This is a genomic window from Flavobacterium sp. Root186, assembly GCF_001428525.1.
Lineage (GTDB): Bacteria > Bacteroidota > Bacteroidia > Flavobacteriales > Flavobacteriaceae > Flavobacterium.
The window spans coordinates 230687-288357 of the sequence record NZ_LMHW01000010.1 but is presented as its reverse complement, the minus strand read 5'-3'; the positions used below and the strand labels follow the sequence as shown (position 1 = coordinate 288357).

Annotated in this window: 51 protein-coding genes and 1 tRNA gene (2 of these 52 running past the window's edge); 26 read left to right on the top strand and 26 right to left on the bottom strand. The window is 32.8% G+C overall.

Features of this window, described 5'->3' with window-relative positions:
- From trxB to ASD98_RS04950, 3 genes are all read right to left on the bottom strand, one after another.
- On the bottom strand, positions 1 to 430 hold the 5' portion of the coding sequence (trxB, locus tag ASD98_RS04960; RefSeq protein WP_056200992.1) for a thioredoxin-disulfide reductase. The gene continues 518 nt to the left of window position 1, outside the view; only the first 430 of its 948 coding nucleotides appear in the window; it begins with the start codon at positions 428 to 430; its stop codon lies off the left edge, out of view.
- A gap of 154 nt (positions 431 to 584) precedes the next feature.
- A tRNA-Pro gene (locus ASD98_RS04955) sits at positions 585 to 659 on the bottom strand.
- 158 nt (positions 660 to 817) lie between these two features.
- Complete coding sequence (locus tag ASD98_RS04950; RefSeq protein WP_056200990.1) at positions 818 to 2983, bottom strand: hypothetical protein; 2166 nt, start codon at positions 2981 to 2983, stop codon at positions 818 to 820.
- A 191-nt stretch (positions 2984 to 3174) separates the two neighbouring features.
- Between ASD98_RS04950 and ASD98_RS04945 the strand changes: the two genes are divergently transcribed.
- The 7 genes from ASD98_RS04945 to ASD98_RS04915 all read left to right on the top strand — a co-directional run bounded on the left by ASD98_RS04945 (position 3175) and on the right by ASD98_RS04915 (position 9239).
- A complete protein-coding gene (locus ASD98_RS04945; protein WP_056200987.1) occupies positions 3175 to 3576 on the top strand; it encodes a septal ring lytic transglycosylase RlpA family protein in 402 nt (133 codons plus the stop codon).
- 264 nt (positions 3577 to 3840) lie between these two features.
- Positions 3841 to 4608, top strand: a complete 768-nt coding sequence (locus tag ASD98_RS04940; RefSeq protein WP_056200985.1) for a ParA family protein — start codon at positions 3841 to 3843, stop codon at positions 4606 to 4608.
- Positions 4609 to 4613: 5 nt separating this feature from the next.
- Positions 4614 to 5516 (top strand): ParB/RepB/Spo0J family partition protein, encoded by a 903-nt coding sequence (locus tag ASD98_RS04935; RefSeq protein WP_056200983.1) that lies wholly within the window; start codon positions 4614 to 4616, stop codon positions 5514 to 5516.
- Positions 5516 to 6076, top strand: a complete 561-nt coding sequence (locus tag ASD98_RS04930; RefSeq protein ID WP_056200979.1) for a DUF5683 domain-containing protein — start codon at positions 5516 to 5518, stop codon at positions 6074 to 6076. Before ASD98_RS04935 ends, ASD98_RS04930 begins: the two co-directional genes overlap by 1 nt.
- Before the next feature lie 40 nt (positions 6077 to 6116).
- Positions 6117 to 6818: a 4-hydroxy-tetrahydrodipicolinate reductase gene (gene dapB / locus ASD98_RS04925; protein WP_056200977.1), complete on the top strand. Its 702-nt coding sequence runs from the start codon at positions 6117 to 6119 to the stop codon at positions 6816 to 6818.
- Positions 6819 to 6882: 64 nt separating this feature from the next.
- Positions 6883 to 8436 (top strand): signal peptidase I, encoded by a 1554-nt coding sequence (gene lepB, locus ASD98_RS04920; RefSeq protein ID WP_056200973.1) that lies wholly within the window; start codon positions 6883 to 6885, stop codon positions 8434 to 8436.
- A 188-nt stretch (positions 8437 to 8624) separates the two neighbouring features.
- Positions 8625 to 9239, top strand: coding sequence for a WbqC family protein (locus ASD98_RS04915; RefSeq protein WP_056200970.1), 615 nt, complete (start codon positions 8625 to 8627; stop codon positions 9237 to 9239).
- On the opposite strand, the gene ASD98_RS04910 is transcribed toward ASD98_RS04915, so the two are convergent.
- From ASD98_RS04910 to ASD98_RS04885, 6 genes are all read right to left on the bottom strand, one after another.
- Entirely contained in the window at positions 9236 to 10258 is a 1023-nt protein-coding gene (locus tag ASD98_RS04910) for an endonuclease/exonuclease/phosphatase family protein (RefSeq protein ID WP_128414803.1), read from the bottom strand. The genes ASD98_RS04915 and ASD98_RS04910 overlap by 4 nt on opposite strands.
- A 46-nt stretch (positions 10259 to 10304) precedes the next feature.
- Entirely contained in the window at positions 10305 to 11168 is an 864-nt protein-coding gene (locus ASD98_RS04905) for a rhomboid family intramembrane serine protease (RefSeq protein WP_056200966.1), read from the bottom strand.
- A 41-nt stretch (positions 11169 to 11209) separates the two neighbouring features.
- Positions 11210 to 11959 (bottom strand): rhomboid family intramembrane serine protease, encoded by a 750-nt coding sequence (locus tag ASD98_RS04900; protein ID WP_082577791.1) that lies wholly within the window; start codon positions 11957 to 11959, stop codon positions 11210 to 11212.
- Positions 11956 to 13884 (bottom strand): DNA mismatch repair endonuclease MutL, encoded by a 1929-nt coding sequence (gene mutL / locus ASD98_RS04895; protein WP_056200964.1) that lies wholly within the window; start codon positions 13882 to 13884, stop codon positions 11956 to 11958. The genes ASD98_RS04900 and mutL overlap by 4 nt, the downstream gene beginning before the upstream one ends.
- A gap of 164 nt (positions 13885 to 14048) precedes the next feature.
- Positions 14049 to 14621: a 6,7-dimethyl-8-ribityllumazine synthase gene (gene ribH, locus ASD98_RS04890; protein ID WP_053472396.1), complete on the bottom strand. Its 573-nt coding sequence runs from the start codon at positions 14619 to 14621 to the stop codon at positions 14049 to 14051.
- An 84-nt stretch (positions 14622 to 14705) separates the two neighbouring features.
- Complete coding sequence (locus ASD98_RS04885; RefSeq protein WP_056200960.1) at positions 14706 to 15485, bottom strand: hypothetical protein; 780 nt, start codon at positions 15483 to 15485, stop codon at positions 14706 to 14708.
- 380 nt (positions 15486 to 15865) lie between these two features.
- Here ASD98_RS04885 and ASD98_RS04875 point away from each other — a divergent pair, with 380 nt between their 5' ends.
- The 10 genes from ASD98_RS04875 to ASD98_RS04830 all read left to right on the top strand — a co-directional run bounded on the left by ASD98_RS04875 (position 15866) and on the right by ASD98_RS04830 (position 24666).
- Positions 15866 to 16945: a DNA replication/repair protein RecF gene (locus ASD98_RS04875; RefSeq protein ID WP_056200955.1), complete on the top strand. Its 1080-nt coding sequence runs from the start codon at positions 15866 to 15868 to the stop codon at positions 16943 to 16945.
- A gap of 136 nt (positions 16946 to 17081) precedes the next feature.
- Positions 17082 to 17762, top strand: coding sequence for a DUF2461 domain-containing protein (locus tag ASD98_RS04870; protein WP_056200952.1), 681 nt, complete (start codon positions 17082 to 17084; stop codon positions 17760 to 17762).
- Positions 17763 to 17847: 85 nt separating this feature from the next.
- Positions 17848 to 18903, top strand: a complete 1056-nt coding sequence (locus tag ASD98_RS04865; RefSeq protein ID WP_056200950.1) for a glycosyltransferase — start codon at positions 17848 to 17850, stop codon at positions 18901 to 18903.
- Positions 18904 to 19039: 136 nt separating this feature from the next.
- Positions 19040 to 20053: a UDP-N-acetylmuramate dehydrogenase gene (gene murB, locus ASD98_RS04860; RefSeq protein ID WP_056200947.1), complete on the top strand. Its 1014-nt coding sequence runs from the start codon at positions 19040 to 19042 to the stop codon at positions 20051 to 20053.
- A 39-nt stretch (positions 20054 to 20092) separates the two neighbouring features.
- A complete protein-coding gene (locus ASD98_RS04855) occupies positions 20093 to 20593 on the top strand; it encodes a hypothetical protein (protein ID WP_056200945.1) in 501 nt (166 codons plus the stop codon).
- A gap of 180 nt (positions 20594 to 20773) precedes the next feature.
- Entirely contained in the window at positions 20774 to 21388 is a 615-nt protein-coding gene (locus ASD98_RS04850) for an FMN-binding negative transcriptional regulator (RefSeq protein ID WP_056200943.1), read from the top strand.
- 84 nt (positions 21389 to 21472) lie between these two features.
- On the top strand, positions 21473 to 22579 hold the full coding sequence (locus ASD98_RS04845) for a glycosyltransferase (RefSeq protein WP_056200941.1): 1107 nt from the start codon (positions 21473 to 21475) through the stop codon (positions 22577 to 22579).
- Positions 22570 to 23121, top strand: a complete 552-nt coding sequence (locus tag ASD98_RS04840; protein ID WP_056200936.1) for an RNA polymerase sigma factor — start codon at positions 22570 to 22572, stop codon at positions 23119 to 23121. Before ASD98_RS04845 ends, ASD98_RS04840 begins: the two co-directional genes overlap by 10 nt.
- Positions 23122 to 23277: 156 nt before the next feature.
- Positions 23278 to 24108 (top strand): energy transducer TonB, encoded by an 831-nt coding sequence (locus ASD98_RS04835; RefSeq protein WP_056200935.1) that lies wholly within the window; start codon positions 23278 to 23280, stop codon positions 24106 to 24108.
- Positions 24109 to 24285: 177 nt separating this feature from the next.
- Entirely contained in the window at positions 24286 to 24666 is a 381-nt protein-coding gene (locus tag ASD98_RS04830; protein ID WP_012022332.1) for a PH domain-containing protein, read from the top strand.
- 59 nt (positions 24667 to 24725) lie between these two features.
- On the opposite strand, the gene ASD98_RS04825 is transcribed toward ASD98_RS04830, so the two are convergent.
- On the bottom strand, positions 24726 to 25598 hold the full coding sequence (locus ASD98_RS04825; RefSeq protein WP_056200934.1) for a M48 family metalloprotease: 873 nt from the start codon (positions 25596 to 25598) through the stop codon (positions 24726 to 24728).
- A gap of 330 nt (positions 25599 to 25928) precedes the next feature.
- Between ASD98_RS04825 and lipA the strand changes: the two genes are divergently transcribed.
- The 3 genes from lipA to ASD98_RS04810 all read left to right on the top strand — a co-directional run bounded on the left by lipA (position 25929) and on the right by ASD98_RS04810 (position 30066).
- Positions 25929 to 26795 carry a lipoyl synthase gene (gene lipA / locus ASD98_RS04820; RefSeq protein ID WP_053472411.1) on the top strand — a complete coding sequence of 289 codons (867 nt, stop codon included), beginning with the start codon at positions 25929 to 25931 and terminating at the stop codon, positions 26793 to 26795.
- Between the two features lie 73 nt (positions 26796 to 26868).
- Positions 26869 to 27867, top strand: coding sequence for a type I glyceraldehyde-3-phosphate dehydrogenase (gap, locus tag ASD98_RS04815; protein WP_056200929.1), 999 nt, complete (start codon positions 26869 to 26871; stop codon positions 27865 to 27867).
- A 27-nt stretch (positions 27868 to 27894) separates the two neighbouring features.
- On the top strand, positions 27895 to 30066 hold the full coding sequence (locus ASD98_RS04810) for an ATP-binding protein (RefSeq protein ID WP_056200927.1): 2172 nt from the start codon (positions 27895 to 27897) through the stop codon (positions 30064 to 30066).
- Between the two features lie 28 nt (positions 30067 to 30094).
- Here ASD98_RS04810 and lpxK read toward each other — a convergent pair whose 3' ends face one another.
- Entirely contained in the window at positions 30095 to 31117 is a 1023-nt protein-coding gene (gene lpxK / locus ASD98_RS04805; protein ID WP_056200923.1) for a tetraacyldisaccharide 4'-kinase, read from the bottom strand.
- A gap of 119 nt (positions 31118 to 31236) precedes the next feature.
- Here lpxK and ASD98_RS04800 point away from each other — a divergent pair, with 119 nt between their 5' ends.
- The 5 genes from ASD98_RS04800 to rluF all read left to right on the top strand — a co-directional run bounded on the left by ASD98_RS04800 (position 31237) and on the right by rluF (position 35566).
- Entirely contained in the window at positions 31237 to 32331 is a 1095-nt protein-coding gene (locus ASD98_RS04800; protein ID WP_056200921.1) for a Nif3-like dinuclear metal center hexameric protein, read from the top strand.
- Between the two features lie 3 nt (positions 32332 to 32334).
- The gene (locus tag ASD98_RS04795; RefSeq protein ID WP_056200919.1) at positions 32335 to 33114 is read left to right on the top strand and encodes a zinc ribbon domain-containing protein; all 780 of its coding nucleotides are present in this window, start codon (positions 32335 to 32337) and stop codon (positions 33112 to 33114) included.
- A 179-nt stretch (positions 33115 to 33293) separates the two neighbouring features.
- Entirely contained in the window at positions 33294 to 34151 is an 858-nt protein-coding gene (locus tag ASD98_RS04790) for an alpha/beta fold hydrolase (RefSeq protein ID WP_056200916.1), read from the top strand.
- A 94-nt stretch (positions 34152 to 34245) separates the two neighbouring features.
- Positions 34246 to 34593 (top strand): antibiotic biosynthesis monooxygenase, encoded by a 348-nt coding sequence (locus tag ASD98_RS04785; RefSeq protein WP_056200913.1) that lies wholly within the window; start codon positions 34246 to 34248, stop codon positions 34591 to 34593.
- 145 nt (positions 34594 to 34738) lie between these two features.
- On the top strand, positions 34739 to 35566 hold the full coding sequence (gene rluF / locus ASD98_RS04780; protein WP_056200910.1) for a 23S rRNA pseudouridine(2604) synthase RluF: 828 nt from the start codon (positions 34739 to 34741) through the stop codon (positions 35564 to 35566).
- 40 nt (positions 35567 to 35606) lie between these two features.
- On the opposite strand, the gene ASD98_RS04775 is transcribed toward rluF, so the two are convergent.
- The 12 genes from ASD98_RS04775 to ASD98_RS04720 all read right to left on the bottom strand — a co-directional run bounded on the left by ASD98_RS04775 (position 35607) and on the right by ASD98_RS04720 (position 51550).
- Positions 35607 to 36998, bottom strand: coding sequence for a DUF4173 domain-containing protein (locus ASD98_RS04775; protein ID WP_056200908.1), 1392 nt, complete (start codon positions 36996 to 36998; stop codon positions 35607 to 35609).
- A gap of 59 nt (positions 36999 to 37057) precedes the next feature.
- Positions 37058 to 37348 (bottom strand): transcriptional regulator, encoded by a 291-nt coding sequence (locus ASD98_RS04770; protein ID WP_053472423.1) that lies wholly within the window; start codon positions 37346 to 37348, stop codon positions 37058 to 37060.
- A 4-nt stretch (positions 37349 to 37352) separates the two neighbouring features.
- Positions 37353 to 37967: a hypothetical protein gene (locus ASD98_RS04765; RefSeq protein WP_056200905.1), complete on the bottom strand. Its 615-nt coding sequence runs from the start codon at positions 37965 to 37967 to the stop codon at positions 37353 to 37355.
- 515 nt (positions 37968 to 38482) lie between these two features.
- Positions 38483 to 39409: a magnesium transporter CorA family protein gene (locus ASD98_RS04760; protein ID WP_056200902.1), complete on the bottom strand. Its 927-nt coding sequence runs from the start codon at positions 39407 to 39409 to the stop codon at positions 38483 to 38485.
- Between the two features lie 223 nt (positions 39410 to 39632).
- The gene (locus tag ASD98_RS04755; RefSeq protein ID WP_056200898.1) at positions 39633 to 40517 is read right to left on the bottom strand and encodes a bifunctional 5,10-methylenetetrahydrofolate dehydrogenase/5,10-methenyltetrahydrofolate cyclohydrolase; all 885 of its coding nucleotides are present in this window, start codon (positions 40515 to 40517) and stop codon (positions 39633 to 39635) included.
- Positions 40518 to 40652: 135 nt separating this feature from the next.
- Positions 40653 to 42005, bottom strand: a complete 1353-nt coding sequence (ffh, locus tag ASD98_RS04750; protein ID WP_056200896.1) for a signal recognition particle protein — start codon at positions 42003 to 42005, stop codon at positions 40653 to 40655.
- 293 nt (positions 42006 to 42298) lie between these two features.
- Positions 42299 to 43981 (bottom strand): MBOAT family protein, encoded by a 1683-nt coding sequence (locus ASD98_RS04745; RefSeq protein ID WP_056200892.1) that lies wholly within the window; start codon positions 43979 to 43981, stop codon positions 42299 to 42301.
- Between the two features lies 1 nt (position 43982).
- The gene (locus ASD98_RS04740) at positions 43983 to 45401 is read right to left on the bottom strand and encodes a GDSL-type esterase/lipase family protein (RefSeq protein ID WP_056200888.1); all 1419 of its coding nucleotides are present in this window, start codon (positions 45399 to 45401) and stop codon (positions 43983 to 43985) included.
- Positions 45394 to 46875, bottom strand: a complete 1482-nt coding sequence (locus ASD98_RS04735; protein WP_056200885.1) for an SGNH/GDSL hydrolase family protein — start codon at positions 46873 to 46875, stop codon at positions 45394 to 45396. The genes ASD98_RS04740 and ASD98_RS04735 overlap by 8 nt, the downstream gene beginning before the upstream one ends.
- Positions 46876 to 47090: 215 nt before the next feature.
- The gene (locus tag ASD98_RS04730) at positions 47091 to 48614 is read right to left on the bottom strand and encodes a T9SS type A sorting domain-containing protein (protein ID WP_056200883.1); all 1524 of its coding nucleotides are present in this window, start codon (positions 48612 to 48614) and stop codon (positions 47091 to 47093) included.
- A 224-nt stretch (positions 48615 to 48838) separates the two neighbouring features.
- A complete protein-coding gene (locus ASD98_RS04725; protein ID WP_056200880.1) occupies positions 48839 to 49465 on the bottom strand; it encodes an HmuY family protein in 627 nt (208 codons plus the stop codon).
- A 27-nt stretch (positions 49466 to 49492) separates the two neighbouring features.
- Entirely contained in the window at positions 49493 to 51550 is a 2058-nt protein-coding gene (locus tag ASD98_RS04720) for a TonB-dependent siderophore receptor (RefSeq protein ID WP_056200876.1), read from the bottom strand.
- 102 nt (positions 51551 to 51652) lie between these two features.
- Between ASD98_RS04720 and ASD98_RS04715 the strand changes: the two genes are divergently transcribed.
- Positions 51653 to 52558 carry a DUF6607 family protein gene (locus ASD98_RS04715; RefSeq protein ID WP_056200872.1) on the top strand — a complete coding sequence of 302 codons (906 nt, stop codon included), beginning with the start codon at positions 51653 to 51655 and terminating at the stop codon, positions 52556 to 52558.
- Positions 52559 to 52635: 77 nt separating this feature from the next.
- Here ASD98_RS04715 and ASD98_RS04710 read toward each other — a convergent pair whose 3' ends face one another.
- The 3 genes from ASD98_RS04710 to argS all read right to left on the bottom strand — a co-directional run.
- On the bottom strand, positions 52636 to 54012 hold the full coding sequence (locus ASD98_RS04710; protein WP_056200868.1) for a SusD/RagB family nutrient-binding outer membrane lipoprotein: 1377 nt from the start codon (positions 54010 to 54012) through the stop codon (positions 52636 to 52638).
- Positions 54013 to 54031: 19 nt separating this feature from the next.
- Positions 54032 to 57106, bottom strand: a complete 3075-nt coding sequence (locus ASD98_RS04705) for a SusC/RagA family TonB-linked outer membrane protein (RefSeq protein ID WP_056200866.1) — start codon at positions 57104 to 57106, stop codon at positions 54032 to 54034.
- A 480-nt stretch (positions 57107 to 57586) separates the two neighbouring features.
- A protein-coding gene (argS, locus tag ASD98_RS04700) for an arginine--tRNA ligase (protein ID WP_056200864.1) crosses the window boundary here: on the bottom strand, positions 57587 to 57671 show its 3' portion. Its footprint extends 1694 nt past the window's final position; only the last 85 of its 1779 coding nucleotides appear in the window; the start codon falls outside the window, past its right edge; its stop codon occupies positions 57587 to 57589.

Here is a 57671-nt window from a genome sequence, read left to right as displayed (position 1 = left end):
CGCAGACAGCGCAGGCAGAAACTCCGCCTCCCATATTTAAATAATGCTGTTCTGATGGTAATCCTAAATATTTAGCTGTAGCACCTGTAGAAATAATAACCGTTTCACAGTGCAATTCGATTGAATCGTTAATCCAAACTTTATGAATATCTCCAGAAAAATCAACCTTTGTAGCCCAGCCATCACGAATATCAGCTCCAAAACGCTTTGCTTGCTCTTGTAACTGAACCATCATTTCTGGTCCTGTAACACCATCAACATAACCAGGGAAATTTTCTACTTCATTAGTCGTTGTCAATTGACCTCCAGGCTGCATACCTTGATATAAAACCGGATTCATGTTTGCTCTGGCTGCATAAATTGCTGCAGTATAACCTGCAGGGCCAGAACCTATAATAAGGCATTTAATTTTTTCTATTGTATCTGACATAATGTGATTCTATTAATAATTTGATGGTGCAAAAGTAAGTTTTTATTGTTGGAAAAAAGAACTCAATTAATCAGTTTTTACTATTCTAAAATAGAGAATTAGATATAACGTAAAATGAAAAAATCCTTTCTGTAAATTACAGAAAGGATTTTTGTCGGGGTGGCAGGATTCGAACCTGCGGCCTCCTGCTCCCAAAGCAGGCGCGATAACCGGGCTACGCTACACCCCGTAAGCGGGTGCAAATATATAACTATTTTTTGCTTATCCAAAACAATTTAAGAAATAAGAAATATTTTTATTTTGCAGAAAAAAAAACTCTGAAGATTAATCAGTCTTCAGAGTTTTTTTTTGTTTAAAGAAATACTATTATGAGTGTATCTTTTTTATTTATTTCTCCATAACAATATAAACAGGATATGATTCACGATTAGGCAAATCAAATTCTTCGTCGAAAGGCTGTGCACCTTCACCATTATTGTATAATGCCACACGTTTTACACCAGTTGCAGTGCTCCCGCCAATACCATTGATAACATTTTGAATATTTCCCGGACCAGCAAAACGAGTAATACACATTTTTTCAAGTTTCACATTTGGGCCATTAGGCGCTTCAAAACCATTTTTCTTGTTCACTTTACCATCAGTTCCTGTAAAAACTGCATAAGAACCCATTCCTATACTATGATAGTCTTTTACAGTATTGGCTATTTTAAATGCTGCATAACCATCAACTCTGCCTCCCTGACTACTCCAGCTTGCTTGGTTTGGAGCATCGTATGGCGGTTCGTTTTGAAAGAAATAAGTTCTGCCTCGTTCTCCCAGCCACAATACTTCATATTCCTGAAAGTGTTCAGTAAACAAAGCATAAAGCGTTACATCATTACCAGTAACGATAAGTCCGTTTTTACATCTGTCTCTAGTCCATCGCAAATCTCCACCTTTCTGCGAACCATGATCAGCACGCCACAGCCAGAAGTGATCGCCCATCACATTACTGCTGTTTATTTGCATAGCAGTATGGATCTGAATATTTTTTGATTGAACCCCACCTACTCGACAAGTAATATCTGTTAGTAAGATAGGATTTGCAGCATGATCTGCTTTCGCTCCTTCATCACCAATTCTAACTTGATAAGTGGTACTATTAAATGAATCTGTAAGAAGTCCGGCAATTATAATTCCGTCCTTATCATCGGCATAAATACATCCCCAAGTATTTTTCTCAGTAGGCTCTAATGTTACAGAAGCAATACCTGCACCAAGAAGAATTGCATCTTTTCTATTCACCTGAACAGGAGCATTCAATGTGTAATGTCCTGGCGTGAAAAATATATTTTTACCCGATTTTAACGCATTATTGATTTCTACATCGGTGTCTCCTTCTTTGGCAACATACCAATTGGTAAGCAAATCCTGAATTTCTCCTTTACCCATATCTGTTGATGACCAGGAAACTCCTACTCTATCTTTTTGCCATGCCGGAACAAATACTTTGTATTCACCATCATTATCTATAAAAAGAAAAGGTTTTTCTCTTATAATTGGTGTAGTAGGAATTGGAGAGTTAGTATCATCTGCTTGTGGAGGATTCACACAACCTTGCCAAACCATATTGTACGACCCTCCCATAGCTCCAGAGCCTGAAGGAAAAATAGCATTTCTGGTATACCATTGCTGCTGTCCTCCCCAGTTTGGTCTTGATGATGTATAATGCGTATCCGCAATAAATCCGCCACTGCCCCAAAAGTTGGTGTTTCCAACATCTGAAATATATTTCGAAGTACTTTCAATCAGCATTCTTCGCGCGCTGGTCGATTGCGAAACTGTCCAGGCAAAATCCCGCATTACTTCTACATTTTCCACAGAACGCCAAAATGTACATGTAGCATTTGCTCCACCTGAAAGGTGAGGCCTAGTAAAAATAGAACCCAATTTAACATCTGATGGCACTTTGCCTAAACCTCCAATGTGAGAGTAGAATCCTAATTCTATTGCCTTAGCTTCTACCGATGATGCAGAACCCGATCCGCCTGAATCGTAAGTCTGCCCCTTAACATTTGCTTTAAAATAATAAGCCTGACGTTTTGTTGTCCACTCGCCATTGGCACCGCCCAGACCAATAGCTCCAAATTGGGAATTAATATCGTTTCGTGCAGTTTCAGCTTTTTCATATTTTCGATCGTAGAAATACATATTATCACCAAAAATTTGTTTCTCCAACGAAAGTATTATTGTTATAGAATTACGAGTTATTTTATAATAGTTCTCGTATTTATCTGTATTGGGTTTAGTATCTGTAAATGTTAATTTGGAAGTCGAACCCACAGGTACAAAATCGGATGCCAGACGACTGCCTCCTTTTACGATTACATAATTTCCCGAAGAGCCAAATGCCGGCCACGATAATGTTACGCTATGTTTCTTCTTGTTGTAAACAATCTTGCCTTTTATATTATTCTCCTGTTTTTTTTCATCAGATGAATTGGATGCAAAACTGCATAGAATCAGCACAACCGTAAATGCAGTAAGTACTGAGGTTAACTTTTTAATCATTTGTTTTTGGATTTAATAGTAGTTTTTTAGAGATCCTAAAATAATGAATAATCTTAACCTACATCTTTCAATTTTCTTATCAAAAACTATACAAAGAGCCTAAATGTGCCTTTTAATAGCATAAATAAACCCTATACCATATTTTCCTTTTTTTATAATAGATTTTTTTTGCCGCCAATAGAAATTAAAAAATGAAAAAAATAATACTCTATATAGCTCTGGCTTTTTCCACAACAGCTGTTGCGCAAGAAACTACAATTGATACAGACCCTGATATTAAAAACGGCCAGTATATCTTATATAAAAAAAATGCGCACGCTTCTTATTATCATAATAAATTTAATGGAAGAAAAACAGCTAGTGGTAAAAAATTTAACAACAATGATTTGACCGCCGCCCACAAAAAACTTCCTTTTGGCACAAAACTTAAAATCACAAACGAAAAAAACAATAAATGCGTTATTATAACAGTAACAGATCGCGGTCCTTTTGTTAACGGAAGAGAAATTGACCTAAGCAAAAGAGCTTTTCTGAATATTGCATCGAATAAAAAGAGCGGAGCACTTATTGTAACAATTGAAGTTTTAAAATAAAACCCTTTCCGTTATTTTTTTATTGGGAAAGAAAACCAGAATGGGATCATTTCTATAACACAAAATTTAACTTCATCCATTTTTACTGTAAAAATAGCAGTCATGTCAGCCAAAATCTGGTTAGTAATTCTACTCAAAACTTAAATTAATTTCTGCCGAACACGCACGAAACAACGATTAAGCGAAGTTTCACAAATGTTAACAAAATAGATTTTCAAAAACCATAAATAATTGTATTTTTACGGTTCAAAATTCAGAAAATAAATGGGCAAAATCATTGCGATTGCTAATCAAAAAGGAGGCGTTGGAAAAACTACAACATCTGTAAATCTTGCAGCCTCATTAGGTGTTTTAGAGAAAAAAGTATTATTGATAGATGCTGATCCTCAAGCAAATGCTACATCTGGCCTTGGGATTGATGTAGAATCTGTTGAAATTGGTACCTACCAAATACTTGAACACAGTCACACACCAAAAGAAACTGTTATAAAATGTACAGCGCCAAATGTTGACGTTATTCCTGCTCACATTGACCTTGTTGCCATCGAAATCGAATTGGTTGACAAAGAAAACAGAGAATACATGCTTAAAAAAGCGTTAGAAAGTGTAAAAGACGAATATGACTACATCATTATCGACTGTGCACCTTCTTTAGGTTTATTAACCTTAAATGCTTTAACAGCTGCTGACTCTGTAGTAATTCCAATTCAATGTGAATATTTTGCACTTGAAGGATTAGGAAAATTATTGAACACTATAAAAAGTATTCAAAAAATTCACAACCCTGATCTTGACATCGAAGGATTATTACTTACAATGTATGATTCAAGATTACGTTTATCTAATCAGGTAGTTGAGGAAGTTCAAAAACACTTTAACGACATGGTTTTTGACACCGTTATTCAGCGAAATGTAAAATTAAGCGAAGCACCAAGTTTTGGAGAAAGTATCATTAATTATGATGCTACAAGTAAAGGTGCGGTTAATTACATTAATTTAGCTCAAGAAATTATAAAGAAAAACAGTAAATAGTTTTTATGACAAAAGCAATTAAAAAACAAGCCTTAGGAAGAGGATTATCAGCATTATTAAAAGATCCGGAAAACGACATTACATCAGTAGAAGACAAAAATGCTGACAAGGTCGTTGGAAATATTATTGAGCTTGAAATAAGTGCTATCGAAATAAATCCGTTTCAGCCTAGAAGCAATTTTAATGAAGAATCATTACGCGAATTAGCCACTTCTATCAAAGAACTTGGTGTAATTCAACCTATTACTGTTCGAAAATTAGATTTTAATAAATACCAGTTAATTTCCGGAGAACGTCGTTTGCGTGCTTCGACTTTGGTTGGTTTAACTCATGTTCCGGCGTACATCCGTATTGCCAATGACAATGAGTCTCTTGTTATGGCATTAGTTGAAAACATTCAGCGTCATGACTTAGACCCAATCGAGATCGCACTTTCTTACCAGCGTTTAATTGATGAAATTCAATTAACACAAGAACAGATGAGCGAGCGCGTTGGAAAAAAACGCTCAACAATTGCCAACTATTTACGTCTTTTAAAACTTGATCCAATTATTCAAACTGGTATTCGTGATGGTTTCATTAGTATGGGACATGGTCGTGCTATCATTAATATTGAAGATTTAGACGTTCAGACTGATATTTACCAAAAAATCGTAAGTCAAAATTTATCTGTTCGTGAAACAGAAACATTAGTAAAGAATTATCACGAAAGTTTACAGCCAAAAGCAGAAGGAAAACCTAAAGCTGATTCTTCATTTGTGGTTAGAGAAACACAAAAAAACACTTTCAATGATTATTTTGGTTCGAAAGTTGATATAAAAGTCGCTGGTAACGGAAAAGGAAAAATTACAATTCCTTTTAATTCTGAAGCCGACTTTAATCGAATTATAAAATTAATAAACGGATAGTGAATAAAATTGTCCCCATAAGTCTATTGTTCTTTCTCATAGGAACCGTTTCTCTTTTTGCCCAGGTAAAAAAAGACACGGTTTTAGTCGTTAAAGACACCTCTGCATTACAAGAAATAGATCCGCTTACACCTGCAAAAGCAGCTTTTTATTCTGCTATTTTACCCGGTTTGGGTCAGGTATACAATAAAAAATACTGGAAAGTCCCGCTCGTTTACGGAGCAATTGGTACAAGTTTATACTTTTATATTGATAACAATAAAAAATATCATGATTACCGAGATGCCTACAAACGAAGATTAGAAGGCTATAGCGGTGATAAATATGAATTTTTAGATGACAGCAGACTTATTGCAGGTCAGAAATTTTATCAGCGAAACAGAGATTTATCCGCCTTATTTGTTGTTGGATTTTACGTTTTGAATATCATTGATGCCAATGTTGATGCAGCCCTGATTCAATTTAACGTAAACGAAAGATTATCACTTCGTCCAGAAATTTATCCCGCCGATGTAACGTTTAAACCAAACGTCGGACTAACTTTTAATTATCGTTTTTAAATAGTTTTTTTCTGTTTAAAAATTTACAAATACATACAAAATGAAAATTGCGCTTTTAGGATACGGAAAAATGGGTAAAGTAATCGAACGAATTGCTTTAGAAAGAGGTCATGAAATTGTTTTAAGAAAAGACGAATTCAATACATACGACGCACTTTCGGCTGCAGATGTTGCGATTGATTTTAGTGTTCCGTCAGCGGCAGTCGACAATATTTCTGCATCTTTTAATGCTAATGTTCCTGTAGTTTCCGGAACAACAGGATGGTTAGAACATTTCGATGAAATGATTGCTCTTTGCAATGAAAAAAAAGGAGGTTTTATCTCCAGTTCAAATTTCAGTCTGGGCGTGAATATTTTCTTTGGATTAAATGAATATTTAGCCAAAATCATGAATCAATTTGACTCTTATAAAGTTACGATGGAAGAAATTCACCACATTCATAAATTGGATGCCCCAAGCGGAACTGCGATTTCTTTAGCTCAAGGCGTTATTCAAAACAGTAATTATTCTAACTGGACTTTAGATGAAGCAAAAAAAGGTGAAATTCATATTGAAGCTAAAAGAATAGGAGAGGTTCCGGGCACACACACCGTAAACTACGATTCTGCTATCGACAGCATTGAAATTAAACATACTGCTCACAATCGTGAAGGCTTTGCTCTTGGCGCTGTTATCGCTGCAGAGTGGCTTGCAGGAAAGCAGGGAATTTTCACAATGAAAGATGTATTAAATTTACAATAAATTGATAAAAATTCTGAATTAAACAACCATTCAATTCAGAATTTGAAACTTAAAATACTATATTATGACTCTTTACTCTTGGTTCGTATTTTTCTTAGCTGTTCAAATTATTCATTTCGTTGGTACTTGGAAATTGTATCAAACAGCAGGAAGAAAAAGCTGGGAAGCGGCAATTCCGGTATATAATTCAATTGTTTTAATGAAAATTATTGGCCGCCCAACCTGGTGGACAGTATTACTTTTTATTCCAATTATTAATTTGATTATGTTTCCTGTTGTTTGGGTAGAAACACTTAGAACGTTTGGAAAAAAATCAACTTTAGACACTATTTTAGGGATTTTTACTCTTGGTTTTTACATCTACTATGTAAATTATACACAGAAATTAGAATATAACGCAGACAGAAAATTAACTCCTGAAAATAAAACAGCTGATACTGTAAGCTCTTTACTTTTTGCAATTATCGTTGCAACTTTAGTACACACTTATGTTATTCAGCCTTATACAATTCCAACTTCTTCTTTGGAAAAATCATTATTAATTGGAGATTTCTTGTTCGTAAGTAAGGTAAATTATGGCCCAAGAGTTCCAATGACAACGGTTGCATTGCCAATGGTACATGATTCTATTCCTTTAACAAAAAGAAAATCTTATTTAAGCTGGCCGCAGCTGCCATATTTCAGGCTTCCTGCTTTTGAACAAATAAAAAGAAATGACATTGTGGTATTCAACTGGCCGGTTGATACAGTGCATTATTTTTATGAGCCAAAAGGAAGACCGGGCGTTATTAAGCCAATCGATAAGAAATCAAACTATGTAAAAAGATGTGTTGGTATTCCAGGCGACAGTTTATCAATTGTAGACGGCTTTGTATTCATCAACGGAAAAAAACTTATTTTACCTGAAAGAGCAAAACCTCAATATTCTTATTCTGTAGCTTTAGACGGCAAAACATCTATTGATTTTGAATCTTTATTTAAAGAATTAGACATTACAGATCCTGCAGGTTTTAGAACTGAAAAAAGAGACACTCTTTACTTTAGAGCTTTGACTGAAGCAAGTGCTGAACGTTTGAAAAATACTCCTGGCGTTACTGCTGTAAAAAGAGAGATTGACAAAGGAAATGACAACGCTATTTTCCCGCATATCAACAAATGGAATCAGGATAATTTTGGTCCGATTTATATTCCCGAAGCAGGCAAAACAGTTGCCTTAACCAATACATCTCTTCCATTTTATAAAGAAATTATCACTAATTATGAAGGAAACACTTTAGAATTAAGTGGCTCTAAATTTATCATAAACGGCAAGGAAACTAACACTTATACTTTCAAACAAAATTACTATTGGATGATGGGAGACAATCGTCACAATTCTGAAGATAGTCGTTATTGGGGTTACGTTCCTGAAAATCATATCGTAGGAAAACCGGTTTTCATCTGGATGAGCTGGGACACAAACGGAAAAGGCATCAACAAAATTCGCTGGAGCAGAGTTTTTACAACTGTTGACGGTGAAGGACAACCGCAATCGTATTTCAAATATTTCTTAATTATTCTTGCACTATACTTTGTTGGAGAATTCTTCTGGAGAAAAAGAAAACAGAATAAAGCATAATTAAAAAAAAGTTATTTTTGTTTCAGGTTTCAAGTTTCAAGTTCTCACAAAACCTGAAACTTGAAACCTGAAGCTTTTAAACGAAATATAGCCAAACGTTTAAAAGTCTACAGTCATAAAGTCAAGCTTCAACACTTGTTTTATGACTTTTGACTTTTGACTTTTGACTTTAAAACTTTAGACATACTATGAATTCCTTATTACTTCCTACATATTTCCCATCAATTAGCCACTTTGCAGTTATGGCTCAATCTGAGAATATAACTTTTGAGATGGAAGATAATTTTCAAAAACAGACTAACAGAAACAGAACTTATATCTATAGTCCGAACGGAATTCAATTATTGAACATTCCCGTTAAGCATTCTAAATCTGCACATCAAAAAACAAAAGATGTTTTGATTGAAAATGAATTTGACTGGCAGAAACAGCATTTTAAATCGTTAGAAGCTGCTTATAGAAGTTCTCCGTTCTTTGAGTATTTTGAAGACGATATTGCACCAATTTTCGAAAAGAAACATACTTTCCTGATGGATTTAAACATGGAAGTTTTTGATACCGTTACAAAGTGTTTACGAATGAAATTAGAATTTGCTAAAACTGCTGAATATTTTCATGAAGTTGAAAATATTTCTGATTTTAGATACTTGGCTAACGGAAAAAAAGATCAAAACTCTTTTGAAAAATACACTCAGGTATTTGATGACAAACATGGTTTTATCAACAATTTAAGCGTTTTGGATTTACTTTTTAACGAAGGTAAGTTTGCAATGGATTATTTAAAAACTCAGAAAATAATCTAAAATTGTTCAATCGATAGTCTGGTCATTATTGGGTAATGATCAGAATTTTCGAAATCAGAAAAACTTTCAAACTGCTTTACTTTCATTTTAGTGTCTGTAAAAATATAATCGATACGGGCCGGGTAATATTTAAATTTATAAGTAGCTCCAAAGCCTTCTCCTGCTTCTTCAAAAGCATCTTTGAGTTTCCCCTTAATATTTCGGTAAACGTATGAAAACGGACTGTTATTCATATCTCCGCAAATAATAATCGGGTATTTGCATTTCTTTATATGCTCCTTAAAAATTTCAGCCTGTTCCTGCTGCTGAGTGAACCCTTTACTGATTCTGGCATAAATACGCTGTGATTTCTTTTGGTTTACCTTATCAATATCATCAGAAATCTCACTTACATCAGGAGATATTTTGATAGACTGCAAGTGCATATTATAAACACGAATAATATCCTTTCCTCTTTTAATATCAGCGTAAACTACATTATTATCTGATTTTGGAAAAATAATATTTCCTTCGGCGATAATAGGGAATTTAGAAAAGATTGCCTGTCCGGTTTTAATTTGTTTTCCATCGATAAAAATATATCGATGCGGATATACTTTTAGATCAATATGTGCAGAATTTGAGTATTCCTGAACACATAAAATATCCGGGTCTTTTTCGTCAATAAAAGTTTTAATATTCTCCGGAATATCATCACGATCCAGCCATTTAAACACATTAAAAAGGCGAACATTATAACTCATTACAGAGAAATCTCTTTCATCTTTTACATATTCTTTAGCTGAAAATTTATAGAATTTGCTGATAAAGGTAATTCCGGTAAGCAAAACCAAACCAGACAAAATAAGGCGCTTTTTAAACTGAATTGCCCAATATAAAAAGAAGAGTCCATTTGCAACAAAAAATGCCGGCATAAACAAAGTAAGCACCGATAAAAGCGGAAAGCTCTTAGGCGCTAAAAATGGCAAAACATAGACACTAAATGTGAGCACAGTCAGTACTATATTCAAAAAGAACATTATTTTATTAAACCACGAAAGGTTTTTCATATTTTCTTGCTAAGGATTATTTTCCTGCTTTAAATAAAAACTCTTTTTCTTCTTTTGTCAGGCAGTCATATCCAGACTGGCTGATTTTATCTAAGATTTCATCAATTTGCTGCTGCGTTTTATCTTTTGTAACAATTCTTGATGAAGACTTTTCTGTAGGTTTTTTGTAATTTTTATGAACTTTTGTAAATGGGGTCGTTGGGGATTTTCTAAAAAGATTAGCAAAAAAGTCCAATACTTTAGAAACAATAATGCTTAAATCTGTTCCGTTTTGAAGCAGTTTAATAAAAATGAAACCAAAAAATGCTCCGGCTAAATGCGAAATATGTCCGCCCATATTTTCAAGGCGCAGCTGCATTAAATCTAAAAGCAAAATTACACCTGTAATATGCCAGAGTTTTACATTTCCAAAAAGAAATAATCTAACATTCATTAAAGGCTGATACGTTGTTGCAGCAACTAAAATTGCCATAATAGCGGCCGATGCACCAACTATTGAAGCTGATGTTCCTAAAACATAAAAACTCAAGGCAAAAACAATCCCTGAAAAAATTGCTCCTAAAATATATAATCCTAAATATTGTTTTTGAGTAAAGAAGGTTAAAAATAAATTGCTTGCAAAGTTTAAAACCATCATATTAAATAACAAATGCAAAAATCCGAAATGAAAAAATGCATAAGTTAAAAATGTCCAGGGCTTAAACATGAAAACCTGAGGATCTGATGATAATGCAAGCCAGTTTGGAAAAACAAACTGACCGGTAGAAAACTGATAGAAAAAAATTAGCGAAATAAGAAAACAGGCAACATTCCAATAAATAACCTGCATCGCAATGCCGCCTAATTTATATTGAAGTTTCAAATCGTCAAGAATATTCATAAAGTCTTCTTTTGGTTTTTAAATTTAATTAAAGTTAAAAATTAATTCCATCGATTGTTATTAAACTGATTTTTTTTCCAGTACAACATCATTAAAAAACCAGCAATAGCACCTCCAAGATGTGCAAAATGCGCAATTCCTGTACCACCACTTCCAAACAAAGAATTGCCTCGCAAACCTAAAAACAAGTCTACTAATAAAAGTCCGGGAACAAAATATTTTGCTTTTATCGGAATTGGAATAAACATTAATGCCAATTCAGCATTAGGAAACATAAATGCAAATGCAGTAAGTAGACCATAAACAGCTCCAGAAGCACCTAAAACAACACCTCCATAGGCATGTATAAAATTATCGAATTGAGAAACTGTCAATAATTCTTTCCATTTAACAGCTATTTTACCCTCATTTAAAATCTGTAAAATATCCGATTTAGGATATCCGTTAGCAATTAAAATATTTAATCCTTCTTGATAGTAATAATAATTTACCGCAAAATTTAACAGTGCAGCACCTAACCCACAAGAAATATAAAAGAATAAGAATTTTTTACCACCCCAAAAATGTTCCAGCATAGATCCAAATGAATACAATGCAAACATATTAAATGCAATATGCAAAAGATTACCATGCATAAACATATGTGTAATTGGCTGCCAGGCTTGAAAACCTGGATTTTCTGGAAAAAAGAGAACAAAATACTCACTAGCCGCGGGAACTAATTCGCAACCAATAAAAAATATAATATTAATAATTAGCAGTTGCTTAACTACTGGCGTCATATTCATCATAAGGCAAACTTTTTATCTATATCTTCAACACGCATGGTAATGAAGGTCGGTTTTTGAAAAGGTGAAATATTGGGGTCTTTACAAGCAAACAAACCGTTTACTAAGTTATCTTGTTCTTTTTCGGTTAAATAAGATCCTGTTTTAACCGCTAAACTCTTTGCCATCGATTTTGCAATAGTATCGTTTTGGCTGTAACTGCTTGCCGGGATTCCGTCTTGTAAATCACTTAATAATTGTTCGATTACAAGAGAAACTTCGCTTTCGGTAATGTTTACCGGAATTCCGGAAATTACAATATGATCAGTTTTGGCTTCTTCAAAAATAAATCCGGTTGTTTCTAACGAAGGTTTTAATTCTTCGATCAGTTTCATTTCTGAAGAAGAATAAAATAAATCTAAAGGAAAAAGCAATTTCTGACTTGAAGCCTGATTCACAGTCATATTCAACAAAAATTGTTCGTATAAAATACGTTGGTGCGCGCGCTGCTGATCAACGATTATCATTCCTGATTTTATTGGCGAAACTATATATTTTTTATGAATTTGATACGTTTTCTGAGTTGCCTGTTCAATCTCATCATCATTAAATAACGAAGAGGTTACTTCTTCATTTTCAAAAGTAAAGGGTAAACTTTCGATACTTTCAGCATTTTCTACATCTAATCCAACATACAAGCTTTCCCAGCTTGCCGTTGGCTCTACTCTTTTAGAATAGCCAGAATAGGACGAAGATGAATTTGAAGAGGAAGAAGACCCAGAACTATAACCAGAACCCGATCCGGAACCCGCTTTTGCATAATGCTGATTTGTTTTATCATCTGTAAACGGATTAAAAGTTCCATCAACCTGAATTGTTGGCACTTCTGCTTCGACATCTTTATAATGATAGGGTGTATCTAAATTTGAATCTCTGTCAAAATCTAAAACCGGAGCTACATTAAACTGCCCTAAACTATGTTTGATTGAAGCTCTTAAAATAGCATATAAGGCTTGTTCATCATCAAACTTAATTTCGGTTTTTGTGGGATGAATATTGATATCGATTGTATTTGGCGGAACCTGCAGATATAAGAAATAACTCGGCTGAGAGCCATCCTTCAAAAGTCCGTCGTAAGCTGCCATAACTGCATGATGAAGATAACCGCTTTTTATGAAACGATCGTTTACGAAAAAGAACTGCTCTCCCCTGTTTTTCTTAGCGAATTCGGGTTTGCATACAAATCCCTGAACATTTATAATTTCAGTATCTTCATTTACAGGAACTAATTTTTCATTGGTTTTACCCGACATAATCCCAACAATACGCTGGCGATAACCGGCTGCGGGCAGGTTGTACAATTCACTTCCGTTATGATAAAAACTAAAATGAATCTTTGGATGTGCTAAAGCCACACGCTGAAATTCATCCATTACATGACGAAATTCAACCGTATCTGATTTTAAAAAATTGCGACGCGCCGGAATATTAAAAAACAGGTTTTTAACGGCAAATGATGTTCCTTTTGGCAAAACAGCCACTTCCTGCGAAACAAACTTACTTCCTTCAATTATAATATGTGTTCCCAGTTCGTCCTGATCTTGCTTCGTTTTCATTTCCATGTGGGCAATTGCGGCAATAGAAGCTAATGCTTCGCCACGAAAACCTTTGGTAGCAAGAGAAAATAAATCTTCGGCCTGACGAATTTTTGATGTAGCGTGACGTTCAAAACACAAACGTGCATCTGTAACAGTCATTCCTACACCATTATCAATAACCTGAACTAATGATTTGCCGGCGTCTTTTATAATCAATTTAATATCAGTTGCCTTTGCATCAACAGCATTTTCTAACAGCTCTTTTACAACTGAAGCGGGTCTTTGAACCACTTCTCCAGCAGCAATTTGGTTAGCAACGTGATCAGGAAGTAATTGAATAATACTCGACATTAAGCAAATATAGTTTTAAAGTTTACGGTTAAAATGAGAAACCAAGAAGCACAAATTTAGTGAATTTCTACTGGCTTTTTGATTATGTGAAATCATAAAAAAAACAAAAAACCTATACTATTATGACACAGTATAGGTTTTAATATTTTAAAACAAATGTGTTTTTATTCGTTCTCTATTTTTCTTGGAGAATCTTCTATCTGAAGTGCACCAGAAGTCAATAAAGGCTGATTGAAAGCATGCGAAATTGATGCCTGCTGACGAATGTATGCCATTTTTATGGCAGCAATCGCAGCTTCTGTTCCTTTGTTTCCGTGAGCACCGCCGCTTCTGTCAATAGACTGCTGCATGTTGTTATCTGTTAAAACACAAAAAATAACCGGAATATCAGTTTGAACATTCAAATCTTTAATTCCCTGCGTTACACCTTCACAAACAAAATCAAAGTGTTTAGTTTCTCCTTGAATTACACATCCAATTACGATTACTGCATCGACGTTTTGTGTCTGAAGCATTTTTTTTGCGCCATAAATAAGCTCAAAACTCCCTGGTACATTCCAGCGAATAATTTGCTGCGCAGGAACATCACAATCAACTAGTGCGTCAAAAGCACCATTGTAAAGTCCTTCTGTTATAACATCGTTCCACTCAGAAACAACAATCCCAAATCGAAAGTCTTTCGCATTTGGGATTGTGTTTTTATCGTATTCTGATAAATTTTTATTTTCGGTAGCCATCTTTAAATTTTAGATTTTTGAATATAGATTTCAGATTGCTAAAATACGAATCTAAAATCTAAAATCTGAACTCTAGAAATTTTATTATTGCGCTAATCCAATCAAAGCATCAACAGCACCAGCTTCTGGAGTTGCGTCGAAGTTATCTTTGATATCGTTTAGATATTTTAAAGCATCTTCTTTTTGACCTAAAGCAATCGCTGTTTTAGCAGCTTTTAACAAGAAACGAGGTGTTGTAAAATCGTTTTTATTAGCTTCAGCAGCTTTTACATAATAGTCTAAAGCTTCTTTTTGATTGTTTTTTTGAGAGTAAGCATCTCCAATTGCACCTTTTGCTAAAGCGCTTAAAATTAAATCTTCAGATTTAAATTCTCCTAAATACTTAATAGCATCATCAAATTTACCTGTATTTAAATATGCCATACCAGCATAGTAATTTGCTAAATTTCCAGCATCAGTTCCAGAATATTCGTCAGCAATTTTCACAAATCCGAATTTACCTTCAGATCCGTTTAAAGCTAATTTGTATAATGAATCACTTGCAACACCATCAACAGCTTTTTGAAAGTTCTGTTGTGCAACAAACATTTCGTTTGCAGCTTCGTCTTGTTTCGGAGCCTCAATAAATTTTTGGTAAGCCAAATAACCAATAGTAGCAACTGCAATACCTGCAACTAAACCAATAATGATTTTTTGATTTTTAGCAACCCAATCCTCAGTTTTTGAAGCAGTTTCGTCTAATTTAGAAAAAACACCAGCTGTTGTGCTGTCTTTTTCATCAATGATTACCTGTTGTTCTTCATTTACTTCTTTAACTTCCTTCTCTTTTGGTGCTTTATATCCTCTTTTATTGTAAGTAGCCATTTAAAATTAATTTAGTGAACGGCAAAAATAAAATTTTTCTTGAAACTGAGGCAAAAAAAATCAATTTTATCACTATTTTAAAACAAATATTTTTGATAATGCTAAGTCCTTTCGCATCAGCACCAAAATAAATCAACTTGAAACGTACTAAAAGTCCTTTATATCGATAATTTTCGATAATTTGCACCCTCAAATTTTTGATGATTTCAAATAACACTTTTCTGAGATAAATCTTGGTTTTAGCCACAAATTTCACAGATTAACACAGATTAAAAAGCCTCAGCAAAAATCTTTTTAATCATTTTAATCTGCGACAGACAAAAAAGTTTAAAAGAATTACTTAGAAAACATCAAATTTTACCTTTTAGAGTCTCTTAAAAATGCATTTAAACAAAATTTCTTTATTCAATTATAAAAATTTCTCTGAAGCCAGTTTTGATTTCGACATCAAGATCAATTGTTTTGTTGGAAAAAACGGAATTGGAAAAACCAATGTACTGGATGCCATTTACCATTTGGCTTATGGAAAAAGTTATTTTAACCCGCTTGCGGTTCAAAATATCAAACACGGAGAAGAGTTTTTTGTTATTGATGCTGAGATAGAAAAAAACGACAGAACAGAACAAATTGTCTGCAGTTTAAAAAAAGGACAAAAAAAGGTTTTAAAAAGAAACGGAAAAGCTTACGATAAATTTTCAGATCATATTGGGTTTATTCCGCTTGTAATTATTTCTCCGGCTGACCGTGATTTAATCGTTGAAGGAAGCGAAACGCGCCGCAAGTTTATGGATAGTGTGATTTCGCAGTTAGACTCCACTTATCTGCATCAGCTTATTCAATATCAAAAAGTACTTGTGCAGCGAAATGCGCTTTTGAAATATTTTGCGCTAAACCATACTTTTGACAATGATACTTTATCTATATATAATGAGCAGTTAAATGAATACGGAAAATCGATTTTTGAAAAACGAAAAGATTTTCTGGAACAATTTATACCTATATTTAATGTACATCATCAAACCATAACCGGATCTGAAGAAACGGTTCAGTTAGTTTATGAAAGTCATTTATTCGAAAAAGATTTATTGACACTTTTACAGGAAAACATTAATAAAGACCGTGCGCTGCATTATACAAATTCCGGAATTCACAAAGACGATTTATCTTTTGAAATTGATTCGCATCCCATAAAAAAATTCGGATCGCAGGGACAGCAAAAATCTTTTTTGATCGCCTTGAAACTGGCTCAGTTTGAGTTTCTAAAAAAGCAAAGCGGCGTAAAACCTATTTTATTATTTGATGACATTTTTGATAAACTGGACGAAACGCGTGTTGCCAAAATTGTCGAAATGGTAAATAGCGAAACTTTTGGACAGCTTTTTATTTCAGATACGCATCCGGAACGTACGGAAGCGATTGTAAAATCTACGCATCAAACTTATAAGATATTTAATTTATAAAGTTTTTTTTGCCACGAATTACACGAATTTTAACGAATTAAAACTTTGTCAAAGTTGAGCGATAAGCAATTAAAAAATTAGTGTAAATTCGTGTAATTAGTGGCGAACTTAAAACAACTGCAATAAAACACACAATATGCTTACGAAAGAATCATTGCAATTTTTAGACGATTTAAAAAAGAACAATAACAGAGACTGGTTTCAGGACAATAAAAAACGTTATGAAATCTTCAAAAAAGATTATCATCAATTAGTTAGTGATTTTCTGGATGTAATGAAACCGCTTGATCCATCGCTGGAATTATTGGAGGTTAAAAATTGTACTTTTAGAATTAACCGAGACATTCGATTTTCTAAAGATAAATCTCCTTATAAAGCACATCTGGGTGTCTGGCTTTCATCTGGCGCAAAAGGCCTAAACCGTTCTGGATATTATGTTCACATTGAAAAAGGGGCCAGTTTTATAGCGGGTGGATTTTATTCGCCTGAAGCGGAAGATTTAAAAAAGGTTCGTAAAGAAATTGCCTTTTTCCATGATGATTTAGAAGCAATTGTAGCCGATAAAAACTTTAAGAAAGAATTTGGAAGTTTAGATGTTGATGAAAATAATTCACTTAAAAATCCGCCTAGAGGTTATGAAAAAGATCATCCGGCAATTGAGTTTTTAAAACTAAAAAGTTTCACTGCCTCTCAAAAGTATGATATTTCTGAAGTGACTCAAAAAGATTTTGTTTCAAAAATGAGTAAAAAACTGATTGCTTTAAAACCTTTAAACGAATTCATAAATCGTGCTTTAGACACTGATGAAGAATTCTAAAATTTTTATTTGCCACGAATTTCACGAATTAGCACGAATTAATTAGTGGAAATTCGTGAAATTCGTGGCGAAAAAACTCATTTTAATGAAAAGAAAAATACTTTTTCTTGGGGAATCGTATCGTGCCGATGCCATAACGTGGATGAAAGGCTTGAAAGAATTTGGCGATTTTGAAATTATCACTTGGGAACTTCAATCTCCGAGTGATTCAAAACTCAACCGATTCAAACGTATTTTAGAATATTTTTTCGCACCTGTTTCTATTCGCAAAATAGTCAGAAATGAAAAACCCGATATGGTGATTGCCGAAAGAACTACAAGTTACGGATTTCTTGCCGCTTTATCTGGTTCAAAAACTATTGCAGTTGCACAACAAGGCCGAACTGATTTATGGCCGGAAAATTCTGTTTTATATCCATTTAAAAAGTTTATTCAGAAATATGCTTTCAAAAAAGCACATTTAATTCATGCCTGGGGTCCCGTCATGACGATTTCTATGAAAGCAATTGGCGTTGACATGAGCAAAGTTTTGGTTCTTCCGAAAGGGATTGATTTATCTCTTTTTACACCTTCAACAAACCATTCAAACAAAATTGAAGCAATTGTAACACGTTCTTTACAGCCGGAATACCGTCATGATTCTATTTTAAAAGCATTTGGCATTTTACATCAAAAAGGAATTGATTTTTCGCTGACTATTGTTGGCGACGGAACAAGATTGCAATTTTTGAAAGATTTAGCTAAAGAGCTTCAAATCGAAAACAAAGTTATTTTTACAGGAAGAATTCCAAATATAGAACTTCCTAAATTATTACAGCAATCTAATATTTATATCAGCATGCCAATTACCGAAGGAGTTTCTGCATCATTATTTGAAGCAATGGCTTGTAATTGTTATCCCGTCGTTTCTGATATTCCCGGAAATCAAAGCTGGATTTCACATCGACAAAACGGGCAGTTAATTGAAATTGATAATATTGAAATGCTGGCCAATGAATTAATTTGGTCTTTTGAAAATCCTGAATCCCGAAATGAGGCTGTTATTCGAAACCGAAAATTTGTAGAAGAAAATGCTAATTATGATATTAATATGAAGGTTATTGCTGATAAGTATCATGAGTTGTTAGATTTTCGAAAGTAATTTAACCACAAAGTTTGCTGAGATTTTACACAATGAACATAAAGCTTAGCGAACTTTGCGCAAACTTTGTGTCTTTGCGGTAAAACAAAAATTATAATCCTTACTTTTGACCTCAGATTAAAAAGCTTTTTTACCTATGCAAATCCAATCCAATTTTTCTTTAAAAAACTACAATACTTTCGGCATAGAAGCCAAAGCCAAAAAATTTGTTGCTGTACATTCTGTTGAAGAACTGAAAACTATTTTAGAGGAAAACAAAAACGAGAAAAAATTCATACTTGGCGGAGGAAGCAATATGCTTTTAACAAAGGATATTGATGCTTTGGTCATTCATATCGATTTAAAAGGAAAAAAAATCATTAAAGAAGATGATGATTTTGTGTGGGTTGAAAGTCAGGCTGGTGAAACGTGGCATGATTTTGTTCTTTGGACAATCGACAATAATTTTGGCGGATTAGAAAATATGTCTTTAATTCCGGGAAATGTCGGTACAACTCCAGTCCAGAATATTGGCGCTTACGGAACTGAAATCAAAGATACTTTTGTTTCATGCGAAGCAATAAATATTGAAACGCAGGAGATAAAAGCTTTTACTAATACCGAATGTAATTTTGGCTACCGTGAAAGCATCTTTAAACATGAAGTAAAAAATCAATTTATTATCACTTCGGTAATCTATAAATTGACAAAACACAATCATAAAATCAATACATCTTACGGAGATATTTTAGCTGAATTGGCTAAAAACAATATCTCTGAACCTACTTTAAAAGATGTAAGCAATGCTGTAATTGCTATCAGGCAAAGCAAGTTACCTGATCCTAAAGAATTAGGAAACAGCGGCAGTTTCTTTAAAAACCCCATTTTATTGAAATCTGATTTTGAAAAAATTCATCAAAAATTCCCTGAGATGAAGTTTTACGAGGTTTCTCCAACCGAAGTAAAAGTTCCTGCCGGATGGCTTATTGAACAGGCAGGCTTTAAAGGAAAACGTTTTGGCGATGCCGGAGTTCATAAAAATCAAGCTTTGGTTTTAGTAAATTACGGAAATGCTACTGGTCAGGAAATTTTAGATGTTTCAAAACAAGTACAGCAAACCGTTTTCGAAATCTTTGGCATTCAAATTGAAGCCGAAGTGAATGTGATTTAAAAAAAACTCAGCCTTTACTAGCTTACCAACCAAACCTTAATGAAAGAATTAAATATCAAAGTTATTTTACTCCAAATATTCGGAATGATTTTCCTTATAAATGGTATTCTGCAGCTTAGATTTTACACCGTATCTGAAAAAATCATCTGGGCAGAAACACATTCACAATATCAACATTCACAATATTGGAACAAATTATTACCTACAAATGAAGGCGTTTTTAATTTTTGGCCTAGTGTATACGTTTGGATATTTTTAGGTTCATTAATAGGAATTTGTATACTTGCTTTTGTAAATTGGAAGAGTAAACTTTCATCTCTAAATACAATTATAGTGGCAATTGTATTATATATTCTCTTAAGACTTAAGTTTTTCAGAAAGGAAATAATATCTCAATTATTTCGTCCCATCAGAACCTTTTGCTCTGATGATTTTGGAACACAATGTTTGGTCGAAGGAGTGATTTTTACTTTTATTGGAGTTGCTATTTTATATGTAAGCGTAATTCAAATCTATTTGAACTCAAAAAAAATGAGCTAAAATTTAAAATAATAATTAAAAATTCTTCTCTATAAATTAACAACATCAAAAACCGAAAAAGTTATAGAAAGTATCTTTGAATTATCGGTAAATCTTTATCTTCGTTTTGGAAACTTCAAGAATTCATTGTGATGCTGAGATGAATTCAGCAACAAGAAATCTTGAAAATAAATTCATAAAATGTACACACCTGAACTATATAAAGATGAAGATCCGGAATCAATCAAAACTTTTTTAAAAGAGAATAGTTTTGGAATTCTGATCAATCAGACTAACGGAAAATTATGTGCAACTCATATTCCGATAGAATTGGAAATTAATGCTGATGGAAAAGAAATTCTTCAGGGGCATATCTCAAAACTGAATCCGCAAGCTGAAGGTTTTGCAGAAAATGATCAGGTTTTGGCTGTATTTACAGGACCGCATAGTTACATTTCATCTTCTTGGTACGATCATGAAAATGTTCCAACCTGGAATTATATAGCTGTACATGTTTACGGAAGAATTAAGATTGTAGATTACAGCTCAACTGTAGAACAGCTAAAAAAGCTTGTTGACAAATACGAGGCAGATTCTGAAAATCCTGTTCGTGTTGAAAATTTATCTGAAAAAATCATGCGTGAAGCCAGAGGAATCTTTGGTTTTGAAATAGAAATTGATGAAATTCAGGCTACCCGAAAACTGTCTCAAAACCGAGATGATCACAATTATAAAAATATAATTTCAGAACTGGAAAAAACAGAAAACCCTCAGTCTATTGCTATTGCAAAAGAAATGTCAAAGTGCCGAAAGTAAATTGATATTAAACATTGAAAATTAGGAATTCATAACTACCTTTGTTCTCGCAAAATTTGAAACATTAACAGACATTAAAACCATATGCTTATAATTTTACTTTACTTTTTTATTGCTATTGTTTTTATTCAACTTTTCTATTATTTAGGAATTTTTGGGAAATTTGCTTTTGCTAAACCTCAGGATATTACCCCAAAAAATATTCCGGTTTCTGTTATTGTCTGTGCAAAAAATGAAGAAGAAAACGTAAAGAAATTTATCCCGTTATTGGCAGAACAAAATTATCCTGACTTTGAAATTGTATTAATTGACGATGCATCAAGTGATGAAACGCTTGAAGTTTTTGAAGAATTTGAGCAAAAATATTCGAACATTCGCCTGGTTAAAGTTGAAAATAATGAAGCTTTTTGGGGAAATAAAAAATACGCTTTAACCTTAGGAATCAAAGCAGCAAAAAAAGAATACTTACTTTTTACAGATGCAGATTGTTATCCAACTTCAAAAGATTGGATTACATCAATGACGTCACAATTTACTACAGAGAAAACTATTGTTTTGGGTTACGGAGGTTATGAAAAAATAGAAAATTCTTTATTGAATAAAATTATTCGCTTTGAAACAATTTTAACCGCTGTTCAATATTTTTCCTGGGCAAAAGCAGGACTTCCATATATGGGAGTTGGGCGAAATTTAGCTTATAAAAAAGATGAATTTTTTAACGTAAATGGTTTTATTGATCATATTCAGGTTCGTTCGGGCGATGATGATTTATTTATCAATCAGGCTGCCAACAAATTGAATACAACAATATCGCATACAGCTGAAAGTTTTACGTATTCAAAACCAAAAGAATCTTATAAAGACTGGTTTACACAAAAAAGAAGACACGTTTCTACGGCTGAACATTATAAGTTTTTTGATAAATTTCAATTAGGACTTTTCTTTTTTTCACAATTATTTTTCTTTTTATCAGTTATAATTTTGCTGGCTTTTCAATTTCAATGGATTACTGTTGTAGCAATTTTAGCAACACGTTATACTGTGGTTTGGACTGTAATTGGTTTTTCTGCAGGAAAACTTAAAGAAAACGATATTAAAATTTGGTTTCCAGTATTAGAAATTGTGCTTATTATAACACAAATTAATATCTTTATAACTAATATTTTTTCAAAACCTGTATATTGGAAATAAATTCTAAAATAGAAAAAGCAAAAAAAGGTGACCAGGTCGCCTTTACTTTTTTATTAGATTATTTCTGGAATGAAGTTTATGGCTTTATGCTTAAACGTACAGAAAACGAAACCACTGCAGAAGACATTACTATTGAAACTTTCTCAAAAGCTTTTGATAAAATAGGATCTTATAATCCCGAATTTCAGTTTAACACTTGGTTAATTGCCATTGCAAAAAACGTTTATATTGATTTATTACGTAAAAAGAAAACGAATCTTTTTATAGAAATCACTGATACTGAAGACCAACAGGCATACAATATTGCCGACACTACGCCATCTGCAGAAGATGCTTTAATTAAAGAGCAAAACCTCTCCCGTTTGCTTTTATGCATCAAAGAATTAAAACCCCATTATCAGGAAGTAATACACCTTCGTTACTTTCAGGAAATGTCCTATCAGGAAATTGCTGACAAAATTAATGAGCCTCTAAGCAACGTAAAAGTAAAATTACTTCGTGCTAAAAAATTACTGGCAGAAATTATCGAACGTAACAGATAATTTATTATCTTTAGAAAAAGAATAAGATATAATCATATTTTTTCTTAAAAAAATAATTTATTCACACACTAAAACAACAACTTCTACGTTGTTTGCTTAAACCCAATTCACTATCGCGTATGATTTAAAGTTACTTAACCTTAAAATCCAAAAATCATGACTAAATTAAGCATCTATGAAAACAAGTGGATCGATCTTGTTTTCGAAAACAAAAACAAAGAATACGGAGCGTACCAATTACGCCAGGAAAATTCTAAAACAACAGTTACGGCATTATTTATGGCCTTGTTGTTAATAACAGCCTTAGGAAGTTTGTCGATGTTGCTTAATAAATTTAGAACACATAAAAATATTCCAGAGCCTACTGTAATTTCTTGTCCGATTACACCAATTGTACTTCCGAACATTGTAAAACCAAAAACGACTCAACCTATTGCCCCTCCAGTGCAATCAACCGCACCGGCAGCACCAATAACGTCAAGTCAATTAACAAATCCGGTTATAGTACCTACAGATCAGGCAACACAAACTATCGCAGCTAACGTGGACAACACTCCTCATGTAGACAATGCAGTAGGAACAGATGGACCTGGTACAAATGTATTACCTGGAAATACTGGCGGAGAAATAGGAGATCCACCTCTTGTTGATAATGGAACTAATATTATAACTACGAAAGATCTTGACAAATTACCAGAGTTCCCTGGAGGAATTAAAAAGTTTTACACTTATGTTGGAAATAACTTTACAAAACCAGAATTGGATGCAGAGAAAACATTACGTGTATATATTTCATTTGTAATCGAAAAAGACGGTACAATGACTGACATTATTGTTAAAAACGATCCAGGATACGGAATGGGAAAAGAAGCTGTTAGAGTTTTAAAATCATTAAAAACAAAATGGGCTCCGGGTATATTAGCTGGAAAACCGGTTCGTACGGCGTACAATCTTCCAATAACAATACAAACAGGACAAACTGAATAAAAAATAAAATATAGAAAAAGAAAAGCAGAATTTAGGTTCTGCTTTTTTTATGGCTAAAAATAAACTTCAGCTTAATTTTTCTTAATCTCTTAATGGTTAGAAACTTTTTTATTCTGCATTTTACTTATTTTTACAAGATATTTCAAAGACAATTAATCAACTTTTAAAAACAATATAATGGGAATATTTTCAGCTCTTATGGGCAATGCCGGTACAGTAAGTCAGGAAGATTTGCTTAAAAAATACGGTCAGCTTTTGACAGATAACGAAGAAATTGAAATGGGATTCAAACTTATTCGTGATACTTTTATCTTCACAAATAAAAGATTAATCTTGGTTGACGTTCAGGGATTAACAGGAAGCAAAACTGAATATAAATCTATTGCTTACAAAAGCATTACTCGTTTTAGTGTAGAAACTGCGGGAACATTTGACCTTGATGCAGAATTGAAAATCTGGGTTTCTAGTGAATTAAATCCTAGTATTGTAAAACAATTTAATAAATCTGTAAACGTATACGATGTTCAAAAAGTTTTGGCACATCATGTTTTAGGTTAATTTATAAAACAAAAAAAACGGCAAATCTAAGATTTGCCGTTTTTACATTATATCAAAAACTATTTTTTCTTTGTTGCAGCTTTCTTTGTAGTCGTTTTTTTCGTTGTCTTTTTAACTACCGGAACTGTATTATCAATTTTTTGCTGAACGTATGGCTTATAAACTCCATCTTTTTCAGCTCTTGCTTTTGCATCATCCGCTCTTTTCTTAGAATCAGGATGTGAACTCATCATTTGATCAATAAATGAAGCTTCTGCTCCTTCACTCATTTTAGCTAAAATTCTAAAAGCAGATTCTTCGGCATTTACATTATAACCGTTTTTCTTTAAGAAATTATAAGAATATAAATCAGCTTCTGTTTCTTGTTTACGACTGTGTTTACTATCGATTAAAGCACTTCCAATTTTTCCTAACTGGCTGTCTGTTACTGCTGATATTTTAGTAGATTGTGATGATGCACCATCAATTAACGCTTCTTTTTGGTAAGCCGCACGCATTGCGTCTCTTGAATCATTATTAGCAACGTGGCCAATTTCGTGACCAATTACAGCTAATAATTCGTTATCATCCATAATATCCATTAATCCTGAATATACACGAACACTTCCGTCAGCGGTTGCAAAGGCATTTACTTCTTTTACTTTATATACTTTATAATTTAAAGTAAAACCATCACCTGCCGTATGTTTTCCAAAAACTCTGTTTAATCGCAAAGTATAACCATCGTTTGGTCCTGCTACTTGATTGATAGAATCTAATTTTCTAACCGCTTCCTTAGACAATGCTGCAGCATCTGCATTTGTCAATGTAAAAGCCGTTACACCTTTTTGAACTGCTCCTATCGCTTTTTCTCCAAAATTAATCTGTGCATTTATTTTTGTAAAACCAAAAGCGGCAAACAAAATACTTAATGCGATAATTTTCTTTTTCATGTCTAATTCAATTTACAATTTAACACCAAATGTATTACAAATAAAACTTCAAAATAAATTCTTTTAAGTTTATTTTATAACAATTAAAGATATAAAAATTAAACAAGTAATAATCAATCAACTATGAATATTAATATGTGAAGTTTTAAAATGCACATAAAAAACACAATATAAAACAGTTTTACCTCACAAAAATCAGTTTTTTAACTTCATGTCAAAATAATCTTCAATTGGACAGATAAAAGACAAAAGTTGAGGTCTTCAAAATAACCTTCAAACAAATCATCAAATAAACAACATTCCGTATCTTTGTATTCAGATTTATGATATATGGAAACAGTCATTGAAAACATACCGCCTGCAAAACCGAAATGGTTAAAGGTAAAATTACCAATTGGACAAAAATATACTGAACTACGTGGTTTAGTTGACAAATACAGCTTAAATACTATCTGCACCTCTGGAAGCTGCCCAAATATGGGAGAATGCTGGGGAGAAGGAACAGCAACTTTCATGATTTTAGGAAATGTCTGCACCCGTTCCTGCGGTTTTTGCGGTGTTAAAACCGGACGCCCGGAAACGGTAGATTGGGACGAACCCGAAAAAGTAGCCCGCTCTATAAAAATCATGAATATTAAACACGCTGTAATTACAAGTGTTGACAGAGATGATTTAAAAGACGGAGGTTCTATCATTTGGATTGAAACTGTAAAAGCAATCCGTAGAATGAACCCAAACACTACTCTTGAAACTTTGATTCCGGACTTTCAGGGAATTGAAAGAAATATTGACAGAATTGTTGAAGCAAATCCTGAAGTAGTTTCTCATAATGTTGAAACCGTTCGTCGTTTAACACGCGAAGTTCGTATTCAGGCAAAATATGATCGTAGTTTGGAAGTTTTACGCTATTTGAAAGAAAAAGGAATAAACAGAACCAAATCCGGAATCATGCTTGGTCTTGGCGAAACTGAAGAAGAAGTTTACCAGACAATGAGAGATTTACGCAACGCAAATGTTGATGTTGTTACTATTGGCCAATACCTGCAGCCAAGTAAAAAGCATTTGCCTGTAAAGGAATTTATTACTCCTGAATTATTTGCCAAATATGAAAAATTTGGTCTTGAATTAGGATTCCGTCATGTAGAAAGCGGACCGCTTGTTCGTTCTTCATACAAAGCACAAAAACATATTTTATAAAAAGTTTACTTGTTTAATCGTTTAATTGTCAAACCGATTAAACGGTTAAACAAGTAAACAAATAAACAAAACATTGAAAACAAGAATTGCTATTAATGGTTTTGGAAGAATTGGAAGAAATTTATTCCGCCTTCTTATAAATCATCCTGAAATTGAAGTTGTTGCAATTAATGATATTGCAGATAATAAAACAATGTCGCATTTAATAAAATACGATAGTATACATGGAGTTCTGCCTTTTGTTGTAAGTTATGATGAAACAGGAATTATTGTAAACGAGAAACATTTTTTATTTTTTCACGAAAAAAGCATTTCAAATTTAGACTGGAAAAGCCATTCGATAGATTTTGTAATTGAATCGACCGGAAAGTATAAAACGCATGAAGAATTAAATGCACATATTGAAGCCGGAGCAAAAAAAGTGATACTTTCTGCACCATCAGAAGTTGATACTATTAAAACAGTAGTTCTTGGAGTTAATGAAAATATATTAGACGGAACAGAAAATATCGTTTCAAATGCAAGCTGTACAACAAATAATGCCGCTCCGATGATAAAAATCATTGAAGAATTGTGCGGAATTGAGCAAGCATACATTACAACTATACATTCTTTTACCACAGATCAAAGTCTTCACGACCAGCCGCATAAGGATTTACGCCGCGCGCGAGGTGCAAGTCAGTCAATTGTTCCAACAACTACAGGTGCAGCTAAGGCATTAACAAAAATTTTTCCTAAATTGCATGAGAAAATTGGAGGCTGCGGCATTCGTGTTCCGGTTCCCGATGGTTCATTGACAGATATAACGTTCAATGTTAAACGTGCTGTTACTATTGAAGAAATTAACATTGCATTTCAAAAAGCCTCAAAAACAAATTTAAAAGGAATACTAGATTACACAGAAGATCCTATCGTTTCTGTTGATATAATTGGCAATACACATTCGTGTTTATTCGACGCACAATTAACTTCTGTCATTGACAAAATGGTTAAAGTTGTGGGTTGGTATGATAATGAAATTGGCTATTCATCAAGATTAATTGATTTGATTTTACTGATAAGGAAAACATAAGAATTCATTGTAAATGCACTGCCATACATGAAGTACTATCTTTTATCTGTTGTTTGTTTATTTAATTCATTTTTGTATTCTCAAACCAAACAGAATACAGATAGTATTTCCTATTACAATAAACTGGCAAATAAAAAACTTAATAGTAAAGAGTACAATGAGGCTGTTTTTTACACTAAAAAATCAATTGATTTTTGTGAGACCAATAACATCCCTGAAAATTTAGCCAACCAAACTTTTAAACTTGGAAAAATTTACTACAACCAGCGGAAGTATGACGAAGCGTTAAAAAACTTTCACAAAAGTGTTTCTTCATTTGACAGTGTAAAACCAAATTGCACTAAAATCTTAGCATTACAATATATTGGTGCTGTAAATACCGCAAAAGGTGACTACAAAACCGCTGATATTTATTATGCAAAAGCTCAAAAACTTTTGAAACAACTGGGCATTGTTGATAGCTCTGAAATTTTAGACTATCAAAAAGCAATTGCATTTAAAACAAATAAAAATTTTTATCAAGCGACCAAAACTTTTCGCAAAATTATCAGAAAACCAGATAATCCATTGATCTTAGAAACCAAAAGTGATTCTTATTATCAACTTGGATTAATTGAGGCACAGCTTAAACGGAATGATTCTGCTATGATTTATTTTGAAAAAGCGCTTGATTATACTGAGAAAACAAATAACCTAACGCAAAAATCAAAAATAACTTTAGCGATAAGTCAATACTATAAACAAAACAAAAATTTTGATTTAGCTTATTCTTACTTAGATGAACATTATCAATTAGAAAATTATATTCTAAAATTAAAAAACGCAAAAATAGATTTTAATGAATTTCAAAAATTCAAAAAAAATCAGAATTTAAACAACACGCTTAAGCGGGAAAGCGAAGAAAAAATCCAGCTAAAAACATATCGATATTCTAAATTAGTCAGTATTTTGGCGATTGCATTAATTTCGATTTTATCTCTTTTGAGTTTGGCTTTATATAAAAACAACATTATTCGTAATCAGAATAATTTACTTTTAAGAGAGAAAAACAAAGAACTTATCCTGGCAAAAAACAAAGCCGAAAAAGCTTCAAAAGCAAGATCGGAGTTTTTATCGACTGTAAGTCACGAACTGCGGACACCTTTAAATGCAATTAACGGAATCACACATTTACTTCTTGAAGATAATCCGAAAAAAGCACAGTTAAAATACTTAGAATCACTAAAATTCTCCGGAAATTATCTTACTACATTTATAAACGAAATTCTTGAAATTAATAAAATTGATTCCACTAAAGTTGAAATTGAAAATATTAGTTTTAATTTAAAAGAATTGCTTTTCAACATTCAAAGCTCCTTAAAAGAATTGGCAACGGCTAATAAAAACTATTTCAATCTTGAAATAGACGATGCTATTCCAGACAACTTAATTGGCGACCCAACCAAATTATCTCAAATTATATTAAACCTAATTAACAACGCTTTAAAATTTACTCAAAACGGTAATGTAAATGTAATTGCTAAATTATTTGCACAGGAAGATGAAAATGCAACCGTTTATTTTGAGATAGTTGATACCGGAATTGGCATTCCCGAAGACAAACTGCAAACCGTTTTTGAAAGTTTTTCTCAAGGTTCTATTGAAGTGAATCGAAAATACGGCGGCACAGGATTAGGTCTTACTATTGTTAAAAAGTTAATCGAGCTTTTAGGTGGTGAAATCAAACTAAAAAGTGAAGTTGGCAAAGGATCAACTTTTACTTTCAAATTAAATTTTAAAATTAATAACGAACCTTTGGAAGCTGTTACAGAAGAAAAACCATACAACGACAAACAATTAAAACACAAGTCAATTTTACTGATTGAAGACAACAAAATCAATCAAATGATTACGCGTAAAATGCTTGAAAATAAAATGATTAGCTGTGAAATTATCGATAATGGCGAAGAAGCGGTTGAACTATTAAAAGTAAAACGTTTTGATATGATTTTAATGGATGTTCATTTGCCTGGAATTAACGGAACCACCGCAACACAGCAAATAAGAGACTTCGATAAAACAACTCCAATTATTGCCCTGACTGCTATTTCGCTTGACGAAAACAGAGATATGCTTTTATCTTTTGGAATGAACGATGTAATTACAAAACCTTTTGTTCCTGACGAATTTTACAGTACAATTGCTAGGTTTTTTGATTGATTTTTTTAGGTTCTAAGTTACTGAGATACTAAGGTTCTAAGTTTTCTTTTATATACTGTAAAATTGAAACGTCAAAATTTTGCTGGTGATTGATAAATGTGCTTTTTATTGGCAGATAATACAATTGAGAAACCAATTTTGAATCTTTTAAACGAACATAATCTTTCTCGGTTGTAATAATTTTTCTTCCGCTGGCTTTATTTAGAATTGAATCTAAATCGGCTTCAGAAAAATGATGATGGTCCGGAAAAGTCAAACATTCATCATTTTCATTTTTCAAATGATCAAAAAATGGTTTTGGTTTTGCAATTCCTGCTAAAAGAAGTTTTGATTCTGATTTAATTTCGCCAACAGTAATTTTTTCATTTTCACCATAAATTACAGTATCATAATCTATGAAAGTAAAAAAGATGTGCTGTGAACAGCTTAATTTTAATTTCAATCTAATTCCGGCTTGTTTTTCTTCCGATAGATTATTTGGGCATTTAGTAACCACAACAATATTTGCTCTGTTAGCCCCGCTTCGGCTTTCTCTTAAATTTCCTGTTGGCAGTATAAAATCATCTGCATATAAATCTCCGTAAGAAGTTAACAAAATATAAAACCCAGCTTTTACTTTTCGGTGCTGGTAAGCATCATCCAATAAAATTACCTGTGGTTTATTTTTTTGCGAAAGTAATTGTGTAATTCCGTTTGTTCGATTGGCATCAACTGCAACCTGAACATTTGGAAATTTTTGGTAAAATTGAAAAGGTTCATCGCCCAAAATTTCAGCATTTGAAGCTGCATCTGCCAAAACAAAACCTTCCGATTTTCTTTTATAACCGCGACTTAAAGTTGCCACGTTATATTTATCCGATAATAAACGAATCAAATATTCAATTTGCGGAGTTTTACCAGTTCCGCCTACGCTTAAATTTCCAACTGCAATAACCGGAATATCAAAAGATGTTGATTTTAAAATTCCTTTATCAAAAAGAAAATTGCGAATACTCGTAATGAATCCGTATAAAATGGCAAATGGGAAAAGTATTTTTCGAAGTAAGTTCATTTTACGAAAGTATAATTTTTTTCGTTAATTTGTTTTAGGTTTAATAGTTGAAAAACTTCAAACCTGACTCGAGGCTGAAAGCCGAACTGATGAAGTAAACAAAAAACTTGAAACAAAAAATGAAAATCAAAGACATCATAACCGTACTAGAAGAAATGGCTCCTCTTGCCTATGCAGAAGATTTTGACAATGTTGGACTTTTAGTTGGAAATCCGGAAAACGAAAGTTCCGGAGTTTTAGTTTGTCATGATGCGTTAGAAAATGTAATCGAAGAAGCAATAACTAAAAATTGCAATCTCGTAATTTGCTTTCATCCTATTTTATTTTCCGGAATTAAAAAAATTACCGGCAAAAACTATGTCGAGCGTGCTATTTTAAAAGCAATTAAAAATGATATTGCTATTTATGCCGTTCATACCGCTTTAGACAATCATTCGCATGGAGTTAATAACATTTTCTGTAATGCTTTAGGCTTAATAAATACCAAAATTTTAATTCCAAAACAGCAATTTCTACAAAAATTAGTTACTTACACCGTTCCTGAAAATGCTGAAAAAGTTCGAAATGCTATGTTTGAAGCCGGTGCCGGAACAATTGGAAATTATGACAACTGCAGTTTTAATTCTGAAGGCTTTTTTACTTTTAAAGGAAATGAAAAAAGCAATCCAACAATTGGAGAAAAAGGAAAATTACATACCGGCACAGAAATAAAAATCGAAGTAATTTTTGAGAAACATTTACAATCTAAAATTTTAAAAGCGCTTTTAACGAATCACATCTATGAAGAAGTGGCTTATGAAATCTACGATCTTCAAAATTCGCATCAAAATATTGGTTTAGGAATGATTGGGGAATTGGAGAATGAAATGGATGAAAAAGAGTTTCTTCATTACGTAAAAGAAATTATGATTGCGCGCGGCATTCGTCATTCTGCCTTTACAGGAAAAAAAGTAAAAAAAGTAGCTGTTCTGGGAGGTTCGGGAAGCTTCGCCATAAAAAATGCAATTCAGGCTGGAGCCGATGCTTTTTTAACTGCTGATTTAAAGTATCATCAGTTCTATGAGGCAGAAAACAAGTTACTTTTGGCCGATATTGGTCATTTTGAGAGTGAACGCTATACAAAAAACTATATTGTTGATTATCTTCGAAAAAAAATTCTTAATTTTGCGATCATTTTATCGGAAGAAAATACAAATCCAGTTAAGTACTTATAGAATATGACGAATACGAAAGAATTAAGTGTTGAGGACAAGTTAAGAGCAATATATGATTTACAGCTTATTGACTCTAGAATTGACGAAATCAGAAACGTTAGAGGAGAACTTCCTTTAGAGGTTGAAGATTTAGAAGATGAAGTTGCAGGTTTGAGCACTCGTTCAGAGAAACTGAAAAGTGAACTTGAAGTGATTGAGGAGCAAATCAAAGCAAAGAAAATTGCTATTGAGGAGCATAAAGAGGTTATCAAGAAATACACAAAACAACAAGAATCAGTTCGTAACAACAGAGAATTTAATTCTTTGACAAAAGAAGTTGAATTTCAGGAATTAGAAATTCAATTGGCTGAAAAGCAAATCAAAGAAATGAAAGCTTCTATCGAGCACAAAAAAGAAGTTATTTCTAATTTAAAAGAAAAACTTGATGCTAAAAGCTCTCATTTAAAACATAAAAAATCTGAATTAGATGCTATTATGGCTGAAACTCAAAAAGAAGAAATCTTCTTATCTGAGAAATCAGCTGAATTTTCAGCTCAAATCGAAGACAGATTATTAGCTGCTTACAACAGAATCAGAAGCAGTGTTCGTAACGGATTAGCTGTAGTTTCTATCGAAAGAGGTGCCTCTGCAGGATCTTTCTTTACGATTCCGCCACAAACTCAGGTAGAAATCGCTTCAAGAAAAAAAATCATTACTGATGAGCACTCTGGAAGAATTTTAGTTGACACTCAATTAGCTGAAGAAGAAAAAGAAAAAATGGAACAATTGTTCTCAAAATTCTAAATAAACGGTCCCGATTTAATCGGGACTTTTTTTTGCAATTATTTTTGCCACAGATTAAAATGATTTACACAGATTGAACCATCTCAAGATTATGATATTAAATCATTTTAATCTGTGGCAAAACATTTTTAGCAAGTTTCGAATCATATTTTTACCTTTACTAAAATAAAATTTAAGTTTTGGGAATTAAAAAAGGTATTCGTTTTATTACATTAAAATCAGTTGGATCTTATATTAACTTTTTGAGTTATGTGCGTCCGCAAAAAGCTCTTGAACTTTCTTATGCACTTTTTAGCCAGCCTAGAATTGGAAGGCTGCAAAAAGAAACACTTCCAAAAGTTTTAAGAAATACAGAAACAGAAACTTTTCATCATAACGAACATCATTTTCAAACCTATATCTGGAAAGGAAATGAAACCAAAATTTTACTGGTTCACGGCTGGGAGAGTAATGCTTCGCGCTGGAAAAAAACACTGCCACATCTTCAAAAATCCGGAAGTACCATTATCGCTATTGATGCTCCCGCACACGGACAAAGCAGCGGAAGAGAATTTAATGTTCCGTTATATGCAGAATTCATCAATAAAGCAGTTGAAAAATATCAGCCTGAAATTATTATTGGACATTCTATTGGCGGTGCTGCCTGTGTTTATCATCAGTATTTATTTCCTAATACGAGTATAAACAAAATGGTTATTCTTGGCGCTCCTTCAGATTTAAAAACTTTGATTGATAATTACATTTCAATGCTGAGTCTGAACACCAAAATGCTGCCTCTTTTAGAAAGTAAATTCATAAATCGCTTCAACTTTAAACTAGAAGATTTTTCAGGACAAAAATTTGCATCTCAATTTACTATTCCTGGTTTTATTGCGCATGATACTTCAGATAAAATCGTTGCTTTTGAAGAAGGAAAAAAAATAGCAAGCAATTGGAAAAACAGTCAATTTATTGAAACCAAAGGCTTGGGTCACGGAATGCATGACGATGAATTGTATCAAAAGGTAATTGAGTTTCTTTTTGAAGGTTCAAAGTAACAAAGGCTCAAAGGGGCAAAGAGTTTTTATAGGTTCTGAGCTGCTAAGGTTCTAAGTTTTTTCTAAAATCTGAAATCTAAAATCCATAATTAAAATGATAGCCGTAATTTTTGAAGTTATTCCTAATGAAGGAAAAAGAGAAGAATATCTTGATATCGCTGCAAGTCTGCGACCTGAATTAGACCATATTGAAGGGTTTATTTCCATAGAACGATTTCAGAGTTTTACTGATCCCGGGAAAGTTTTGTCTTTATCTTTTTGGAAAGACGAAGAAAGTATTCAACAGTGGAGAAATCTGGAAATGCATCGCGCTGCACAGGCGAAAGGAAGAAACGAAGTTTTTAAAGATTATCATTTAAGAATCGCCACTGTTGTTCGTGACTATGGAATGTTCGAAAGAAAAGAAACTCCAGAAGATAGTTCGATTTTTCATGACTCTTAAAAAGGTTCAAAGGTACAGAGGTTCATAGGAACAAAGTATTTTTTAGGTTCTGAGTTGCCAAGGTTCTAAGTTTTGCTTATCAAAATCTAAAATTCTAAGAAGTCTAACAATCTAAGAAGTCCTAAATTTTAGCTACTTTTGCAGTATGGAAGAAAATCTTAAACGTCTTAATAAATTTATTGGAGAAACGGGTTATTGTTCTCGTCGTGAAGCCGATAAATTAATTGAAGAAGGACGTGTAACAATAAATGGCGCTGTGCCGGAAATGGGAACCAAAGTTTCGCCAGATGATGAAGTACGCATAGACGGAAAATTAATCGTGGAAAAGCACGAAAAAATGATTTATTTGGCTTTCAACAAACCTGTTGGAATCGAATGTACCACCAACTTAGAAGTTCGAAATAATATTGTGGATTATATTAATTATCCGAAACGTATTTTTCCTATCGGAAGATTGGATAAAGCCAGTGAAGGATTGATTTTTATGACCAATGACGGTGATATCGTAAATAAGATTTTACGTGCCAGAAACAATCACGAAAAAGAATATACTGTTACGGTAAACAAACCAATTACAGATCGTTTTATACAACGAATGGGAAATGGTGTCCCGATTTTGGATACTGTTACCAAAAAATGTAAAGTAGAGCAAATCAGCAAATACACTTTTAAAATAATTCTGACTCAGGGTTTAAATAGACAAATTAGAAGAATGTCTGAATATTTGGGTTATGAAGTAACGGCGCTTAAACGTATCCGAATTATTAATATTTCTTTGGATGTTCCGGTTGGGCGTTACCGCGATTTAACCGATGCTGAAATTAAAGAATTAAATCAGTTAATTGAGCCTTCGAGCAAAACGGAAGAAGCAAGTTTCCCTAAAGTTGAAACTCCTAGTCAAAGTTCTAATCGAAGAACAACATTTATTTCAAAACATGATCCCCGATTTAGAAAAAGAGGTGATAACAATTAAATAAAAGTCCCATTTGAAATTACAAATGGGACTTTTATTTTTATTTATTCTTATTATCTAAAAATTCATAATACAAAGCTTTTGATAAAAAGTTGGCGTTTTGATAATTCGAAATCAGTTCTTCTCTTACCGCTTCTGGATATTTTCCGTCTAAATTATTTTTTAAAAAATATTCTCTTCGTGTATCATCATTAAAGTTTAATCCGCTTAAAAATTTTGGCTCTACACCTTTATTGACAGAAATATTATAGTTAGTAATCAGATTACCCCAGTTTACAAAACTGCATATTAATATTGTGGCATAGAAATACCAAACCATTTGATTTACTAAATAAGCATTTGTTTTTTGTTTCGTAATCTTCAGGAAAGAATAAACTAAACCAATAATAGCCAGAATTAAAAATGCATAAACTCCGAGACGTTTATATGTTAAGCCGTAAAAAGAAACGTATTCTGAGTTTTTAATAATTGCACTAATAATTAAAGTTACGTTTAATACAATCCACACTTTCGCTAGTCTTTTTAATGTGGTGGCTTTTTCATCAAAATTAAAACCGCCTTTAAAGTAAAATAAGATTACGCCAACAGCCATTAAAATTGAGAATATTACTGCATTTACACGCTCGTGTGTATCTGAGCTTAAGTTTGTTTTTTCTACTACTTCAAAAAACTGTTCGTAATTGTATGTTCCTATGAAAATTAACAGCATAACATTTAGAAGAAGCAACGTTATTACTCCGCTCTTTCTTTCAAAATCCAAATCTAAAAATGAGAATGTACTTTGATTTTTTACTTCAGAGATATTCGTAAATTCATTATCCAGTTTTGGGTTGAACTGATAAGAAATATCCGGAACCCAGTAATTCCAAAAACTGAACGAGATATAAAATCCTAAAATACACATAGCAATTAATTGAGGCAGATTAATATCTAATGTATAATCGGTGAATAAGGAAGAGAAATGATTGCTGCCGAAAGAATAAACAATAAAAAATAATCCAAGAAATATTAACGGAATGATTACAAACGCTACTAGTTTCTTAGCAAAGTCATTGTGTATTTTTCGTTCAGGAAGCCATTGGCTAAACATAAAAACACGTCCTACTGTAGTGATTCCGTTTAGGAATATTAAGGGAAAAATCTGCACGATTTTAAGTTCTCCATCCTGTGTTTTAAATTGTAAAAACAGAATCGATAATGCTAAAGCAAAAAACGAAGCGGCGTCTCCATACCACGCAAAGGCGAAACAAGACAAAATAGAAGTCATTACCAAAACTAAATGAGATCTATTGACAAACTTTTCCTGAAAGAAATAACTAATTAACAGAGTAAGTATTACTCCAAAAATAGAAATATTGATTCCCACAGATTCATTGTAAAAAAGCAGTATAAAAACCGCTGTACAAGCTAAAATAATTTGATGTTTTTTCATGATTTTAATTTTTAAAAGTACTTTGTAATTCAAAGTTTTTAGGTAAAAAAATATAGTTATTAGGATTTCATTAATTTTTCGAGATAAGAAAGATGTTCTTTGAACGCTGCGCGGCCAAGCGGCGTTACCTGATAAGATGTTTTTGGCTTTTTACCAACAAATTCTTTCTTAACTTCAATATATTCAGATTTCTCCAACGCCGAAGAATGACTTGCTAAATTACCATCGGTAATATTTAAAAGCGTTTTCATCTCGGTAAAGTCTACCCAGTCGTTAACCATCAGAACGGACATAATACCCAATCTGACACGGCTTTCAAAATCTTTATTTAGTTTATCAATAATTCCCATTGGGTTATTTGTATTTTTTGAACATCACCAATCCATACACGATATGCAGGATACCAAATCCTAAGATCCAAAATAGTAAACCATATCCAATATAAAAAAGTGAAATACATCCTAGCAAAAGTTCAGAAAATCCTAAATATTTTATATCTGAAAATGTATATTTTTCGGCATTTATAACGGCTAGTCCGTAAAATAGTAAAGTAGACGGTGCAACTAAACCGTAATATCCATGATATATTAAAGCCAGACAAAATATTCCTCCTGCTGCAAGTGGAACTGCCAGATTAAACAACATATTTTTTGTGGCAGAGGTCCAAATTGGCAAATTATATTTTTTGCTTTTTCTAACGGTAAAAAAAGTTCCGAATACAAATGCACAAACTAAAATTATTACGCCAATCCAAATTAATTCTGAAACCAAGCTTCCAGACAATAAAATATGTTCGTCAGTAAAATATTCGATACCATTTACTTTAAAGAGCTGATAAACATACAATCCGCCTATTAATGCCGAAAGTCCCGCGAAAACTCCTGAAAGTCCGCTTAACGATATAAATCTTGAAGAACGCTCCATCATGGAACGAATATGTGCTAAATCTTCTTGGTGCTTTTGATTCATAATTAAAGTACTTTGCGTTACAAAGTTATTATTTATTTTGAATTGACAAATAAAAAAATGCATTTTTATTTTAATTATTTGTAAGTGTAAAAATGAATTACGTTGCGTAGGTATGAAATGTGTAATCCCTACGGGATATTTTATCACGGGGATATCAACTATTATGCTACCGATATATAACTCCTAACGGAGTATCTCGGAGAGATTAAATATCGGTAGATAAAAACATATGTCACGAATTTTGCCCCATAGGGACTACACATTTAATTGATCCTGAAATTATACCTACAAGGTTTTGGAAACCTTGCAGGAACGGGAGTTGTCGCTACCTTAGAGTGCGTGAGGGATAGGAGCTGGCTACCGAAGTAGCGCGGATAGCCCGACCGTCTCGTTGCAAAAGGGTGCATAACCATAAAGCATATTGCCCTTTTGCAACGAGACGGTCCCGCCCAATGTATAAAAACGAAAAAGCCTATTCGTAATGAACAGGCTATATATTATTGTGAAATTTCAAATTAAAACCATCTTCTTCTTTTGAATAAAAAGACTCCGAAAGTCGATAAGATAACGGAGACTAACAGCAGAATCCAGATTCCATATTTACTTTCTTCCAGTCCGTTTGGCACGTTCATTCCGTACAAACTGGCTATTAGGGTTGGTATCATTAAGATAATTGAAATTGAAGTCATCTGCTTCATGATATTATTCATATTATTCGAAATTACAGAAGCATAAGCATCCATCATTCCGGTTAAGATGTTGCTATAAATATTGGCTGTATCCTGCGCCTGGCTTAATTCGATTTCGACATCTTCCAGCAAATCTAAATCATAGTTTGCTTTATGGGCTTTTAGATTTTTAATGCGCTGAAACAAAACATCATTTGCTTTTAATGAGGTAATAAAGAAAACCAAACATTTCTCGATTTGAAGTAATGCCTGCAATTCTTCATTCTTGATGGATTTCTCTAAATTATCCTCTGCCAGTTTTATTTTTTGATTGACTTGTTTTAGGTATTTTAGATACCAAACGCTTGATGACAGAAGCAATCTTAAAACCCAGTCAAAATTGTCTTTAACCTGAATGTTTTTGCGTCGTGAATACAGCATAAAATCATGTATAATTTCTGTTTTATAAAAAGTGATGGTTACACAAATGTCATCTTTAAAAATTACGCCTAGCGGAATGGTTTGAAAAGGGAGTTTAATGTCATTACTTTTTATGGGAACACGCATGATAATCAACGTCCAGCCGTCTTCGATCTCAATACGAGGTCTTTCGTCGATATCTTCAATATCATTGTAAAAAGCTTCGGGAATTTGAAGCTCTTCTAATAAATATTTTTTTTCTGTTTCTGATGGATCTTCAATATTAATCCAGGAGTTTGGAGTCCATTTTGGCATTTCTAATAATCCGTTGTTGTTTGTGTAAAAGGCTTTCATTTCAAAATACAGGGTTTTAACGCAGCATTTTGAAAGATTTCAAAAGCTGCTTTTAATTTAATACTAACGAATAATAATCGTCCATTTGGAGAAGTGTTTTTTAAGTGTGGCAAAAGTATCCTTTATTTTTAAGAACCAAAACTTTAAAGTATTAATTATATATTAAAAACAACAAAGCCCGTTCAAATGAACAGGCTTTGTATTATTATTTGAAATGATTTATTTATTTTTTTGCACTTCTCATTTTGCGTGCTAAAAGTGTATTTTTAAGCAGCATTGCAATTGTCATTGGTCCTACTCCACCAGGAACTGGCGTTATGAATGATGCTTTTTTGCTTACTCCGTCAAAATCTACGTCACCTTTTATAACATAACCTTTTGGGTTTGATGCATCATCTACGCGAGTAATTCCAACGTCGATGATCGTTACTCCCTCTTTTACCATATCAGCTTTTAAAAATTCTGGAACTCCTAAAGCTGTGATAATGATATCGGCATTTTTAGTGTATTCTTCTAAGTTTTTAGTACGGCTGTGTGTCAACGTAACTGTTGAATCTCCAGGGTTTCCTTTACGGCTCATTAAGATACTCATTGGTCGTCCTACGATGTGGCTTCTTCCAATTACAACAGTATGTTTTCCTGCAGTTTCTACTTTGTAACGCTCTAACAATTCCATAATTCCGAATGGTGTTGCCGGAATGAAACTTTCCATTTCAAGAGCCATTCTACCAAAGTTTGTTGGGTGAAATCCGTCTACATCTTTATCTGGATCGATTGCTAATAAAATTTTCTGCTCGTCGATATGTTTTGGCAACGGCAATTGAACGATATATCCGTCAAGGTTATCGTCTTCGTTTAGCTCTTTAATTTTAGCAAGCAGCTCGTCTTCGGTAATAGTTTCCGGAAGACTTACTAAAGTTGAATCAAATCCGATTTCCTGACATGATTTTACTTTACTTCCTACGTAAGTTAAACTTGCTCCGTTTGTTCCAACTAAAACAGCAGCTAAATGAGGTACTTTTCCTCCGGCTGCTTTTATCGATTGAACTTCGGCTGCAATTTCGTTTTTAATGTCGTTAGATGTTTTTTTACCGTCTAGTAGCTGCATTGTTTTTGTTTCTGGTTTAAAGTTTTTTTGTTTCAGGTTTCACGTTGAAACGAAACTCATATTTATTTTATCGAAAAAAGTTTCAAATTTCAGTCTCATAACTTGAAACCTGAAACTTGAAACTTTTTAATTTTATTATCTCGGCATTCCTCCTGGCATTCCTTTCATGCCTCCCATCATTTTCATCAGATTTTTTCCGCCTGGCCCCTGCATCATTTTCATCATCTTGCTCATTTGGTCAAACTGCTTCATTAACTGATTTACCTGCTCGACTTTCGTTCCGGAACCTTTTGCGATTCTGGCTTTTCTTTTTACGTCGATTATGGCCGGTTTGCTTCTTTCGATTGGCGTCATCGAGTGAATGATTGCTTCAATATGTTTAAAAGCATCATCTTCTATTTCTACATCTTTCATGGCTTTTGAAGCTCCTGGTATCATTCCTACCAAGTCTTTCATATTACCCATTTTCTTTACTTGCTGAATCTGCGTTAAGAAGTCATCAAAACCAAATTCGTTTTTCGCGATTTTCTTTTGAAGTTTTCTGGCTTCTTCTTCATCAAATTGTTCCTGAGCTCTTTCCACAAGCGACACAACGTCTCCCATACCAAGAATACGCTCAGCCATACGATCTGGATAGAAAACATCAATTGCTTCCATCTTCTCTCCCGTACCTACAAATTTGATTGGTTTATTTACAACCGATTTAATCGAGATTGCTGCTCCACCACGAGTATCACCATCTAATTTCGTTAAGATAACTCCATCAAAATTTAAGATATCGTTGAAAGCTTTTGCTGTATTTACTGCGTCTTGTCCCGTCATAGAGTCGACAACAAACAATGTTTCCTGAGGCTGAATTGCTTTGTGAACTCGTGCAATTTCATCCATCATTTCTTTGTCTACTGCCAAACGACCTGCAGTATCGACAATAACTACATTATAACCGTTTGCTTTTGCGTGTTTAATTGCGTTTTGAGCAATTTCAACAGGGTTTTTATTTTCTGGTTCGGAGTAAACCTCAACACCTATTTGATCTCCAACAACATGAAGCTGATTGATCGCCGCCGGACGGTAGATATCACACGCTACAAGAAGTGGTTTTTTATTTTTCTTAGTTTTTAAGAAGTTGGCTAATTTTCCTGAGAAAGTAGTTTTACCAGAACCTTGAAGTCCAGACATTAAAATAACGCTTGGATTTCCAGACAGGTTAATTCCGGCAACATCACCTCCCATTAATTCTGTCAGCTCATCTTTTACCAGCTTCACCAATAATTGTCCTGGCTGAAGCGTTGTTAAAACGTCCTGACCAATTGCTTTTTCTTTTACTTTAGTTGTAAAATCTTTAGCAATTTTAAAGTTAACGTCGGCATCAAGTAAGGCACGACGAACTTCTTTTAAGGTATCGGCAACGTTTACTTCTGTAATTTTACCGTGTCCTTTTAATATATGGAACGCTTTATCTAACTTATCACTTAAATTATCAAACATACTATTTTCTTTATTTGAAGTGCAAAGATAATCTAATTAGATATTTTAGGCAATTTTTATTTAAATGCATTTAACCGCAAAGTGCGCAAAAGTTTACGCAAAGTTCGCTATGTTTTTTGCTCGCAAAGTCGCGAAGTCGCAAAGTTTTTTTCTTTCTCGCAGATTTAGCAGATCGGCAGATTATTTCTTAAGATTAAGTGTGAAAAAATCAGCTATATCTTCTAAATCTGAGAGAAACAAAAAGCGCAAAGAATAAAACCTTTGCGCCTTTGTGTCTTGTCCCTTTGAACCTTTTAAAATTGAAAATATATAAACGGCTGTGAACCGGCTACCGCTGTTGCGTAAACGATCCAGTAAACGAAACCCAGAATTATTGCTTTTATTAACAATGGTGTTTTATCGAAAACCCATTTCATCTTGTCTGTGATAACTTCTGGTAAGAAATGCCAAACGTATCCGAACAACATTAATAAAAATACATTTTTATATCCTAAAACTATGGCTTTCCAATTTTGTGGTTCGAAAGTTAACTGACCAATATTATTGATTACCTGCAATGCTGTTTCGAAATCTCTGGCTCTGAAAAAGATCCAGCAGAAAACTACAAAATGGAACGTGATTAAGATGGAGAAAAATCTCCATAAAAAATTACTTTTTCCGTCTTTTTTAGAAGGAAAGAATTCAAGGAAAATTTTGTGAACCGCTAAAGCTAATCCGTGTAAAGCTCCCCAAACTATAAATTGCGCTCCGGCTCCGTGCCACAATCCGCCTAAAAGCATTGTGGTAAAAAGGTTTAGATTGGTTACTAAAGTTTGTTTTCTTTTATTCGAAAGCAGAAATGACAAACAAAAAAGTGCAATCGAAATTGATGCAATAATCAATGGAATTATGCTGGTATTGTAACTTGTAATTCCCCAAAGCAATAATCCGAAGAAAAATAAACTTGGGAATAAAAATCCGGCAAATGAACCTTGTCTGTTTCCTCCTATCGAAATGTATAAGAAATCTTTTAACCAGGTTGATAACGAAATATGCCATCTTCTCCAAAAATCTGTAATCGAAGTTGATTTATATGGTGTTCTAAAGTTGGCTGGTAATTTGAATCCTAGTAACAAAGCGATTCCGATTGCCATATCTGAATATCCTGAGAAATCGCAATAAATTTGAATGGCATATCCGTAAGATGCCATTAAGTTTTCGAACGAAGTATAAGTCAGCGGTGTATCAAAAACACGATCGACAAAGTTCACTGAAATATAATTTGAAATTACCGTTTTCTTAATTAATCCGCCAATAATCAAAAACAAAGCGTTGTTTACATCTTGTTTTGTAAGGTTTAATTTCTGGTAAATCTGCGGCAGAAAATCTTTTGCGCGCACAATTGGTCCGGCAACTAACTGCGGGAAAAACGAAACGAAAAACAAGTATTCGATATAGTTTTTTGTTGGTTTAATTTCTTCACGATAAATTTCGATAATGTAACTCATCGATTGGAAAGTATAAAACGAAATTCCGACTGGAAGGAAAATGTCATGAAATTTAAAATGTCCATTGAACATATCATTGTATGTTCCAATCATAAAATTCATGTACTTGAAATACCCCAGTAATCCTAAATTCAGAATCACACTTATTACAAGATATATTTTCTTGGTTGTGTCTTTCGTTTCTTTATAGATGATTTGGCTCAAGCCATAATCTACAACTGAAGAAAGTAATAGTAATAAAAAGTAAATTCCGCTTGACTTGTAATAAAAGAAAAGCGAGAAGAGAATAACATACGTTAATCTTAAGTAAAATGTTTTGCGTAAAAAGCCGTACACAAAATAAAAAACAAGAAATAATCCTAAGAATAAACCTGTATTAAATAATAGTTTTTCGTCTGGATTATAAATAAACCAGCTTTTAACTTGTTCTATTGTTATTGCACCAAAATTTTGAATGAACCAATTATTGATGTTATCTATTGTTATCAACTTACTTTTTTAATTTAAAATTATCGTATGCTTTTAAAAATGCCTCTGAAAACAAATTTCCTTGTTTTTCGTATCCTTTTTTAGAATAATGAACCCAATCAGGTCCAATTAATTTTGCCGATTTTAGATTTCGAATTCCTTCCATTCCTCCAAATTCATCGTATAAATCCCAAACTGCAAAACCATCTGTCTGTGCTATTTCGATAATTTGTTTGGTGTATTCGTGAATAAACGTATTTGGTCTTTTTCTCAGCAGAGACGGCGGCGGCGTCATAACAATTATCGGAACATTTATATTCTGCGCTTTTATATTGCTTATAAACTCTCTTAATTGTTTAATGTAATTTCCCGATTCCAGTTTTTCGTAACTTTCATTTGTTCCGAGTGAAAATACCAGCATATCCGGATGTAAAGCTTTTAACTGTTCAAAAAACAATGGATATTTATTATAATCTGAATATTTTGCTCCATTTACTCCAATGCCGCTATAGATTAATCCCGGCGCATCTTTTTCTAAAACAATTCCGTTTAGTTCAAATTTTGAAGCTTTTTTATTCGGAATCAAATAAATCTTATCTAAAGCTTTTTCTGAATTATAATAATGCGAATAGGAATCAGATTCCATATTTAAAGAAACATATTCGGATGTTTTTATGTTTCTGGACTGCGTTTCGTTTGTTGGAATTTTCAATATTCTTCCTGCACGAATGTTATTTGATTTTAGCGAATTTGCTCTTTTTATTTCAGCAATCGAAACGTTATATTTATCTGCAATTACAGAAATCGCTTCTCCTTTTTTAATTTTATGTTTAATTATTTTTGGTTCTGCTGTTTCAATAAATTTTGTTTGAGATGCTGTTGACAAATCAAACATGTCTTCATTTTGTGGAGTTATTATTTTTATTGAATTAAATTTATACGACGGATCTTTAATATTCAATTCTAAAACAAATCCGCCAGCATCTCTCCAAAGTCCGATACCGCTTAAACCGACAGGATAATTTCTAACCGGATATATATTTCGATACGTTTCCCAGACTCTGTTACAACGAAAACGCTCATTATAAGACCCATTTGTTTTAGCCAATTGATACGGGAAAACTAATCCACGGCCGGCATTACCAAATTTTCTCTGTAGATTTTTCCTGATTTCATTGGTCATTAAATCTCCCTGAATGTGAGAATCTCCAATATGAACAATATTTATTTTTTGATTGTTATCGCTTTCATTGTCTTTTAATTTCTTAAAAAAACTTTCTAAAACTGTCGTATTATAAATATTATTTCCGTTGAAAGATTCAACTGTTGTTGAATCGACTTTACTAACCATATTTTTAGTTATTGGAGGTGAAACTGGATTTTGCGGTTTATCATTTGTTGAGAAAAACAGACAACAAAAGAAAATAATAAGTTTATTCATTTACGCTATCTTTTTCTACAGAGACGGAATCTGCTTTGGGTTTTCTAATCGCTTTAGGTCTAACGCCTGTTTCACGTTTTTGACGTAAAATTTTATATTGTTCGTATCCGTTATTTAACTGACTGTATAACAAATTACCAATTGCTTTTGCGCCTCTTTGGTTAAAGTGTGTGTAATCTTTATTGGCTTTTGCCGGAGATTCATCTACCCATTTTACCATCGATCCGTCGCCGCCCATCAAGGTATATAAATTTACAAATCCTGATTCGGTTTCTAAAGCGTATTTTTTCTGTGCTTTCATTAATGGAACAACTGCAGAATCTGTTTTCATTTCTAAATCATATTTAGTCGATTTATCTGCTGTTGAAACAATTAAAATAGAAACTCCCGGAAATGATTCTTTTATTTTATTTACAGTTTTTGTCATTCCTTTTTCATACCAAAAATAGTTTTTGGTACCGTAATTCAATACGTTAGTTCCGTAATGAAGGACGATTAAATCGTATTTCAGATTATTGTCAAAAGCCTGCATCACACTGGCATCAAACATAGAAATTGGCAATCCTGAATTTCCTCGTTGAGAGAAATTATCAACGTGAACACCAATGCCATTGTCAAAATTAAATCCATAAATTGGAATAGAATCGGCGTGAATAAAGTTTGCTTTGAAAGCTTTTATACTTCCCGAAGTAACTTTTAAAGTGTTTACTAAGTTATTTGGGGAAAGGCTTTTTTTCAATGTATCTTTTCCAATAATGAAATTTACGTTTCCTCTTTTAGATGCTCTTCCATAAAACAAGGTTGGATTATCTAAAGTCGTTGTATGTTTAGGAAGACCTGCTTCATACTGAACCCAGGTTGGGTTTATCTGGTCATTTGCAAAAAACACGTGCCCGTTTACACCAAAAGGACTTGCCGGTCTTTTTACATTTAAGTACGATTGTGTTTTCCAGTTTTTAGAATAGGTAGATTTAACTGAACCTCTTGACGCTGCAGATTCTGAAGTTATGGATACGAAACCAACTCCGTTTCCGCCAAAGCGATCCTGATAATTGTTACGCACATCCTGTACAATTAAATCTCCATCGGTCATAGAATCTCCGTAATAAGCGATTCTAACATGCCTTTGCGGATTCTGCTCTAATTGATATAATTTTTCGTAAAAAGAAATCAGATATTGATATCCTTTGTAATTATCGAAGGTTTCAGATGGAAATTCGATTCCTTCAGAAGCATCGTAAACAATTTTCTGCTGACCTAATTTACGCTCGCTTTCTTCGATGCTGTCGCTTTTTAAGGACAATGAATCTTTCGCTACTGACTCCAGAAGCAGGCTGTCTATAAGTACATTTTTGGAATCTACTTTACTATCAGAAAATATTTTATCTGGTAAGATTTGTTTAAAACCAATAAAAGCAACAAATGCTAATGCTACGATTGCGAAAGATTGAAAGAAATATGACTTAGTATTCACTTAATAAATAAAATTTAAAAGAAATAATTACGAAAATTAAAAATTGTTGTAAAATTCCTATTAATTCGTAATGTATAAATGTAGACAAAGATAGAATTAAACATTCATTTTTAATAATAAAGAAATAAAAAAAAGAGGTTAGATAAATCTAACCTCTAAATCAAAAAAAAATAAAAAAAAACAAAGCTAATGATTAACTAAATTTTTGATGCTGTTTATTTAAAAATAACTTTTCCAGTTTTGACTTCTTTATTGTCTGATAAGATTTTGTAGAAATAAATTCCTTTTTGATAATTTGAAGGGATATTCCAGTTTACAATTTGGTTTGGAGTTACTTTTCCTTTAAATACAGATTTTTCATTTCCTAAATTTTCTGAGTATAAAACGATCTCAATTTCTTTATCTGTAGTGAAATTAGTTGAGAAATTTATTGATTCAGATGCTGGATTTGGGTATGCGGTTAGACTCGAAGAAGAACTTTCAGTATTTGCTCGTGCCGATTTTGCCAAACTTGAGTTAGGAGAGATAACTATATAATTGCTATATGACTGTTTATTTCCAGAAACAACTACTCGAGTAATATAACCATCATATCCCACTCCATTAACAAAGTTATACACACTTTGAGGAATAGTACAATTTATAGATTGACCAAGAAGCCAAGGATCTTCATCTTGTAACACATATGCGTACCAATAATAAACATAAGTACCAGTTCCTCCGCTTGGTAAACTTCCTTGAAGTTCAGAACCAGATTGTGTAATTGTATTGTTTGTAAGTGGCTGAGAAGGAGGAATAGTTATGTAATTACTATATAACTGTTGTGTCCCAGAAACAACTACTCGAGTAATATAACCATTATACCCCATTCCATCAACAAAGTTATAGACACTCTGAGGAATAGTACAATTTATTGATTGACCAATAAGCCAAGGATCCTCGTCTTGTAACACATATGCGTACCAGTAATAAACATAAGTACCAGTCCCACCGCTTGGCAAACTTCCTTGAAGTTCAGAACCAGACTGTGTAATTGTATTATTTTGAAGAGGCGGAGCAGCATTTACTGTCACTAGCACTTCATTACTTGTACTTGAAAGTGTACTTGAACTTACAATTCTTCTAAATGATGTTGTTGTTGTCAAACTTCCTGGAGAGTAATTAATTCCTGTTGCTCCAGAAATATTAGTCCACGCACCTGTTCCTGTTTTTTTCTGCCATATATAACTAAAAGAACCATTTCCTCCCGATGGGCTAGAGCCTGAAATTATACTAGCTGTCGCACCTTCAACAATTGTTTGATTTCCGTAAATATTGTTATTTAAAATTGGCGTTGGAGCCGGTACTACTGCTGCTTTATAATTAACCGTTATTTTTATCATCTGGCTTTCATTTTGAAAACAGCTTCCATTTGTAGAGAACTTATAAAGAATTTGAGTATCAGTAGTTACTGTTTTTTTAAACTTGTATCTAATAGTTGTATTTTGTCCAGGTGTAAGAATACTTCCGTTTGTATAACTTTGAGATGTGATACCATCGTTAGTGCCACATGACTGCAGTGCATTTAAAAAAACTGCATCACTGCTATTTCCATAACAATTCACTAAAACATCTACTGTACCTTCTACTCCAGAATTAATGTTTAAAGTGTTCGTTAAAGAAGTATATGTTACATAATTTTGAGCAAAACCGAACTTTACAAAAAATAGCAAAGTCAATAATAGTAATTTTCTTTTCATAATTTTAGATTAGATTGCTTTACACGAATAACAGTTTCAGTTTCAGTTTGCAATTTATATTTAGTGTTTCATCTATCTTAGATCTGTACTTAAAGACATACAGACTTAAAATAAAATTCTAAAAAATTACAATCCGATAAAAGTAAATTTCTTCATGTTAAAATTAATAATTGATTAAAAAACAACCTCGAATAATACATTACTATCCGAGGTTATTTATGTTTTTAGAATGTAGTTGTGCTATTGGCTTGGTATGCAAAGTTAAAAGTGAAATATCTAGCTACAGCAGTTGCTGGATCAGGATTTGCAGGCGCATCTTTGTAATAACTTAAAATTTCAAATTTTGCATATTTACCATCATGCGTTTTCACAACAAAAACTTTCCCTGCAATAGGCGAAATAATATTGTTTGATGTGTTATAATTATACCATCCATTTCCACTTCCTGTAGGGATTGCATAAACAGTAGACGCGTCTTGTTTAAAAGTTGTTGCAGCTGGAAAAGAAGTTACGCTTGCAAATGTACCAGCAACGATACTTACAGCTCCACTTCCAGTTCTTTCAGGCTCATCAGTGATACCAATTTTAGCTCCACCATTAACAATAATTGTAGTACCACGGAAAGCGATATCCCAACTGTTATCCGTTACAACTTTGTTTTGAGAAAAACTGAATTTTGTAAATGCACCTCCAACTGGCTGCCCTTGACCACCTGTTTGCGGCGCTTCAAGATTAGAAACTTTTGTAGTTACAACTGCTGGGATCTCTTCATTTTTATCGTCATCGCTACTGCAAGATGCTGTAAAAATAAATAATGCTAAAAGCGAAAGTTTTAAGAATTTTGTTTTCATTTTGTAAAAGTGTTAAATAAATGTTGATTAAAAATTATATTGAATTCGTGCAAAAAGCTGCCTTCCTGCCAGGTTACTAATTTGATTAGGGTCTGTAAAATCAAATAAATTATTAGCTCCAGCCTGCAGCATTAATTTATCTGTAATATTTTTTGAAATTGATAAGTTTGTTATAAAGTAGTCACTAACAAAAGTGTCATATTTATCAAGAATTTGATTCCCATTGGTATCAAACATTCCATATTTGCTTCGATAAAAAACACGTAAATTGACATCTGTCTTTATTCTAGGAATTGTGTAAGCTATTTTAACATTAGCCGTATGTTTAGATCTGTTATACAACCCAAAATAATCAGATTTTTTAATCTGGATAGTTTGTAATTCTGAATTACGTATGTATTGATAATCTTCAAAATTATCCAGAACAGATTTATCTTTTGCTGTTAAATATTGATAACCAAATGATACAGAGAATTCTTTGGTAAATTCATAGGTCGAATTAAATTCTAAGCCATATGTGAAAATTTTACTAATATTAAAGTAGCTAAAAATATTCTGACCATTAGTTTTTTGAGCTACTACGCGAGTATCAATTAAATTATGTATTGAATTATAGAAAGCATTTACATCTACTCTTAATTTATTTTTTTTATAAAAAGTTCCAAAATTGAAATTTATCGAACTTTCTGCTTCCAATGGCTTATCAAAGTTTACTCCTTCCACTCTGTATAAAATCTGTCCTTGTTCTTCAAATTGGTTCAAACGGTTTTCGGCAACATTATATCCCAAAACTGTATAACCTACGGATGGATTAGTAAAATCGAAAAACAGCTGACGGAAATCCGGTGCTTTATAACCGTATCCTACAGAAGATTTTAGAGAAAAATTTTCATTAATCTTATAATTTACAGCTAGTTTTGGACTTAACTGTGAAGCATATTCACTATGATTATCATATCTAACTCCAACAAGAATATTCCATTTTTCTGTTGGGTTAAAATCATACTGCAGATAGAAATATTGAGAATTAAAATTTACATTTTTATCAAAATAAGTTCGATCTAAAGTCTCATAATTTAAACCAACCCCACCTGTTAGTTTATCATTTTTCAGCGACAAAGTTGTTCTGACTTCTGGACGAAAAAGCCATTGATCATAATATGTTTTTTCAAAAGCAACGTTATTTTCATCATTTAAAAACGAATCATTTTTATAATTTGTGGCATATAATTCGTATTCAGAATACAGTTTTGCATTCCATTTGTGTTCTAATTTAATTTGCGAGTTCCACTCATTTTCTTTTGCATCACCTTTATAATTCTCAGAATCGATAATTGCTACGTTATCCATTTTTTGATTATAAAAACGATTACTTACAATCAATTTCAAATTTTCTGAAAAATCGTAAAAAAGTTTAGGCTGAATTGTAAAATTGTAAAATGGTTCTATATTTTTCAACGGTGTACTTTTATCTAAGTCATATCCGTCTGACAAATAAAAATTAGCAAATAGATTAGCCGAAAACTTTTTCTTTTTCCAAAGAAGATTGGCATTTGTATCATTGGTATTGAAGGTAGCATATCTATAAGATAGACTGCCTGAAAACATATCTTTTTTCGGTTTTTTTGTAATTACATTAATTACCCCTCCCATTGCTTCAGAACCATATAAAGCAGATGAAGCCCCTTTTACAATTTCAATTCTTTCAATATTTCCAACAGAAACTCTTGATAAATCTAAAACACCTGAACTTCTTCCAACAAGTGGTACACCATCAATTAATATCATTGTATATGCTGCATCTAATCCTTGCATTTGAATTCCTTCAAAACCGCTTTCGTCAGGAATTAAGATAATTCCTGTTTGTTCATTTAAAATTTCATTTAATCTTGTAACACCAGATTTTACAATTGCTTCTGAGGTAATAATTGTCATGGGTAAAGGAAGAGAAGAAAGTACTCTTTCTGTTCTTGTTCCTGTGATTACTTTTACTTCTGACAATTCATTAGCAATAGTATCTTTTTGCTGTGCAAATGAGATTTGACAGAAAGTTAATACAGCAAAAAGGGGTAGTTTTATTTTCATTATTTTTATTCAGTCTTAATAATCGATGCAAATATATAACTATTTTTAATTGTTCTAAATAAAATTTATATATTTGCAAAAATTAAAAACAAATAATAAGTTATGATTTCAAAAAGCCTTTATTTTTCAGCCGTTATGGCTTTAACATGCAGCCTAGGTTTCAGTCAGGACGCAAAAAAACAACAAGACATAAAATCAATTAAATCTATGTGTGGTTGTTATGAAGTGAAGTTTAACTTTGCAGAAACTTTTCAATATGCTAAAGATTCGGCTACATACAAACCTTCACAAACTAAACATGAATCTGCTTTAGAATGGGTAGAATTGTTAGAAGATACTCCAAACAAAATTGTTATGCAGCACTTATTAATTGTAAGTGATGATATGATTATCAAACACTGGAGACAAGATTGGTTATTTGAAAACACAGACTTATATTCTTTTGATAAAGGAACATCCTGGAAATATAAAAAACTTGACAAAAAAGCGGTTAAAGGTCAATGGACTCAAAAAGTATATCAGGTAGATGATAGTCCAAGATATGAAGGGTCTTCAACTTGGGTACATGTTGACGGACAAGATTACTGGTCTAACGTTGCTGATGCGCCGCTTCCAAGAAGAGAGCAGACAAAACGTAATGACTATAATGTTTTAAAAAGAAGAAATATTCACGAAATCACTGCTACAGGATGGAATCATGAACAAGATAATGATAAACTTATTCGTGATGACGCTGGAAAAGATGTTTTGTTAGCGCAGGAAAAAGGGTTTGATGTTTATACTAAAGTTCCAGATATTAAATGTATCGCTGCTCAAAAATGGTGGAAAGAAAATAATGTTCTTTGGAAAAATGTTCGTGACAAATGGCAGACTCTTTTCGATAGACATAAGGACTTAAACTTAGAAGCTAAAGTTGATAGAAAAGCGCTTTATTCTCTTTTGTTTGATTTAAAACCAACTGCAACAAAAGCAGAATCTGATGCAATTATCGACAAATTTGTAAAATAAAAAATGTTTGTGTTAGTTGTAAAAAAGCCGGTAATTTTAAGATTACCGGCTTTTTTTTTGCTCTACACTAAAATTGGTTAATTTTTATCCCACCAAACATTAGTCGTTACATTACTAACTACTGTAGCATTTGGATTATATTGTCTCTCATCTGACGGTGTTGGAAGTCTTACAGGAATAATCTTTGTCTGTGAAGACTGGTTTGGAACTAATGCAGGAAATCCAGTTCTTCTATAATCATTATAAGGTTCCATAGTTAAGAAAAGAGCCAGATATTTTTGCTGAATAATAGTTTCTAAATTTACCGTTGTAGTTACAGCAGATAAAAATTCTGGTTTTGCAGTACTCCCTGTTATTTTTAGTACCGAAGCAGCAACAGCTTCTTGCAATGCTGGTTTTGCATCTTGTCCTAATCTAAACTTTGCCTCAGCTTCAATAAATTTAGCTTCAGCATAGGTAACAATACCGATTGAAGATGTTTCATCTGCAAACGCCAAACCAATATAGGAAGATGAAGTTGTATCTAAATCATCTGCAGCATTACCAGTATAATTACCATTTTTATCTTTTGCAATTGCAAATGACAATCTTGGATCGTTAGAGTCTTTTAAAGAATTAACAAAATAAGCTCCTGTCTTAAGATAATTTACCCGGCTTTCATTAAAAGCATACCATTGATTAAGCCCATTTGAAGTACCTGGAAAAAAAGTATTTGCATCATTATTATTTGAACTCATTCCTGAAGCCACAACATATTCTAATGCTTTTTGAGCTGCCTGCGTATCAACTTCTGTTAATCTTAATGAATATCTTGCTTTTAAAACATAAGCAATTTGAATCCATTTTTTTGTATCTCCATTAAAGATATAATCATCTTTAGCTGGGACAGAAAGATTATTTGGAACAGGTTTTTGCAGGTTTAAAATCGCTTCATCAAGAATTGCTTGCAGCCTTTGATAAATTTCTTCCTGAGTATTGTATTTAGGAGTTCTATTTCCCTGATCAGCCTTAAAAGCTTCATCATATGGAACATCTCCCCAAAGATCAGTTGCATATCCTAAATTTATCGCCGTTAATATCTGTCCCATACCTGTATAATATGGATATTCAGCTGCAAAATCACGTGTTAATATATGACCATTCATCAAAGTTGTGCCATATAAAGTATTCCATTCGTTATTAACATCTTGCTCACTAATAAAATAACGCTGAATATCTCCCAATTGACCTATACTAGTTCCTGCAAGATGCTGATCAAAAATATTAGAAGTTCTAATTAAACCTGATGTATGTGTTGAAAAAGTCGAAACTTCCATCGCGGCTAATAATAAACTTGGATTGCTTGACATAGGATCATTTGGGTTTCCATTAAAATGATCCAATTCAGATTGACAACTTGAAAGCATCCCGACGCTTAAAGCTGTCAAGATTAAACTTTTTATATATTTTTTCATTTTTTTTAAAATTTAAAATTTAGAATCCAACTTTAAGAGTCATTATAAATGATTTGCTTCCCGGGTTATTAAAATAATCCAATCCATTAATTCTTGAACCTGCACCTGTTAAACTAGTTTCAGGATCAACGCCTTTATAATTAGTATTTAACCACAAGTTTCTACCCGTAAATGATAATTGAGCTGAATTAATTGCAGTAAATTTTTTCACATTAAAGTCATAACTTAATGTCACGTCACGCAATCTTATCCAATTTACATCTGTTACAGCTTCTTCTGAAGCTCCTCCACCGTCACCTAAATATTTTTGGTAATAATCTTTAGCTGAAATTGCAATATTGTTTGGAGTACCATCTTCTTTCACACCATCAATAATATAGTTATGTTCTCTATCTGCTGAGGCTTCCGAAACTCCAAAATTGTGCAGTCTTGCTAATGTGCCATTATACACAACTCCTCCGTGTCTGAAATCTAATAATCCCGACAAAGTAACTCTTTTATAAGTGAATGTATTTCTAATTCCTCCTGTCCATTTAGGAGCTGAATTACCTAAATTTCCTGTTTCGTCAGCAATTATTGGCAAACCATTAGATCCTATTATTTTTTGTCCATTTTCATCACGTTCCCATTTTGTACCATAGAAACTTCCTAATGGCTGTCCTTTTACGGCATAGTATCCGATTGATCCAAAAGCGGTTTCAATAGAAATTTCATCTAAGCCTCCATAAATATCAGTCACTTTATTTTCGTTTTTAGCCCAATTCAAATTAATATTCCATTGTAATGGCTTCCCTTTTTTGAAAACATCATAACCTAATTCAACCTCAACACCTTTGTTAACTAATTCAGCCGCATTTTGATAAACAACAGCAAATCCGCTTGATTGTGGCAATGGAACATTTATTAATAAATCTTTAGAAGTTTTATAATATAGATTTACATCGAAAGTCAAACGATTTTCAAAAAATTTAGTGTTTAGACCTACTTCATGACCTAATACTCTTTCAGGTTTTAATTGTTGATTTCCTAAGGTTCCTGAAAGCCCCATACCATTAACCCCATTATATGGAAAACTTAATCCATCTGTAAATCCATCAGTCATAAATGGCTGCGAATATGTACTAATTGTTTTATAGGCTTGCGGCGCAATACCAACTTCTCCATATCCATAAGTTAATTTTGCAAAAGTTGTCCATTCTGGCAAATCAAATGAACTTGATAAAACCCATGAAGCAGATGCTGATGGAAATAATGCACTATTAGCATCAGTTCCGTAAGTTGAAGACCATTCTTTTCTAAGAGATCCTGTAACAAAAACTTGATTTTTAATATCAAATTCTAATTGTCCAAATAAAGCTCTAGACATAATATTTGATTCTACATTTGATGCATATAATTGTGTTGCATTTGATAAATTATAAACTCCTCTTACCGCAAGTTCTTTACCTCTTGAAAACACATCTGTATTTTGAGATGAACGCAAATTAAGACCTGCTGTATAATTTATTTTAAACCATTCTGATTTCAAAGGCAATAATCCGCTTGCTATAAAATCTCCGTAAAATTGTTTATTATTAATATTATTAAACGCAACTTCTCCAATTCCTCTCAGATTATCTCCATTAGATGAAATTGCATAAACTTGTTTTCGAGAATCTGAATAAGCATCTATTCCACCTTTTGCAGTTAAAGACAACCATATATCAGGTGAATATGTTAAATACATATTCCCAAAAACACGATTTACATCACTTGTTGCCGGGTTTTCGTTAACAGTAAAATAAGGATTATCATATGAAGAATAATAGTTCATATTATTTCCTTCGGCATCTTTATAATTTCTTAGATCATAGTTTCCGGGAGAACGTAGTAAACTCAACATCACTCCGGAAGAATTACTTCCGTTTTGAGCTAATGTATTTGTTGTATGAGTATATTGCAGACTTCCTCCTGTTTTCCACTTATTATTAATTTTTAAATCCCCAACAACTCTTAAAGTGTTTCTTTTTAAACCTGTTTCAGGAATCATACCTGTTTGACTTACATTTCCGTAAGAAGCCCTATAGACAGCTTTTTCATCACCACCATAAAAAGATATGTTATTTGTAAATGTCAGACCTTCTTTAAAGAAATTCCTTGTATTATTATACATTGGCATCCCAAGAGATTCTGCAGATGGCCCCCAGCTTTGTGGAGTTCCTCCATTATATTCAAGAATACCTGTTTTAGGATTTAAACCACCTTGGACATATTTATTTTGTCTTGCTGGCAATTGACTAACTTTATCAATTGCTAATGAAGTAGAATAATCAATCCCTAAGCCTTTTCCAGCTTTCCCTTTTTTAGTTGTATAAATAATAACCCCATTACCTGCTCGCTCTCCGTATAACGCTGCAGCTGCAGGACCTTTAAGTACTGATACACTTTCGATATCATCTGGATTTATATCTAATGCACGGTTAGAGTTATTAATACCAGACAAATTTGCATTAAAAGGATTATCTCCAGCGCTAGTTTGACTAGTAGTATTGTCAATTGGAACTCCATCAACTACAATTAATGGATCAGAACTTCCAGTAATTGTATTAACTCCTCTAATAATAATCTTACTAGAAGCACCTGGTGTTCCTCCAGATCCAACCACTTGTACACCGGCAGCTTTTCCTGCTAATGCCTGCATAACATTTTGCTCTCCAGATCTGCTGATTTCATCTGAATTTATTTTTGACACTGCATATCCAAGTGTTTTTTCTGATCTTTTTATTCCTAAAGCAGTAACAACTACTCCTTCTAATTCTACCGAATCATCTTTTAATTTTACATTTATAGAAGTCGAACCAGCAAGTAATTCTTGAGTTTTCATTCCGATATAGTTAAATATCAAAACTTGATTGGAAGATGCCTTAATAGAATACTTACCATCTAAATCTGTTTGTGTTCCATTTTTTGTCCCTTTCACTAAAACATTCACACCAGGCAATGGCATTCCTGCATTATCTGATACAATTCCAGATATTGTTCTTTCCTGCGCAAAAAATAAATGCGTTGTAAGCACAAACATCAGAACTAGCAGCCCTTTAATTTTTCTTTTCATTATTATTTATTTGAATTAAGGGGCGCAACTTATAAAATTAAATTAATTTTAACAAGATTTTATTTATTTTTAACATTGATAAATATAGTCTTATTTTTACAAATAAAAAAACCGCCTAAAATTAATTAGACGGTCTATAGATCCTTATAATTCTTACTAAAAGGTGTACTAATTCAAAATAGATAAAAAATGATATAAGGAAAATATCTTTAATTTTATGCGGCTAAAATTTACAATACTTTTATAGCGTTCAAAACCTTAATAAATAACTAATAAACAGCAAATTACAAAATACTTGATTTAATACTTTTGAATTTTCGAGCGCAAAATTAACATGAATTATCTTTAATTCATATACGAAAGCAATATTTAACTTAAAATATGTCTTATCTTATTATTTTTCATTCTTTTAGTGAACAATTCTAAAACAAAAAGCCGATAGTTTTCAACTATCGGCTTTTCTAATTCTTATGCAAGCTTTTACATTCTTTCCGGAACTTCAATCCCTAATAAAGTAAATGCAGACTTTATAACTTCGGCAACTTTCTGTGAAAGCTGTACTCTG

Coding starts and splice junctions, on each gene's coding strand:
- ASD98_RS04950 (WP_056200990.1), bottom strand. CDS start 2,983: ATGATTAAAAAGTTAACCTCAGTACTTACTGCATTTACGGTTGTGCTG.
- ASD98_RS04850 (WP_056200943.1), top strand. CDS start 20,774: ATGTACACACCTGAACTATATAAAGATGAAGATCCGGAATCAATCAAA.
- lepB (WP_056200973.1), top strand. CDS start 6,883: ATGACTCTTTACTCTTGGTTCGTATTTTTCTTAGCTGTTCAAATTATT.
- ffh (WP_056200896.1), bottom strand. CDS start 42,005: ATGTTTGATAATTTAAGTGATAAGTTAGATAAAGCGTTCCATATATTA.
- ASD98_RS04770 (WP_053472423.1), bottom strand. CDS start 37,348: ATGGGAATTATTGATAAACTAAATAAAGATTTTGAAAGCCGTGTCAGA.
- ASD98_RS04935 (WP_056200983.1), top strand. CDS start 4,614: ATGACAAAAGCAATTAAAAAACAAGCCTTAGGAAGAGGATTATCAGCA.
- dapB (WP_056200977.1), top strand. CDS start 6,117: ATGAAAATTGCGCTTTTAGGATACGGAAAAATGGGTAAAGTAATCGAA.
- ASD98_RS04835 (WP_056200935.1), top strand. CDS start 23,278: ATGACTAAATTAAGCATCTATGAAAACAAGTGGATCGATCTTGTTTTC.
- ASD98_RS04915 (WP_056200970.1), top strand. CDS start 8,625: ATGAATTCCTTATTACTTCCTACATATTTCCCATCAATTAGCCACTTT.
- ASD98_RS04730 (WP_056200883.1), bottom strand. CDS start 48,614: ATGAAAAGAAAATTACTATTATTGACTTTGCTATTTTTTGTAAAGTTC.
- ASD98_RS04705 (WP_056200866.1), bottom strand. CDS start 57,106: ATGAAAAGAAAAATTAAAGGGCTGCTAGTTCTGATGTTTGTGCTTACA.
- ASD98_RS04855 (WP_056200945.1), top strand. CDS start 20,093: ATGAAAGAATTAAATATCAAAGTTATTTTACTCCAAATATTCGGAATG.
- ASD98_RS04940 (WP_056200985.1), top strand. CDS start 3,841: ATGGGCAAAATCATTGCGATTGCTAATCAAAAAGGAGGCGTTGGAAAA.
- ASD98_RS04865 (WP_056200950.1), top strand. CDS start 17,848: ATGAAAAGAAAAATACTTTTTCTTGGGGAATCGTATCGTGCCGATGCC.
- ASD98_RS04755 (WP_056200898.1), bottom strand. CDS start 40,517: ATGCAGCTACTAGACGGTAAAAAAACATCTAACGACATTAAAAACGAA.
- ASD98_RS04710 (WP_056200868.1), bottom strand. CDS start 54,012: ATGAAAAAATATATAAAAAGTTTAATCTTGACAGCTTTAAGCGTCGGG.
- murB (WP_056200947.1), top strand. CDS start 19,040: ATGCAAATCCAATCCAATTTTTCTTTAAAAAACTACAATACTTTCGGC.
- ASD98_RS04740 (WP_056200888.1), bottom strand. CDS start 45,401: ATGAATAAACTTATTATTTTCTTTTGTTGTCTGTTTTTCTCAACAAAT.
- ASD98_RS04830 (WP_012022332.1), top strand. CDS start 24,286: ATGGGAATATTTTCAGCTCTTATGGGCAATGCCGGTACAGTAAGTCAG.
- ASD98_RS04795 (WP_056200919.1), top strand. CDS start 32,335: ATGACGAATACGAAAGAATTAAGTGTTGAGGACAAGTTAAGAGCAATA.
- ribH (WP_053472396.1), bottom strand. CDS start 14,621: ATGGCTACCGAAAATAAAAATTTATCAGAATACGATAAAAACACAATC.
- ASD98_RS04765 (WP_056200905.1), bottom strand. CDS start 37,967: ATGAATCAAAAGCACCAAGAAGATTTAGCACATATTCGTTCCATGATG.
- ASD98_RS04875 (WP_056200955.1), top strand. CDS start 15,866: ATGCATTTAAACAAAATTTCTTTATTCAATTATAAAAATTTCTCTGAA.
- mutL (WP_056200964.1), bottom strand. CDS start 13,884: ATGTCGAGTATTATTCAATTACTTCCTGATCACGTTGCTAACCAAATT.
- lipA (WP_053472411.1), top strand. CDS start 25,929: ATGGAAACAGTCATTGAAAACATACCGCCTGCAAAACCGAAATGGTTA.
- ASD98_RS04825 (WP_056200934.1), bottom strand. CDS start 25,598: ATGAAAAAGAAAATTATCGCATTAAGTATTTTGTTTGCCGCTTTTGGT.
- ASD98_RS04845 (WP_056200941.1), top strand. CDS start 21,473: ATGCTTATAATTTTACTTTACTTTTTTATTGCTATTGTTTTTATTCAA.
- ASD98_RS04775 (WP_056200908.1), bottom strand. CDS start 36,998: ATGAAAAAACATCAAATTATTTTAGCTTGTACAGCGGTTTTTATACTG.
- ASD98_RS04910 (WP_128414803.1), bottom strand. CDS start 10,258: ATGTTCTTTTTGAATATAGTACTGACTGTGCTCACATTTAGTGTCTAT.
- ASD98_RS04720 (WP_056200876.1), bottom strand. CDS start 51,550: ATGAAAATAAAACTACCCCTTTTTGCTGTATTAACTTTCTGTCAAATC.
- ASD98_RS04725 (WP_056200880.1), bottom strand. CDS start 49,465: ATGAAAACAAAATTCTTAAAACTTTCGCTTTTAGCATTATTTATTTTT.
- ASD98_RS04760 (WP_056200902.1), bottom strand. CDS start 39,409: ATGAAAGCCTTTTACACAAACAACAACGGATTATTAGAAATGCCAAAA.
- ASD98_RS04785 (WP_056200913.1), top strand. CDS start 34,246: ATGATAGCCGTAATTTTTGAAGTTATTCCTAATGAAGGAAAAAGAGAA.
- ASD98_RS04900 (WP_082577791.1), bottom strand. CDS start 11,959: ATGATGAATATGACGCCAGTAGTTAAGCAACTGCTAATTATTAATATT.
- ASD98_RS04810 (WP_056200927.1), top strand. CDS start 27,895: ATGAAGTACTATCTTTTATCTGTTGTTTGTTTATTTAATTCATTTTTG.
- ASD98_RS04800 (WP_056200921.1), top strand. CDS start 31,237: ATGAAAATCAAAGACATCATAACCGTACTAGAAGAAATGGCTCCTCTT.
- ASD98_RS04885 (WP_056200960.1), bottom strand. CDS start 15,485: ATGGCTACTTACAATAAAAGAGGATATAAAGCACCAAAAGAGAAGGAA.
- rluF (WP_056200910.1), top strand. CDS start 34,739: ATGGAAGAAAATCTTAAACGTCTTAATAAATTTATTGGAGAAACGGGT.
- ASD98_RS04715 (WP_056200872.1), top strand. CDS start 51,653: ATGATTTCAAAAAGCCTTTATTTTTCAGCCGTTATGGCTTTAACATGC.
- ASD98_RS04870 (WP_056200952.1), top strand. CDS start 17,082: ATGCTTACGAAAGAATCATTGCAATTTTTAGACGATTTAAAAAAGAAC.
- lpxK (WP_056200923.1), bottom strand. CDS start 31,117: ATGAACTTACTTCGAAAAATACTTTTCCCATTTGCCATTTTATACGGA.
- ASD98_RS04945 (WP_056200987.1), top strand. CDS start 3,175: ATGAAAAAAATAATACTCTATATAGCTCTGGCTTTTTCCACAACAGCT.
- ASD98_RS04905 (WP_056200966.1), bottom strand. CDS start 11,168: ATGAATATTCTTGACGATTTGAAACTTCAATATAAATTAGGCGGCATT.